Origin of the sequence: Cryobacterium sp. MDB2-A-1, from assembly GCF_004402675.1 — a bacterium.
In the GTDB taxonomy this organism is placed as follows: domain Bacteria; phylum Actinomycetota; class Actinomycetes; order Actinomycetales; family Microbacteriaceae; genus Cryobacterium; species Cryobacterium glucosi.
On record NZ_SOFK01000030.1, the window covers coordinates 112,004 to 158,634 of the forward strand.

40 protein-coding genes, 3 tRNA genes and 1 pseudogene (1 of these 44 cut by a window edge) are annotated in these 46,631 nt (G+C 66.3%); 23 read left to right on the top strand and 21 right to left on the bottom strand.

Features of this window, described 5'->3' with window-relative positions; translation table 11 throughout:
* Positions 1-48 carry the start of a 50S ribosomal protein L34 gene (gene rpmH, locus E3O39_RS12425; protein ID WP_010204566.1) on the bottom strand. It extends 90 nt beyond the left edge of the window, so only the first 48 of its 138 coding nucleotides appear in the window; it begins with the start codon at positions 46-48; its stop codon lies off the left edge, out of view.
* 457 nt (positions 49-505) lie between these two features.
* Here rpmH and dnaA point away from each other — a divergent pair, with 457 nt between their 5' ends.
* The 9 genes from dnaA to E3O39_RS12470 all read left to right on the top strand — a co-directional run bounded on the left by dnaA (position 506) and on the right by E3O39_RS12470 (position 10,557).
* Positions 506-1,927, top strand: a complete 1,422-nt coding sequence (dnaA, locus tag E3O39_RS12430; protein WP_134448558.1) for a chromosomal replication initiator protein DnaA — start codon at positions 506-508, stop codon at positions 1,925-1,927.
* Positions 1,928-2,299: 372 nt separating this feature from the next.
* A complete protein-coding gene (gene dnaN, locus E3O39_RS12435) occupies positions 2,300-3,448 on the top strand; it encodes a DNA polymerase III subunit beta (RefSeq protein ID WP_134448560.1) in 1,149 nt (382 codons plus the stop codon).
* Positions 3,449-3,456: 8 nt separating this feature from the next.
* Positions 3,457-4,638, top strand: a complete 1,182-nt coding sequence (gene recF / locus E3O39_RS12440) for a DNA replication/repair protein RecF (protein ID WP_134448562.1) — start codon at positions 3,457-3,459, stop codon at positions 4,636-4,638.
* Entirely contained in the window at positions 4,631-5,119 is a 489-nt protein-coding gene (locus E3O39_RS12445) for a DUF721 domain-containing protein (protein ID WP_134448564.1), read from the top strand. Before recF ends, E3O39_RS12445 begins: the two co-directional genes overlap by 8 nt.
* A gap of 122 nt (positions 5,120-5,241) precedes the next feature.
* Entirely contained in the window at positions 5,242-7,218 is a 1,977-nt protein-coding gene (gyrB, locus tag E3O39_RS12450) for a DNA topoisomerase (ATP-hydrolyzing) subunit B (RefSeq protein ID WP_134448566.1), read from the top strand.
* A gap of 82 nt (positions 7,219-7,300) precedes the next feature.
* Positions 7,301-9,793, top strand: coding sequence for a DNA gyrase subunit A (gyrA, locus tag E3O39_RS12455; RefSeq protein WP_241975201.1), 2,493 nt, complete (start codon positions 7,301-7,303; stop codon positions 9,791-9,793).
* Positions 9,786-10,196 (top strand): DUF3566 domain-containing protein, encoded by a 411-nt coding sequence (locus E3O39_RS12460; RefSeq protein ID WP_134448568.1) that lies wholly within the window; start codon positions 9,786-9,788, stop codon positions 10,194-10,196. The genes gyrA and E3O39_RS12460 overlap by 8 nt, the downstream gene beginning before the upstream one ends.
* 141 nt (positions 10,197-10,337) lie before the next feature.
* Positions 10,338-10,411, top strand: a tRNA-Ile gene (locus tag E3O39_RS12465).
* 73 nt (positions 10,412-10,484) lie between these two features.
* Positions 10,485-10,557: transfer RNA gene (locus E3O39_RS12470), tRNA-Ala, on the top strand.
* A gap of 88 nt (positions 10,558-10,645) precedes the next feature.
* Here the strand turns inward: E3O39_RS12470 and E3O39_RS12475 are convergent.
* Positions 10,646-11,173 (bottom strand): hypothetical protein, encoded by a 528-nt coding sequence (locus E3O39_RS12475; protein ID WP_134448570.1) that lies wholly within the window; start codon positions 11,171-11,173, stop codon positions 10,646-10,648.
* A gap of 122 nt (positions 11,174-11,295) precedes the next feature.
* Between E3O39_RS12475 and E3O39_RS12480 the strand changes: the two genes are divergently transcribed.
* Positions 11,296-11,835: a peptidylprolyl isomerase gene (locus E3O39_RS12480; protein ID WP_134448572.1), complete on the top strand. Its 540-nt coding sequence runs from the start codon at positions 11,296-11,298 to the stop codon at positions 11,833-11,835.
* Between the two features lie 11 nt (positions 11,836-11,846).
* Positions 11,847-12,686, top strand: a complete 840-nt coding sequence (locus E3O39_RS12485; RefSeq protein ID WP_134448574.1) for a rhomboid family intramembrane serine protease — start codon at positions 11,847-11,849, stop codon at positions 12,684-12,686.
* A 79-nt stretch (positions 12,687-12,765) separates the two neighbouring features.
* Here E3O39_RS12485 and E3O39_RS12490 read toward each other — a convergent pair whose 3' ends face one another.
* Complete coding sequence (locus tag E3O39_RS12490) at positions 12,766-13,011, bottom strand: cell division protein CrgA (protein ID WP_134448576.1); 246 nt, start codon at positions 13,009-13,011, stop codon at positions 12,766-12,768.
* Between the two features lie 80 nt (positions 13,012-13,091).
* Between E3O39_RS12490 and E3O39_RS12495 the strand changes: the two genes are divergently transcribed.
* Genes E3O39_RS12495 through E3O39_RS12500 form a run of 3 tightly spaced genes read left to right on the top strand, consistent with a single transcriptional unit; the run spans position 13,092 to position 14,731 of the window.
* Positions 13,092-13,925: a class E sortase gene (locus E3O39_RS12495; protein WP_241985065.1), complete on the top strand. Its 834-nt coding sequence runs from the start codon at positions 13,092-13,094 to the stop codon at positions 13,923-13,925.
* A 9-nt stretch (positions 13,926-13,934) separates the two neighbouring features.
* On the top strand, positions 13,935-14,096 hold the full coding sequence (locus E3O39_RS19000; protein WP_166787341.1) for a hypothetical protein: 162 nt from the start codon (positions 13,935-13,937) through the stop codon (positions 14,094-14,096).
* A complete protein-coding gene (locus E3O39_RS12500) occupies positions 14,093-14,731 on the top strand; it encodes an aminodeoxychorismate/anthranilate synthase component II (RefSeq protein ID WP_134448578.1) in 639 nt (212 codons plus the stop codon). The genes E3O39_RS19000 and E3O39_RS12500 overlap by 4 nt, the downstream gene beginning before the upstream one ends.
* Positions 14,732-14,834: 103 nt before the next feature.
* Here E3O39_RS12500 and E3O39_RS12505 read toward each other — a convergent pair whose 3' ends face one another.
* The 8 genes from E3O39_RS12505 to E3O39_RS12540 form a co-directional block, all read right to left on the bottom strand.
* Complete coding sequence (locus E3O39_RS12505) at positions 14,835-16,496, bottom strand: HNH endonuclease signature motif containing protein (RefSeq protein ID WP_134448580.1); 1,662 nt, start codon at positions 16,494-16,496, stop codon at positions 14,835-14,837.
* Positions 16,497-16,835: 339 nt separating this feature from the next.
* On the bottom strand, positions 16,836-18,560 hold the full coding sequence (gene pknB, locus E3O39_RS12510; protein WP_134448582.1) for a Stk1 family PASTA domain-containing Ser/Thr kinase: 1,725 nt from the start codon (positions 18,558-18,560) through the stop codon (positions 16,836-16,838).
* An 81-nt stretch (positions 18,561-18,641) separates the two neighbouring features.
* Entirely contained in the window at positions 18,642-20,369 is a 1,728-nt protein-coding gene (locus E3O39_RS12515; protein WP_134448584.1) for a serine/threonine protein kinase, read from the bottom strand.
* Positions 20,366-21,817, bottom strand: coding sequence for a penicillin-binding protein 2 (locus E3O39_RS12520; protein WP_134448586.1), 1,452 nt, complete (start codon positions 21,815-21,817; stop codon positions 20,366-20,368). Before E3O39_RS12520 ends, E3O39_RS12515 begins: the two co-directional genes overlap by 4 nt.
* Positions 21,817-23,217, bottom strand: a complete 1,401-nt coding sequence (locus E3O39_RS12525) for an FtsW/RodA/SpoVE family cell cycle protein (RefSeq protein WP_134448588.1) — start codon at positions 23,215-23,217, stop codon at positions 21,817-21,819. Before E3O39_RS12525 ends, E3O39_RS12520 begins: the two co-directional genes overlap by 1 nt.
* Positions 23,210-24,439, bottom strand: coding sequence for a PP2C family serine/threonine-protein phosphatase (locus tag E3O39_RS12530; RefSeq protein ID WP_134448590.1), 1,230 nt, complete (start codon positions 24,437-24,439; stop codon positions 23,210-23,212). Before E3O39_RS12530 ends, E3O39_RS12525 begins: the two co-directional genes overlap by 8 nt.
* Positions 24,440-24,443: 4 nt before the next feature.
* Entirely contained in the window at positions 24,444-25,061 is a 618-nt protein-coding gene (locus E3O39_RS12535; protein ID WP_134448592.1) for an FHA domain-containing protein, read from the bottom strand.
* The gene (locus E3O39_RS12540; RefSeq protein WP_134448594.1) at positions 25,058-25,816 is read right to left on the bottom strand and encodes a DUF3662 and FHA domain-containing protein; all 759 of its coding nucleotides are present in this window, start codon (positions 25,814-25,816) and stop codon (positions 25,058-25,060) included. Before E3O39_RS12540 ends, E3O39_RS12535 begins: the two co-directional genes overlap by 4 nt.
* 281 nt (positions 25,817-26,097) lie before the next feature.
* Between E3O39_RS12540 and E3O39_RS12545 the strand changes: the two genes are divergently transcribed.
* A tRNA-Leu gene (locus tag E3O39_RS12545) sits at positions 26,098-26,181 on the top strand.
* Between the two features lie 97 nt (positions 26,182-26,278).
* Here E3O39_RS12545 and E3O39_RS12550 read toward each other — a convergent pair.
* From E3O39_RS12550 to E3O39_RS12560, 3 genes are all read right to left on the bottom strand, one after another.
* Complete coding sequence (locus E3O39_RS12550; protein ID WP_198413435.1) at positions 26,279-27,604, bottom strand: ferric reductase-like transmembrane domain-containing protein; 1,326 nt, start codon at positions 27,602-27,604, stop codon at positions 26,279-26,281.
* Complete coding sequence (locus E3O39_RS12555; RefSeq protein WP_134448596.1) at positions 27,601-27,819, bottom strand: hypothetical protein; 219 nt, start codon at positions 27,817-27,819, stop codon at positions 27,601-27,603. The genes E3O39_RS12550 and E3O39_RS12555 overlap by 4 nt, the downstream gene beginning before the upstream one ends.
* A gap of 193 nt (positions 27,820-28,012) precedes the next feature.
* On the bottom strand, positions 28,013-28,471 hold the full coding sequence (locus E3O39_RS12560) for a hypothetical protein (RefSeq protein WP_135100857.1): 459 nt from the start codon (positions 28,469-28,471) through the stop codon (positions 28,013-28,015).
* 324 nt (positions 28,472-28,795) lie between these two features.
* Here E3O39_RS12560 and E3O39_RS12565 point away from each other — a divergent pair, with 324 nt between their 5' ends.
* A complete protein-coding gene (locus E3O39_RS12565) occupies positions 28,796-29,329 on the top strand; it encodes a DUF6611 family protein (protein WP_134448600.1) in 534 nt (177 codons plus the stop codon).
* A 25-nt stretch (positions 29,330-29,354) separates the two neighbouring features.
* On the opposite strand, the gene E3O39_RS12570 is transcribed toward E3O39_RS12565, so the two are convergent.
* Complete coding sequence (locus E3O39_RS12570; RefSeq protein WP_134448602.1) at positions 29,355-31,070, bottom strand: AarF/ABC1/UbiB kinase family protein; 1,716 nt, start codon at positions 31,068-31,070, stop codon at positions 29,355-29,357.
* Between the two features lie 37 nt (positions 31,071-31,107).
* Positions 31,108-31,677 carry a PadR family transcriptional regulator gene (locus E3O39_RS12575; protein ID WP_134448604.1) on the bottom strand — a complete coding sequence of 190 codons (570 nt, stop codon included), beginning with the start codon at positions 31,675-31,677 and terminating at the stop codon, positions 31,108-31,110.
* 223 nt (positions 31,678-31,900) lie between these two features.
* Here E3O39_RS12575 and E3O39_RS12580 point away from each other — a divergent pair, with 223 nt between their 5' ends.
* From E3O39_RS12580 to E3O39_RS12600, 5 genes are all read left to right on the top strand, one after another.
* A complete protein-coding gene (locus E3O39_RS12580) occupies positions 31,901-33,205 on the top strand; it encodes an MFS transporter (RefSeq protein ID WP_134448606.1) in 1,305 nt (434 codons plus the stop codon).
* Positions 33,202-33,978: a sugar phosphate isomerase/epimerase gene (locus tag E3O39_RS12585; protein WP_134448608.1), complete on the top strand. Its 777-nt coding sequence runs from the start codon at positions 33,202-33,204 to the stop codon at positions 33,976-33,978. Before E3O39_RS12580 ends, E3O39_RS12585 begins: the two co-directional genes overlap by 4 nt.
* Before the next feature lie 10 nt (positions 33,979-33,988).
* Positions 33,989-34,966: a sugar kinase gene (locus E3O39_RS12590; protein ID WP_134448610.1), complete on the top strand. Its 978-nt coding sequence runs from the start codon at positions 33,989-33,991 to the stop codon at positions 34,964-34,966.
* 17 nt (positions 34,967-34,983) lie between these two features.
* Positions 34,984-36,054, top strand: a complete 1,071-nt coding sequence (locus E3O39_RS12595; protein WP_134448612.1) for a D-2-hydroxyacid dehydrogenase — start codon at positions 34,984-34,986, stop codon at positions 36,052-36,054.
* 72 nt (positions 36,055-36,126) lie between these two features.
* A complete protein-coding gene (locus tag E3O39_RS12600; RefSeq protein WP_134448614.1) occupies positions 36,127-38,529 on the top strand; it encodes an excinuclease ABC subunit UvrA in 2,403 nt (800 codons plus the stop codon).
* Between the two features lie 7 nt (positions 38,530-38,536).
* On the opposite strand, the gene E3O39_RS12605 is transcribed toward E3O39_RS12600, so the two are convergent.
* Positions 38,537-38,947, bottom strand: a complete 411-nt coding sequence (locus E3O39_RS12605; protein WP_134448616.1) for a nitroreductase/quinone reductase family protein — start codon at positions 38,945-38,947, stop codon at positions 38,537-38,539.
* Between the two features lie 60 nt (positions 38,948-39,007).
* Here E3O39_RS12605 and E3O39_RS12610 point away from each other — a divergent pair, with 60 nt between their 5' ends.
* Positions 39,008-40,033 (top strand): aldehyde reductase, encoded by a 1,026-nt coding sequence (locus tag E3O39_RS12610; protein WP_134448618.1) that lies wholly within the window; start codon positions 39,008-39,010, stop codon positions 40,031-40,033.
* 23 nt (positions 40,034-40,056) lie between these two features.
* On the opposite strand, the gene E3O39_RS12615 is transcribed toward E3O39_RS12610, so the two are convergent.
* Together E3O39_RS12615 and E3O39_RS12620 are read right to left on the bottom strand one after the other, a co-directional pair.
* Positions 40,057-42,576: a glycoside hydrolase family 65 protein gene (locus E3O39_RS12615; RefSeq protein WP_134448620.1), complete on the bottom strand. Its 2,520-nt coding sequence runs from the start codon at positions 42,574-42,576 to the stop codon at positions 40,057-40,059.
* Positions 42,573-43,382, bottom strand: a complete 810-nt coding sequence (locus tag E3O39_RS12620) for an HAD family phosphatase (protein ID WP_134448622.1) — start codon at positions 43,380-43,382, stop codon at positions 42,573-42,575. Before E3O39_RS12620 ends, E3O39_RS12615 begins: the two co-directional genes overlap by 4 nt.
* Before the next feature lie 256 nt (positions 43,383-43,638).
* On the opposite strand from E3O39_RS12620, the gene fucO reads away from it, so the two are divergent.
* On the top strand, positions 43,639-44,778 hold the full coding sequence (gene fucO / locus E3O39_RS12625; protein ID WP_241985066.1) for a lactaldehyde reductase: 1,140 nt from the start codon (positions 43,639-43,641) through the stop codon (positions 44,776-44,778).
* Positions 44,779-44,928: 150 nt separating this feature from the next.
* On the opposite strand, the gene E3O39_RS12630 is transcribed toward fucO, so the two are convergent.
* Both E3O39_RS12630 and E3O39_RS19520 read right to left on the bottom strand, forming a co-directional pair.
* Positions 44,929-46,389, bottom strand: a complete 1,461-nt coding sequence (locus tag E3O39_RS12630; protein WP_134448626.1) for a rhamnulokinase family protein — start codon at positions 46,387-46,389, stop codon at positions 44,929-44,931.
* A 115-nt stretch (positions 46,390-46,504) separates the two neighbouring features.
* Positions 46,505-46,631, bottom strand: a pseudogene (locus E3O39_RS19520) (rhamnose isomerase); the annotation flags it as partial.

Genomic DNA, 46,631 nt, shown 5'->3' on the forward strand with positions numbered 1-46,631 from the left:
CACCTTGGCGCGACGACGGTTGTTCGGCTGGAAAGTTCTCTTGCTCATTGTGTGGTCTCCACGTATTGAATCTCCGCAGGCCAAAAAATGTAGAACGGCCGGGAAAGAGTGAGGTAGCCCGCGGGCTGGGGTCAACTGATTAAAACTACGGCCTCAATCGGTGCTGGTCAAACCCGACGGCGGTAAACGGCAGATTCTGCAGATGTTTTCTCGGTTTCCGGTCAACGACACGTACCGAATCCACAACAGAGTTGGCCGCCGCGGCAGACATTGACTACCGTGAGGACAAGTTATCCACAGGCAGCCCGCAATGCCTGTAAAACACAGCCCGAATTGCGCACAGGCGGTGGATAACCTTGTGGATGCTTTTGCTGAGGCCGTCGATTCGGCCCACACTGGTGTCGACTCTTCCGGCAGTTCCGGGTGCATTCAAGAAATCATCGACAGTACCGACACGCAGTTTCAACACACAGCGTTTCACCAGACAGTATCGACAGAGGGAACAATGGCAGCCGAAGAACAACCGATCGCGGACACCTGGCGGGCAGTGCTCACCAGCCTCGAATCGGATGACACCATCACCCCGATGCTCTACGGCTTCCTGAACCTGGTCGAACCCAAGGGCATCGCGGCCGGCACGTTCTATCTCGAAGTACCGAACGAGTTCACCGCGAGCATGCTGAACCAGCGGATGCGGGTGCCGCTGCTCGCCGCGATGGGTCAACTGTCCGAGGCGAGCGCGGTCTCGACCTTCTACGTCGTCGTCAATCCCGAACTCGAGCAGGAGTCGCTCCGTCCGGTCCAGGAGTCCGCACTGCCCAGGGACGTCGAGACACCCGCGACGCCCCAATCGGTTTTCGAGAGCGCGCCGCCCGTCGAGAGCCCGCACGACACCCGGCTCAATTCCAAGTACAGCTTCGACAACTTCGTGATCGGGCAGTCGAACCGGTTCGCGCACGCCGCCGCGGTCGCCGTTGCCGAGGCACCGGCCAAGGCGTACAACCCCCTCTTCGTCTACGGCTCCTCCGGATTGGGCAAGACCCACCTGCTCCACGCCATCGGCCACTACGCCATGAGCCTCTATCCCGGCATCCGAGTGCGTTATGTCAGTTCAGAAGAGTTCACCAACGACTTCATCAACTCGATCGCCAACAACCGCGGCTCGGCATTCCAGTCCCGGTATCGCAATATCGACATCCTGATGATCGACGACATCCAGTTCCTGCAGGGCAAGGCGGAGACCCAAGAGGCGTTCTTCCACACCTTCAACACTCTGCACGACCACAACAAGCAGGTCGTCATCACGAGCGACCTGCCGCCGAAGGCCCTGACCGGTTTCGAAGACCGCATGAGGTCCCGTTTCGAGTGGGGCCTCATCACGGATGTCCAGGCCCCCGACCTCGAGACCCGCATCGCCATCCTGCGCAAGAAGGCCCAGAGCGAGAAGCTCCAGGTTCCCCACGACATCCTCGAATTCATGGCGTCCAAGGTCTCATCCAACATCCGCGAGCTCGAGGGAACCCTGATCAGGGTCACGGCCTTCGCGAGCCTCAACCGAACGCCCGTCGACATGGACCTCGTCCAGACGGTGCTCAAGGACCTGATCACCCTCGACGAAGACAACGTCATCGCGCCGGTCGACATCATCACCAACACGGCGGACTACTTCAAGCTCACCGTCGAGGACCTCTATGGCTCCTCACGCTCCCAAGCCGTTGCCACGGCTCGCCAGATCGCGATGTACCTCTGCCGCGAGCTCACCAATCTCTCCCTCCCGAAGATCGGCCAGCTGTTCGGCAACCGGGACCATACGACGGTGATGTACGCGAACAAGAAGATCAGCGAACTCATGAAGGAACGCCGCTCGATCTACAACCAGGTCACGGAGCTCACCAACCGCATCAAACAGGACCACCGCTACAAATAAGCCGCAGAATCCCTCAGTTTTCACAGTTGTGGATAACCCTGTGGAAACTCGTCGAACAACTTGTCTGAATTTGTGGAAACTACCGTCCAGCTTGTGCAAACTCCGCTGGTGGCAAGGCTCGCCCTGAACCGGGGGACGATTAACGCTCACAGGCTGCCCACAAGTTACATGTTTGTAGTTCCCAGTGAATGAGCCGCATCCACAGAGTTATCCACAGTTTCCACAACGGTTAAGAAGATTAACAAAAACTTAAACTTCTCTCTGGCCGACAACCTTTCCTCCGACACCGGAGGAAACCGAGCGACGCCGGGGCCGTTGTGAGAACGACTACCATTGAGGCCAAACAGGTCTCCGACCGACAGGAGTGACTTCGTGAGATTTCAGGCCAACCGGGACGTTTTCAGCGAAGCCGTTTCTTTTGCTGTCAAACTCCTTCCCCAGCGCACCACGCTGCCCATTTTGAGCGGTGTGCTGATCGAAGCAACAGCGACCGGCTTGATCCTCTCGTCATTCGACTATGAGGTGTCCGCGCAAACCGAAATCGCCGCCGAGGTCGAAGAGACCGGACGGGTTCTCGTGTCCGGTCGCCTCCTCGCCGAGATCGCCAGCCGGATGCCGAACGCCCCCGTCACATTCGTGACCAAGGACTCCCGCATCACGGTCAGCTGTGGAACCGCGAGCTTCACGCTCCTGTCCATGCCTGTCGAGGAATATCCAAGCATCCCGGTCGTCAGCGGCCAGGCCGGCCTGGTTCCCGCCGAAGATTTCGCCGCTGCCGTCGCCCAGGTCGCCGTCGCCGCATCGCGTGACGACGTCACGCCGGTCATCACGGGTGTCCAGCTGCAGATTTCCGAAAACAGCCTGAGCCTCGTCGCGACAGACCGCTACCGTGTCGCCGTGCGAGAAATCGACTGGGACCCCGGAACGATGGTCGCGACAGACACCATCACCGCGCTCGTACCCGCACGTACCCTGCAGGAAGTCGGCAAGACCTTCGGACACAGCGGCACGATCTCCGTCGCGATCACCAACACCGACGATCGCGAACTGATCGCATTCACCGCCGACAAGAAGACCGTCACAAGCCTGTTGATCAAGGGCAACTACCCGCCGGTTCGCCGGCTGTTCCCCGACCAGGTCGACAACTACGCCGTGATGAATACCGCGGAACTGATCGAGGCCACCCGCCGTGTCGCTCTCGTGCTCGAACGCGAGGCTGCGCTGCGTTTCTCCTTCACGACCGAGGGACTCACGCTCGAAGCGGTCGGTTCCGAACAGGCACAGGCCAAGGAATCCGTCGATGCGATCCTGTCCGGCGTCGAAACCGTTGTTTCCCTCAAGCCGCAATTCCTGCTGGACGGCCTCACGGCCGTGCACTCGGAATTCGTGCGGATCTCCTTCACGAAGACGGAAAACCCGAACAAGCCGGGCCCTGTCCTGATCACGAGCCAGAGTTCGCGCGACCAGCCGGGAGCTGACAGCTACAAGTACCTGCTCCAGCCGAACCTGCTGTTGCGCTAAGAACTCCGGTGCGGGTAACTCACCTGTCCCTGACCGACTTCCGCAACTATGCGCAGGTCGAGGTTCCGTTCCAGCCGGGACCGAACCTCATCGTCGGGAGCAACGGCCAGGGGAAGACCAACCTGGTCGAGGCCCTCGGCTTCCTGAGCACACTGGGTTCGCACCGGGTGTCGACGACGGCCGCGATGATCAGGTCCGGCGAGGAATCCGCGATCATCCGGGCCAAACTCGAGTACAACGGCCGGGACCTCCTCGCCGAAGTGCAGATCAACCGCTCGGGACTGAACCGGGCGCAGATCAACCGTTCGGTGATCAAGACGAGGGAACTGCCGCGGTATTTCTCGAGCGTCCTGTTCGCTCCGGAAGACCTCGCGCTCGTCCGCGGCGACCCGTCTGGACGACGCCGTTTTCTCGACCAGCTGCTCGTCCTCCGGTCTCCGCGTCTCACCGGTGTGCTCGCCGACTACGACAGGGTGCTCCGGCAGCGCAATTCCCTGTTGAAATCGGCGAGGGCGTCCGGATTGCGCACAACCCAGCTCGGAACCCTCGAAGTGTGGGACGACCGTCTCGTGGAATTCGGTTCGGAGATCATCGACGAGCGGGCGAAGCTCGTCGAAGAGCTCGGCACACCCCTCCGCACTGCATATGAGGCCGTCGTCGGCGCCGATCACGGGCCGGCCCTGCTCGGCGCACTCAGTATCCTCGGACTGGATGACACCCTCGGCAGCGAGGAGGACACTCCCTCCGGAGCATCGGTCGGCACGAATGATGCCGGAGCGAAGGAGGCAGGGGCGACCGCCGACCTGTTCCGTGCATCCCTGGCCGGTGTGCGCAGGAAGGAACTCGACCGCGGGATGACCCTCGTCGGACCGCATCGCGACGATGTGGTGTTCATGCTCAATGCCCTGCCGGCGCGTGGGTATGCGAGCCATGGCGAATCCTGGTCGTTCGCCCTCGCGCTCAAGCTCGCAGCCGCCGAACTCCTGCGCAGGGACTCCTCGAGTGGGGATCCTGTCCTCATCCTCGACGACGTCTTCGCCGAACTCGACCAATCGCGCCGCAGCCGCCTCGCAGCCGCGGTCCTGGGATTCGACCAGGTGCTCATCACGGCAGCCGTGTTCGAGGATGTCCCCAAGCAACTGGCCGCGCACACGATTCACATCCACGCCGGGGAGGTCATCGATGGCTGAGCAGAGCGAGGCAGCACGGGTCTACCTGCGCTTCAAGGACGTGTTCGGCGACCCGAACGCGAAGCGTGTCAAGGCGAGGCGCCGGGTGCGGGACGACACCGGCTCGAGTGTCCCGTTCGGCATCGGCCGCGATCCGCGTGGCCTCGGGGACACAATCGACTCCCTGACCCTGCAACTGGGCTGGAACTCACCCCTCGCGCAGTCGGAACTGCTCGCATCCTGGATCGAACTCGCCGGTGAGGAAACCTCGAAACACTCCACTCCCGCCGGCATCGACGAGGGCGTCCTTACCGTGCACTGCGAGTCGACGGCGTGGGCGACCCAGCTGCGCATGATGCGTGTCGAAATCATGACGCACATCTCCGTCCGGTATCCGGACGCGGGCATCCTGTCAATCCGTTTTCAGGGACCCAACGCTCCCTCCTGGAAAAAGGGTCCCAGATCAATTCCAGGGCGCGGTCCACGCGATACCTACGGCTAGGGAGCCAAAACAGGTCAACCGACTAGGCAAAACGCGTCAGATCCCCGTTTGTGGCCGGGAGACCATGCCCTGTTTGGTAGACTCAAGGGTCGCCCGCGCGACGGTCAGGAGCTCCATAACAGATGTCAGTCGAACCATTGATCGAGCCGGAGCATGGATACGGCGCCGACGATATCCAGGTCCTCGAAGGACTTGAAGCCGTTCGGAAGCGCCCCGGTATGTATATCGGGTCGACCGGTCCCCGAGGTCTGCACCACCTGGTCTACGAGATTGTGGACAATTCGGTGGACGAGGCCCTCGCGGGACACTGCGACACGATCGGCATCGAGATCCTCGCCGACGGAGCCGTGCGCGTCGCCGACAACGGGCGAGGAATCCCCGTCGACATTCACAAGGCGGAGGGCCGTTCGACGGTCGAGGTCGTCCTGACCGTGCTCCACGCCGGTGGAAAGTTCGGCGGCGGCGGTTATTCAGTCTCCGGCGGCCTCCACGGCGTCGGCAGCTCCGTGGTCAACGCGCTGTCCTCCCGGCTCGACGTCGCGGTTCGTCGCCAGGGCCACGTGTGGCGGCAGAGTTTCCACGACGGTGTCCCCTTCGCCCCGCTGAGCCAGGACGAAGCCTCGGACGAGACGGGAACGACGATCACGTTCTGGCCGAGCGCCGAGACCTTCGAGACCACGGACTTCGACTTCGAAACCCTGCGGGCGCGCTTCCAGCAGATGGCGTTCCTTAATAAGGGGCTCACCATCACGCTCACCGACGAACGACCGGAGCACCTCGACGCAGAGGGCGCACCGATACACAAGACCTTCATGTACGAGAAGGGACTCGTCGACTACGTCGAGTATCTCAACCGTGCCAAGAAGGCCGAACTCGTCAACGAAGAGATCATCTCCTTCGAGTTCGAAGACCACGAACGCAAGATGGCGCTCGAAGTGGCCATGCAGTGGACCACCGCGTATACGGAGAGCGTCCACACCTACGCGAACACGATCAATACCCATGAGGGCGGCACCCACGAAGAGGGTTTCCGCGCAGCGCTCACGACCCTCGTCAACAAGTACGCGAGGGAAAAGGGCATCCTCAAGGAAAAGGACGACAACCTCACCGGCGACGATGTGCGTGAAGGCCTGACCGCCGTCGTGTCGATCAAACTCGCCGAACCGCAGTTCGAGGGCCAGACCAAGACGAAGCTCGGCAACACAGAGGCGAAGTCCTTCGTGCAGAAGGTCGCCAACGACCAGCTCTCCGACTGGTTCAACCGCAACCCGATCTCGGCCAAGGAGATCATCCGCAAGGCCCTCCAGGCCTCGAACGCCCGGATGGCGGCCCGCAAGGCGCGCGAAACCGCCCGACGCAAGGGCCTCCTCGAGGGCGGCGGCATGCCGGGCAAGCTCAAGGACTGCCAGAGCAAGGACCCGTCGCTCTCCGAGATCTTCATCGTCGAGGGTGACTCGGCCGGCGGCTCCGCCGTCCAGGGCCGGAACCCGGAATACCAGGCGATCCTGCCCCTCCGCGGGAAGATCCTGAACGTGGAGAAGGCCCGGCTCGACCGTGCCCTCGGAAACGCAGAGGTCCAGGCCATGATCACGGCGTTCGGCGCCGGCATGGGCGAGGAATTCAACCCGGACAAGGTGCGCTATCACAAGATCGTCCTGATGGCCGATGCGGATGTCGACGGCCAGCACATCACGACCCTCCTGCTGACCCTGTTGTTCCGGTACATGAGGCCGCTCATCGACCTCGGCTACGTGTACCTCGCGCAGCCGCCGCTGTACCGGCTCAAATGGACGAATGCCCCGCACGAATACGTCTACTCCGACAAGGAGCGCGACGCGCTGCTCGCCGACGGCGCTGCTGCGGGCAAGCGGATCCCCAAGGACAACGGCATCCAGCGCTACAAGGGCCTCGGCGAGATGGACTACAAGGAGCTGTGGGAAACCACGATGGCGCCTGAGACCCGCACGCTGCTCCAGGTCACGCTCGACGACGCAGCGGCTGCCGACGAGATTTTCTCCACACTGATGGGCGAGGACGTCGAGTCCCGCCGCAACTTCATCCAGAAGAACGCGAAGGACGTGCGTTTCCTTGACATCTGACGACACCACCAACAACACGACCAACGAAGAGACCGCAGCGGAGGCCGCCGCGAAGGCGGCTCATCTCGAGCAGCACGGCAAGATCGACCAGGTCGACCTGCAGCTCGAGATGCAGCGCTCCTACCTCGACTACGCCATGAGCGTCATCGTCGGGCGTGCGCTTCCCGACGTGCGTGACGGCATGAAGCCCGTGCACCGCCGCGTGATCTACGCCATGTTCGACGGCGGCTACCGCCCGGACAAGGCGTTCAGCAAGTGCGCGCGCGTCGTCGGCGACGTGATGGGTCAGTTCCACCCCCACGGTGACTCCTCCATCTACGACGCCCTCGTCCGGCTGGTGCAGCCCTGGAGCCTGCGGTACCCGCTCGCCCTTGGGCAGGGAAACTTCGGCTCCCCCGGAAACGACGGCGCTGCCGCCCCGCGGTACACCGAGACGAAGATGGCCCCGCTCGCCCTCGAAATGGTGCGCGACATCGACGAGGACACCGTCGACTTCCAGGACAACTACGACGGCCGCACGCTCGAACCCACCGTGCTCCCCTCGCGCTTCCCGAACCTTCTCGTCAACGGTTCGGTCGGCATCGCCGTCGGCATGGCCACCAACATCCCGCCGCACAACCTGCGCGAGGTATCCGCCGGCGCCCTCTGGTACCTGCAGAACCCGGACGCGACCCGCGAGGAGCTTCTGGAAGCCCTCATCCAGCGGATCAAGGGACCAGACTTCCCCACCGGCGCCCAGATCCTCGGGATCAAGGGCATCCAGGATGCCTATCGCACCGGTCGCGGGTCCATCACGATGCGGGCCGTCGTCAGCATCGAAGAGCTCCAGGGTCGCACCTGCCTCGTGATCACCGAGCTGCCGTACCAGGTCAACCCGGACAACCTCGCGATCAAGATCGCCGACCTCGTCAAGGACGGCAAGATCGGTGGCATCGCCGACATCCGCGATGAGACCTCCGGCCGCACCGGCCAGCGCCTCGTGATCGTGCTCAAGCGCGACGCGGTCGCGAAGGTCGTCCTGAACAACCTCTACAAGCACACCCCACTGCAGGAGAACTTCGGCGCGAACATGCTCGCGATCGTCGACGGGGTGCCGCGCACGCTTCCCCTCGATGGTTTCGTCTCCGCCTGGGTCGACCACCAGGTCGACGTCATCGTGCGGCGCACCCAGTTCCGGCTCAACAAGGCCGAAGCGGATGCGCACATCCTGCGCGGGTACCTCAAGGCCCTCGACGCCCTCGACGAGGTGATCGCGCTCATCCGCCGGTCTCCGACCGTCGACGACGCCCGCACCGGCCTGATGGACCTCCTGGACGTGGACAAGCTCCAGGCCGACGCCATCCTGACCATGCAGCTGCGCCGCCTCGCGGCCCTGGAGCGTCAGAAGATCATCGACCAGGCCGCCGAACTCGAGCTGCAGATCGTCGAGTTCCAGTCGATCCTCGCGAGCCCGGAGCGCCAGCGCACGATCATCAGCGACGAACTCACCGAGATCACCACGAAATTCGGCGACGACCGGCGGACCGAGATCATGTTCGGCTTCGACGGCGACATGTCGGTCGAGGACCTCATCCCCGAAGAGGAGATGGTGGTCACCGTCACGCGCGGCGGCTACATCAAGCGCACCCGCAGCGACAACTACCGCAACCAGCACCGCGGCGGCAAGGGCGTCAAGGGTGCCCAGCTGCGCGCGGACGACGTCGTGGAGCACTTCTTCGTCACGACCACCCACCACTGGCTGCTGTTCTTCACGAACACCGGCCGGGTCTATCGCGCCAAGGCGTACGAGGCCCAGGAATCCGGTCGCGACGCCAAGGGCCAGCACGTTGCCAACCTGCTCGCACTGCAGCCGGGCGAGGAGATCGCGCAGATCCTCGACATCCGCGACTACGGGGCGGCCCAGTACCTCACGCTCGCCACTCGCGACGGCCTGATCAAGAAGACGGCCCTGAGCGAGTACGACACGAACCGTACCGGCGGAATCATCGCGATCAAGCTGCGCGAGGGCGACGAACTCGTCTCCGCGCTGCTCGTGGAGGAAGACTCGGACCTGCTGCTCGTGTCCAGGAAGGGAATGTCGATCCGGTTCACCGCGAGCGACGAAGCCCTCCGGCCGATGGGCCGCAGCACTTCCGGCGTGATCGGGATGCACTTCCGCGGGGATGACCGGCTGCTCGACGCATCCGTTGTCTCCGACGACGGCTACGTGTTCGTCGTGACGGAGGGCGGATACGCCAAGCGCACCGCGGCCGATCAGTACCGCCTGCAGAACCGTGGCGGACTCGGTATCAAGGTCGCGAAACTCAACGATGATCGCGGGGACCTCGTCGGGTCCCTTATCGTGGATGACGAGGACGAAGTACTCGTGGTCCTTGCCAGTGGCAAGGTGGTACGCTCTGACGTCGCAGAAGTCCCTGCCAAGGGACGGGACACGATGGGCGTCGTCTTCGCTAAGTTTGCGGAAGAAGACCGGATCATCGCCATTGCGAAGAACTCCGAACGTAACCTGATCGTCGAGGAAACTGCGGACGAGCCGGAGAGCGATTCGGGAGAGGAAGAACCGTTAGATGAGTAGTGTTGCTGAGAAACTTGCCAAGAAGTCCGGCCGGAGGCCCACTGTGACAACCAAGCAGGTGCGGCTCAAGCTGGTGTACATCGACTTCTGGTCGGCGGTGAAGCTGTCGTTCCTGATCGCCCTGTGCCTCGGCATCGTGACCATCGTCGCGACCTTCCTGATCTTCACGGTGCTCAACGGCACCGGGATCTTCGGCAAGATCGACGCGCTGTACGCCGATATCGCGGGGTCTTCCTCCGATCTGGCCAGCATCCTGTCCATCGGTAATGTCATGGGCTTCGCTGTCGTCGTGGCGGTGCTGAACACGGTCGTCATCACGGCCCTGGGTGCCGTCTACGCCGTGCTGTACAACCTGAGCGTGAAGATCACCGGCGGACTGCTCGTCGGCTTCACGAACAACTAGCTCGACCTTCTCCACCCGCTCCACCCGCGTCACCCGCTCCACCCGCGTCACCGCCTCCCAATCGGGCAGCATCCGAAACGAATCGGCTGCTCGATTGGGAGAAACCGGAGGTTTCCGGTAGTCTCAAATCTGCCCAATAAGGGGGATATAGCTCAGTTGGTTAGAGCGCTTCACTGATAATGAAGAGGTCCCAGGTTCAAATCCCGGTATCCCCACGCAGTTACAGTTTTATGCAGTCGCAGTTATAAGAAGTACCGGCCGTTCCGGCCATCACCCCCGTGAATGTACGGGGCCATAGCTCAATTGGTAGAGCGCCTGCTTTGCAAGCAGGAGGTCCGGGGTTCGATTCCCCGTGGCTCCACAATCTGCACGAGAATGAATCCTGCACGAGAATGACAGAAGGCCCGCATCCAGTGGATGCGGGCCTTCTTTGTGTCTCTGTCTGTCTGTTACGACTCGACGGACGATGCGTTCTTGGGCTCGTCGTCGGCGACCCAGAGCTCGTCATCGGCGCGGAACGTCTGCCAGACGGCGTATGCGACTCCTGCGGCGGCGGCCAGGGCGACACCGAGCGCGATGTATGCGCCGGCCCCCGGGCCCTTCTTCTCGATCACAACGGGCTGCTGGAAGTGCAGGCGGCTCAGGGCCGCACGAACGCGGGCATCCCTGGCGACGTCTCCGACGCTCATGACGGTGCCGATAGCAGTGCCGATGCCGGGAAGCACCTTCGTGACGACCTGGCTGCGCACATCCTCTGCGAGATCCTGCGTTGCCTGGATCTTCGGGCGTACCAACTGGTCGTAGCTGTCGCGGACACGGGGAACGACTTCCTCGCGGGTGAGCACCCCCGCCTGGTGTGCGGCATCACGTGCGAGCACGTTTGCCCGATCGAGAACCTCCTGCTGGTGGTTCCACAACTCGTCTGCGCTCTTACGCAGCTTCGTAAGTTCCTTGCGGCGCTTGCGTGACAGGCTCATCTGGACCCTCCATCGATGTCATGTGGCGAACACCATCCATCTTGCCACGCAATACCGCAAGAGGGCTTCGGATGGCGTGGACGGTCAGGATCCGTCTTCGCGCCTGTGCAAGAATTGACCCCATGTCAAAGCACACCGCCGTCGCAACGCTCAATACATCGCTCGGACCGATCAAGGTCAACCTCTTCGGCAACCACGCGCCGAAGACGGTGAAGAACTTCGTGGGCCTCGCCACCGGCGAGATCGAATGGAAGCACCCCGGCACTGGCAAGGTCTCGAAGACTCCCCTCTATGACGGGACCGTCTTCCACCGCATCATCAAGGACTTCATGATCCAGGCCGGCGACCCGCTCGGCCAGGGCACCGGTGGCCCCGGCTTCCAGTTCGACGACGAGATCAGCCCCGACCTCGACTTCACCCAGCCGTACGTCTTCGCGATGGCCAACGCCGGCATCCAGGGCGGCCGCGGCACCAACGGGTCGCAGTTCTTCATCACTGTCGTCCCGACCACGTGGCTGCAGGGCAAGCACACCATCTTCGGCGCAGTCGAGGACGAGGCCTCCCGTGCCATCGTCGCGAAGCTTGCCACCGTGCCGACCGATGGCCGTGACCGTCCCCTCACCGAGGTCGTCATCGAGTCCGTCACCGTCGAGCAGGTCTAGGCCCACTTCGAATGACTGACCTGCCCGGATCCGCAGCCAATTTCTGCTATCGGCATCCGGGCAGGCAAAGCTTCATCCTCTGTCAGCGCTGCGGCCGCACCATCTGCCCGGAGTGCCAGACACAGGCCGCCGTCGGCGTGATCTGCCCCGAGTGCATGAAGGAGCAGCGGCAGAACGCCCCGCGCACCCGCCCGGCCCTGCTGACCCGCATCTCCTCGAGCCGTGGGCCCGTCGTCACGTACGGCATCATCGGGGTCACCTTCGCCGTGTTCCTGCTGCAGCTCGTCCCGGGATTCGACGTGACGAGCGCATTGCTCTATGCGGGCATCTACTCGTACCCCGGCAGTTTCGAGCCATGGCGGATGCTCACCAGTGTCTTCGTCCACTCGACCGGCTTCATCTTCCACGTGCTTCTCAACATGTACACACTGTGGATATTCGGCCAGATCCTCGAGGGGATGCTCGGCCGCGGTCGATTCCTCGCCCTGTACCTGCTGAGCGGCCTCGCCGGTTCGCTCGGGGTGTTGTTCCTCGCTGGTCCGCTCACACCGGTCGTCGGGGCATCCGGTGCGATCTTCGGCCTGATGGGCGCGTTCCTGGTAATTCAGAGGCGCCTCGGAGGCAACTCGACACAATTGCTGATCCTGGTCGGAATCAACCTCGTGATCGGCTTCCTGCCGAACCTCAATGTTGCCTGGCAGGCGCATGTCGGCGGCCTGATCGGCGGTGCGATCCTCGGCCTGATCTACGTGCAGACTCGGCGCAGCAAGCACCAGTCGCTGCAGAACTGGCTTGTCGCGGCCTTCGCGATCGTGCTCGTCGCCCTGAGTTTCGTCAAGTTCCTGGGCTGAAAGTTATCCACAGGTCTGTCCACAACTGGGGATAATTACACCGGTGTAATTGACCCCCAAAAGGGGGGTAACCGAGAGGTTAACGCCAGCGGGTCGTCATCAGGAAGCCGACGAAGGCGATCCCGAATCCAACGAGGATGTTCCAGGAGCCGAGGCCGGCGATCGGCAGGGTGCCCTGGCTCACGTAGAAGACGATGATCCATGCCAGTCCGATGAGCATGAAGCCGAACATGACTGGTTTGAACCAGACGGCGTTCGGGGCGTCCTCGCCAGAGCGAACGACCTCGGTGCGGGCGGGCTTGGTGCGGGGATTCGTTCGTGCCATGCCTGCGATTCTAGCGCCATTGCCCATCAGGCGACCTCTCCAGGGCCTGCCGGCCACCACTGCCGATTAGAATCGGAACCATGTCCGACGCCACCCCGCCCGCTGCGCCAGCGGAGAGTCGCCGCGAGCGGCGCGCTTCCCGGCGCCGCAGGCCGGTGAGTGTGATCGGTGTCATCGGTGAAGTGCTCATCACGGGTGGCGTTCTCGTTTTCCTCTTCATCGCCTGGCAACTGTGGTGGAACGACCTCGTCGTTGCGGGGGAACAGGCGAGTGCGGCCAACCAGATCAGCCAGCAGTGGATCGGCGACGCACAGGCGGCCAGCGCGACGCCAGCGCCGACCGCCACGAACACGCCGACGGCCGTTCCCGTCCAGACGCCGGGCTTTGGGACTCCCGTCGTCAGCGTCGCCCCGGGGGAGGCGCAGCCGTTCGCCGTGCTGTATGTGCCCCGCTATGGCGCCGCGTACTCGCGCACCATCGCTGAGGGCGTCGGCCACAACGTGCTCAACAGTCCACGCCTCGGCATCGGGCATTACCCCGGCACTCAGATGCCCGGCGAGGTCGGGAACTTCGTCGTGGCCGCTCACCGCAGCGCCAATGGCGGCGGCATGCACCTGATCAACGAGTTTCAGCTCGGCGATCCCATTTTCGTGCAGACGGCCGACGGCTACTACACGTACCGGTTCCGTGACCTGGAATACGTGCAACCGACCGACGTGGGCGTGCTCGCCGCAGTCCCGCATGCGCCGGGGGCCACCGCGACCGATCGCATCATCACCCTCACGAGTTGCAATCCGCTCTATTCGACGGCGGAACGCATCATCGCCTACGGCGTCTTCGATTCCTGGCAGCCGATCTCGGCCGGCCCGCCCGCGGAACTCGCCGCCATCATCGCAGCCCAGGCCGCGGGCTAGGAGGCTCATATGTACGCAGCACTGTGGCGGGTCCTCCCCGGCCCGCTCTGGCTCCGCATCCTCCAGGTGCTGGTGCTCATCGCTCTTGTCCTCTTCGTCCTCGCCACGTGGGTTTTCCCGTGGGTGGACACCATCGTCAACAGCCAGGAATCGACGGTCGGCACCCCATGACCCGCATACTCGTGATCGACAACTACGACAGCTTCGTCTACACGCTCAACGGCTACCTGATGGAGCTCGGAGCTGAGACCGAGGTCGTGCGAAACGACGCCTTTCCACCAGAGGACGCCGCAGCGCGCATCGCCGAATTCGACGGTGTGCTGCTCTCGCCGGGGCCGGGGAAGCCTGCGGACGCGGGCGTTTCCATCGCAGTCGTGCTGGCCGCGTTCGAGGCCGGCTCGCCGCTCTTCGGCGTGTGCCTGGGGCACCAGGCGATCGCGGAGGCCTTCGGGGCCACGGTGACGAACGCCGAGGAGCTCATGCACGGCAAGACGAGCCAGGTCACGCACGACGACAGCGCTTTCTACGCGGGCGTTCCGCAGCCCTTCACGGCGACCCGCTACCACTCACTCGCCGTTGTCGATTCCACCGTTCCGAGCGACCTCGTCGTGACCTCGCGGACGGCCGGCGGGGTGATCATGGGGCTGCGGCACGCATCCGCTCCGATTCTCGGCGTGCAGTTCCACCCGGAATCGGTCCTGACCGAGGGTGGCTACCTCATGCTTGCCAACTGGCTGGCCCTCACCGGCCTGCCAGAGGCCCAGGAGACCGCGCGGGGACTCCACCCCATCCTCAAGCTCTCCTAGGGGTAGTCCGAGCGGCTGTGCTCCGACACGAGGGGCCGCGGTCGCTCCGTTGTGGTGTTCGGTTCAAGGCTTCAACGGTTCGACGCCGGGCGGTCGCGCCTGATCAGTCGCGGTTGGGTGGTCCGGTGAGGACCTGGTGGGCGCGGTGCCGGTTCGGTGGCCGCCAGAGTCGTTGCGGGTCGATGAGTCCGGGCGCCCGGACCTGGGGTGAGCCCTTGACCATCCGGATCTCCCATCCGGAGGTGTCGATGGTGTGGTGATGGAACCAGCAGAGCAACACCCCGTTGTCCACGGTCGTCGGGCCGTCCTTGGCCCAGGGCTTCACGTGGTGCACTTCGGCCCAGTGCGCCGGGGCTTTGCACCCGGGGATGATGCAGCCGCCGTCCCGGGCGGTGATCGCCCGGCGTTGCGCCCGGTTGAAATAGCGCCGCTCCGGACCAAGTTTGAGGACTTCGTTGTTCGCCCCGAACAGGACCCCTTGGAAGCCGCCGTCACAGATGCGCTGGTGCACCGTTTTGAGCGATACCGGGGCCTCGACGCCGTCGATCCAGCCCACCCCGACCCCCGAGGCGAGGTCCGCAGCGTTCACGTGCACCATCACCGTCGGGGCTGACCCGCCCATCGACGGGGTGTCCGTGTCGCGGGCAGCGTGTTCGAACAGGGCCCGGAGGATGTCGGCGCGTTTCTCCCCACTCGTGCGGGTGTCCGCGCGCCGCTCCCGGAGCTCTGCTTCGATCACGTCCAGATCCGGGCCCGTGTCGGCGTCGGTTCCCGCTGATTCGGCGCCGGGAATCATCTGCCCCGAATCCATCAGGGCCTGTTCCTCGGCGGTGGGGAACGCGGGCCTCGCATGGAAGCTCAGGAAGGCGTCGAACATCGCGTTCATGATCCCGAACAGTTCCGGCGTCACCCCACCCTTGACGGGGTAGAGCCCGTTCTTGAGTTGGCCGAAGCCGATGTTGGACTTCGCCTCGAACAGGTCCTCGGTCGGGAGGACCCCGTCGGGGTCCAGGGCCGCCTGCCACTGAGCGACCATGCCCCGGATCAGGTCCGTCGTCACCGGCACTCCTGCCCCGGCCAAATCCTCGGTCTCCGGGGTAATCAGGCCGGCCGCCGTGGCGACCAGGGCCCGCTCCGCCGTGAGTAAGTTATCCGGTGCCACCCGGTGACTGATCACCTGTAGCCCGGCCACGATCAACTCCGCCGTCTCCACCCCGATCTGCCCCGCCGTCAGCGCGGCCCCGACGGTCGGGAACAAGGGCGGCAACCAGCTGCTCCCGCCGCACGGCCGCGGCAACACCGCGTCGCCGAGCTTCGTGCGGCGCTTCACTTCCCGGGCCGACACCCGCGTCACCCGGGTGAGTACATCCCACGGGCCCGTGCAGCCCATCCGCCAGGCCAGACCTTCGCGGCCGAGGACCCGGGCCCTCCGGTCCACATCCGTCGCCGTGCTCACCCGGGCCGCGTCAACCGTCCGACCGATCGCCTCCACTTCCTTCAGAGCAGTGACCGCTTCCGCATCACTGAGCAACCCCACCGGGATCGCAGCCAGAGCCTCCGCGAGAGCCGCCCGGGCTCCGGCGAGCCTTGCGACGGCATCCGCATGCACCGACGGCACCGACCCGCCCAGCCCTTCAGCGCCCTCGAAACCCTCGGCAACCGCGACCGAATGGGCCGACTCGACGCCTGCGATGGGCTGATCACCCGCGGCCCCGGAACCGGGTGTCTGCGGGGTGTGTGACTGGGGATCCGAAGCTCCTGCCATACCCCGATTCTACCCCGAATCGAACACGAAGACGAGATTTGTTCACATAATTCTATGTATATAAACTCTATATTCACATCTGAAGACGACGGGTGCGTGCTCGTGGTACCGAATTCAGGAGATCAGCCCGGGTGAGCGACACCGGCCCCCGGACCAGTGCGGTCAATCAAGCCCGGTTGCACGGATCTCCTGAATTCGACACACTCACCCTGCTCTGGGATCCTCCGCGCTCGGGCACGGCAGGCGGCACGGTGGCCAGCGCGCTGGCCTGTCGGGCACATGCGCTCGTGAGCTCTTTGCATCCCGAGCGGGAGGGAGGGTGGGGCAGAAAACGCGGCGTTAGCCTGCGCAGTAGGTGAGCGCCACCTGGGACTTCTGCTCCACGTCTCCGGGCGCCTGGGATTGCTTGGTGACCGGAGATCCCGGTTTCATGGCGCACGTGGCGTCTGGCGTCGGGATCGGCACAAGCTGTACGGACGGGGCCAGCAGGAGCTCGCTAGCCGCCTGAAGGGACTGGCCGACGAGGTTCGGCAGGGTGACGAGGCCGCTGGAGATGAAGATATCGACGGTGTCGCCGGTCTGGGCGCTCCCCTGCAGCGCCGGGTCGGTGCGCAGCACAAGGTTGGGCGCGATCGTCGCAGAGTTCTCCTTGGTGATCGACCCTGGCAGGAGCCCGAGAGCGCTGATCGCGGCCTGGGCGTCGGCGATCGGCAGGTTCGTGACATCGGGCACCGTCACGGGCTGCGGACCCGTTGATACGTAGACCTTGATCACATCGGTCGGCTGGGCGATCGTTCCAGCGGGCGGGTCTGTGCGGGTGACCTTGTCCTTGGGGACCGTTGCGCTGGCCTCCTGGGCCATCGTGGCAGCGAGGTCGGACTCGATGAGGGTGTTCTGGGCGGTCTCGTAGCTCTGGCCGACCAACGAGGGCACCTTCCGGGAGTTATCCGGGAGGTCGCTGCTGGGGGTGAGGCTGAAGGCCCAGATCATCACGGAAAGCACGATCACGATCACGCTGAGGATGCCGGCCCAGATCCAGATGACCGGGGGCCGTCGCTGAGTGCGCACCATCGTGGCGTCCTCGGCGAGTTGCTTGAGCGCGAGCTCCGATCCGGAGGTCGCCGTGGGCGGTGCGCCGAAAAGGCTCGCGGTGGCTTCATCGACGGGGCGGTGCAGCGGGATCACGCCGGAGCCGGCGATCTCGACATCCGTTCGGAACTCGACGGCGCTCTGGTACCGGGCGAAACGGTCCTTTTCAAGGGCGCGCATCACGACGACGTCGAGTGCCGGGGAAACCTTGGGGTTGATCGAGCTCGGGGCGACCGGTGTCTCGCTGACGTGCTGGTAGGCGACGGCGACGGGTGTATCGCCGCGGAAGGGCGCGCGGCCGGTGAGCATCTCGAAGAGAACGACGCCGGTGGAGTACAGGTCCGTGCGTGCGTCGACGGATTCTCCCTTGGCCTGCTCCGGGGAGAAATAGGATGCCGTGCCGAGGATCGCCGTGGTCTGGGCGACCGTCGTCGAGGAATCCGAGATGGCCCTGGCGATGCCGAAGTCCATCACCTTCACCTGGCCGGTCTTGGTGATCATGATGTTGCCGGGCTTGATGTCGCGATGAACGACACCCGCGCGGTGCGAGTATTCGAGCGCCGTCAGGACGCCGTCGATGATGCGCACGGCCTCGGTGGCCTGGACAGGGCCTTCGCGGATGATGTCCTTGAGCAGGCGTCCGTCGACGAATTCCATCACGATGAACGGAATCTGCGATTCGAGGCCGCCGGGTTCTCCTACGGTCTCCTCGCCGGCGTCGAAGACGCGCACGATCGTGGGGTGCGCCATCCGCGCCGCGGCCTGGGCCTCCTGGCGGAAGCGGGTGCGGAAGGCGGGATCGGCCGCGAGGGACGACTTCAGGAGTTTGATCGCAACCGTGCGGCCGAGCCGCGCGTCGGTGCCGATATGCACGTCGGACATGCCGCCGCGACCAATGAGTGCCCCCACTCGATAGCGACCTGCGAGCAGGCGGCCTTCATCACTCACAGACTCACTCCCACTCTTGTCGACCATTCGGCTCCAGGCATCGCCCCGGCTGAGGCAACCCTGGTTGCGCGGATCTTGGCTATTTTAGCTGACGTCCCTGCGTCAGTCTTACGGTGTCGCAGCGGTGATCGGCACCGCGGTGGAGGACGGCGACCAGGCTGAGGCGACCTGTCCGCAGTAGTACAGGTACTTGACGGTCATCGATCCGACCGGGCCGGCGACGACGGTCGCCGTGGTGACATCGGCGCCCGTCGGGTTCGCGGATTGCACGGTGCCGCCCGTCACCTCGAGCTTGTACCCGGCCAGGGTCTGGCCACTGGGGCACGATTGCGCGACCCAGGTGTAGGTCACCGTCTTGCCGCTGGCGACGGTGGTCGTGGTCGTCGTCGGAGCGGCGCTCGGGGCGTCGGGTACGACGGCCGGAGCGTAGACCGTGACCGTGATCTTCTCGCCCTTCTTGACCGGGCCGGTGGGGTTGACCGAGTAGACCGTGTCTGCAACCTGCGTTGCCGGGTCGACCGAGGCCTTGCCCGTGACGACGTCGGCGACGAAGCCCAGAGACTGGAGCATGGTGCGGGCTTCCCCGCTGGTCTTACCGATGAAATCGGACTCGGTTACTTCCGCCGTGGTGGGCGTCGGGGTCGGAGTCGGCGTCGGCGTGGGCGTCGGAGTGGCGCTCGGCGTCTTCGAGGGAGTGGGCGACGGGGTGCTCGACGTGCTCGACGTCGTGACGGGGGTGCTTCCGCTGTTCTGCTGGGAAACGAACGCGACAATGCCACCGATGAGAACAAGGGCCAGCAGTGCGATCAGGGCGATGAGAGGCCAGGTCCAGGGGCTGCGCTTCTTCTTCGCGGCCTCCTCGGCCGCTGCCGCGGACGCGCGCGTGACGGGCGGTAGCCCGGAGGGAAGCAGCGTGGTCGCCTGCGCGTTCGCGCCGGCACCGGGCATGAGCATGGTCGCCATGGTGGGGGTGACCCCGTTCATGACGGCAGGAACGGAAGCGGCCGCGAGGGCCACATCACCGCGGCGCAGGGCGGTCGCGGCCCTGGCGAGGTGGGCTGCGGATGCCGGGCGGTCCGCCGGATTCTTCGCGAGGCAGGAGATGACGAGGTTGCGGACCGGCTCGGAGACGGTGTCGGGCAGGTCAGGGGCGATCTCGTTGATCTGCGCCATCGCGATGGCCACCTGGGACTCGCCCGTGAACGGGCGGCGTCCGGCGAGGCACTCATATGCGACGATGCCGAGCGAGTAGATGTCGGTCGTCGGCGACGCTGAGCGACCGCTGGCCTGTTCGGGCGAGAGGTACTGCACGGTGCCCATGACCTGGCCGGTGGCGGTCAGTGGAACCTGGTCCGCGATGCGGGCGATGCCGAAGTCGGTGATCTTGACGCGGCCGTCGGGGGTGATCAGCAGGTTCCCGGGCTTGATGTCCCGGTGCACCAGTCCCGCGGCGTGCGCGGCGTGCAGGGCGGATGCCGTCTGCGCGACGATGTCGAGGACCTTGTCGGTCGGCAGGACGTGCTCGCGCTCGAGGATCGTCGACAGGGCTTCGCCGGGTACGAGTTCCATGACGAGGAACGCGCTTCCGTCTTCTTCGCCGTAGTCGAAGACATTGGCGATGCCTTCGTGGTTGACGAGAGCGGCGTGACGAGCCTCGGCGCGGAAGCGCTCGAGGAAGCCCGGGTCACCGAGGTACTCGTCTTTCAAGATCTTGATGGCGACGGTACGACCGATTACGAGGTCGACGGACTGCCAGACCTCGCCCATTCCGCCGATGGCGATCCGGGACTTCAGTTCGTAGCGTCCCCCGAAGGTGAGCCCTGCTGTGGGTCTCATTTGTTCAGCACCGCCTCTAGTACCTGCTTTGCAACGGGTGCGGCGAGCAAATTGCCGTACCCCTTCTGGCCAAGACCTCCGCCATCCTCGACGAGGACGGTGATCGCGTATTTTGGATCTTCTGCGGGAGCAAAACCGGTGAACCAGAGTGTGTATGGCTCGTCAGTTCCGTTCTCGGCCGTACCCGTTTTTCCCGCCACGTTGACCCCGTCTATTCTTGCATTGCTCGCCGCGCCATCCGCGACGTCGTTGACCATCATCTGGGTCATCGTGGCCGCGGTTGCGGCGCTGATCACCTGTTTCACCGTCTTCGGCGTAAAGCTTTCGAGAGGGCTGAGATTGGGGGCGATGATTTCCTCCACCAGGTTCGGCGCCATCTGGACTCCGCCGTTTGCGATCGTCGCAGACACCATCGCCATCTGCAGGGGCGTTGCGCGCACTTCGTACTGCCCGAATGCCGAAAGTGCGGTCTGCGCGTCGTCGAGGACCGTGGGGTACACGCTCGTCGCGACGTCGAGGGGAACCGAGTAGCTCGTGTTGAACCCGTACTTCTCGGCCATCTCCCGGATGGCCGTCGACCCGAGCTGCAGCCCGAGCTCCGCCATGGGGATGTTGCAGGACAGGCGCAGCGCGGTGGCGATCGTGACCGTGTCGCCGCTGCCGCAGGTGCCGCCACCGGAATTGATCACGATCGACGAGCTGCCCGGCAGCGTGAAGGTCGCCAGGTTCGGGAAGGCGCTGTCGGAGGTGAACTTGCCCGATTCGATGGCAGCGGATGCGACGACGAGCTTGAAGACGGAGCCGGGAGGGTTGAGGGCATCGATGGACCGGTTGATGAGGGGGTTGCCCGGGTCGTTCACGAGGCTCTGGTACGTGCCGGTGACGGCCTCGCTGTCGTGCACGGCGAGCAGGTTCGGGTCGTAGCTCGGCTTGGACACCATGGCCAGGATCCGGCCGGTCTTCGGCTCGGTGACGATGACGGCACCGGTGAGGTTCCCGAGGGCATCCCAGGCGGCCTGCTGGGCGACCGGGTCGATCGTGACCTCGACCGATGCGCCCTTGGAGACCTGGCCGGTGACGAGGGAGTTCATCTGGTCGAAGAACTGGGAGTCCGAGGTGCCGCTGAGCTCGCCGTTGAGCGCGTGCTCGAGCCCGGTCGCCGCGCCATTGACGGGCAGGAACCCCGTGACAGGGGCGTAGAGCGCGGCCTTGCTGTACGTGCGCAGGTACTTGTAGTTGTCATCGGTCGGGACAGACTGTGCGATCGGGGTGCCTGCAACCAGGATGGCGCCGCGTTCGACCATGTAGCTGTCGTAGAGCGTGCGGGTATTGCGTGAGTCTGCGGACAGGCTTTCGGCCTGGAAGACCTGGATGATCGTCGTCGAGCTCAACAGGGCGACGAACATCAGCATGACGACAATGCTGACGCGCTTGAGTTCGCGATTCATCAGACCACCAGCCTGGGTTGGTTGCGGATGGTGTCGGACAGGCGCAGCAGGAGCGCGACGATGATCCAGTTGGCGACGAGCGATGACCCGCCGGCCGCGAGGAAGGGTGTCGTGAGCCCCGTGAGCGGAATGACCCTGGTGACACCGCCGATCACGATGAAGCACTGGAGGGCGACGACGAAGGAGAGCCCGACGCCGAGGAGCTTGCCGAAGTCGTCGTGCCCGGCGAAGCCGATGCGGATGCCGCGGGCCACGAAGAGCAGGTACAGGGCCAGGATCGCGAACAGCCCGGCGAGGCCGAGTTCTTCGCCGAGGCTCGCGATGATGTAGTCGCTCTGCGGAACCGGGGTGATTTCGGGGCGTCCCTGGCCGAGGCCGGTGCCGAGAAGGCCGCCCTTGGCGAGCCCGAACAAGCCCTGGACGAGCTGGTAGCTCCCGCCGTCTGCGTTGTAGACGTCGGGGTTGAGCGCATCGAGCCAGTTCTGGAACCGGCCGTGCACGTAATCGAGGGTCTGGCTGGCGATGATCGCGCCGCCGATGAAGAGGGTCATGCCGAGCAGGACCCAGCTGAGCCGGCCGGTCGCGATGTAGAGCATGACGAGGAACAGCCCGAAGTAGAGCAGCGCTGTTCCGAGATCGCGCTGGAAGATGATGACCGACATCGAGAGGGCCCAGAGAACCAGGATCGGACCGAGGTCGCGCAGCCGCGGGAACTTCATCCAGAGCACCCGGCGGCCGACCATCGACAGGCTGTCCCGGTTTCGGACCAGATAGCCGGCGAAGAAGATCGCGAGGGCGATCTTTGCGATCTCACCGGGCTGGAAGGTTGCGAAGGAGCCGATTCCGATCCAGACCCTGGCACCGCTGACCTCGCGGCCGAGGCCGGGGACGAGCGGGAGGAGGAGCAGGACGACCGCGACGAACCCGGACACGTAGGTGTAGCGGAAGAGCACCCGGTGGTTGCGGATGACGAGCATCACCGTGATGGCGCAGGCGATCGCCAGGCCGCTCCACACGGTCTGGCGCACCGCGGCACTGTCCCAGCCGGCGTCTCCATTGGCGATGTCGATGCGGTAGATCATCGCAATTCCGATGCCGTTCAGGAGCGTGGCGATCGGCAGGATGAACGGGTCGGCGTCCCGCGCCACGAAGCGCAGGACGATGTGCAGGCAGAGCACGAGGCCGGACAGCCCTGCGCCCAGCACGACGAGGGTCGTATCGATGTGCCCGAGCGCCCCGAGCTGGACGAGCACGACGGCCGAGGCGTTGATCCCGCACGCGACGATGAGCAGGAACAGTTCGACGTTCCGCATCTTCTGCGGCAGGTGCAGTCGCCGCGTGCTGCCGGGCTTGGACTTCGGAGCGCGCGTGGGGGCATCCGTTGCCCGCGCGTTACTCATTCTTCGCCTTCGTCAGGCGCTCGACCACGAGGCGGGCCTCATCGAGCGACGCTGCGCTGATGGTCTGCTCGACCTGCTGTCGGTCGTAGACGCGCAGGTCGGTGACCTGGAGCGGGGTCTCCTCGTAGACGGAGTGGAGGGAGATGGGCCCGAGGTCCTGTTGCACGCCGCGGAAGATCGCGACCGTGCTGCCCTCGACGCCGACGTAGTACCGCGTCTGGGTCCACTGGTAGCCGAGGATTCCGCCGCCGACGAGGGCGACGATGAGCAGGATGACGCCGGCGAGCCAGGTGGCCTTGCGGCGGCGGGCGCGGCGGGCATCCTCCTCGATGAGTTCGGTGAGGTAGTCCTGGGAATCGGGTTCGAAGTGGGTCTCGCGAACGGGGTGCAGGCGCAGGCTCGACATCCGCAGGGCACGGCTGCGTCCGGGTTCCTCGCCGAAGGCCAGCGGTGCGGATGCCGACCCGACGACGATGGGGGTGTCGATGCGTTGGTCCGGCGCGCCGATGTCGACGACGACGATCGTGACGTTGTCAGGGGCTCCGCCGTCGAGGCTCTCCTTGACGAGTCGGTCGGCGACGCCCTGCGGGTCGAGCTCGCTCGAGAGTGCGGCCGCGATGCTGGTGTTGGAGACGACGCCGCTCAGTCCGTCAGAGCAGATCAGCCAGCGGTCGCCGGCGAAGGTCGCGAGGATCGAGGTGTCGATCTCGGGGGCGGCCTCGACGTCCCCGAGCACGCGCATCAGGACCGAGCGGCGCGGGTGCACCATCGCCTCCTGCTCGGTGATGCGGCCGCTGTCAACGAGGCGCTGCACGAAGGTGTGGTCGATCGTGATCTGGGAGAGCTCGCCCTGGCGCAGGAGGTAGATGCGTGAGTCGCCGATGTGGGCGATCGCGACCTCGTCGTTGAGCACGATCAGGGCGCTGACGGTCGTGCCCATTCCGGTCAGCTCGGTGTGCTCGTAGACCGTCTCGGCGAGGAGGGAGTTCGCCGCGATGAGAGCGGCCTGGAGTGCGAATTCGGCGTCCTGCGGGCTCTGGTAGTCCCGGTCGGCCTCGATGATGCGCTTGGTCGCGATCGCGGAGGCGACGTCGCCTCCCGCGTGCCCGCCCATGCCGTCTGCGACGAGGAACAGGTGCTGGCCGGAGTAGCCGGAGTCCTGGTTGTTGGACCGGATCTTTCCAACGTGGGACGCGGCCGCGCTGTGACTGACTGTCGCCATGGACCTACCGCCGAAGCTCGAAGCTGGTCGCGCCGATCTTGACGGTGGTGTTCAAGGGGACAGGTGTCGGAACCGCGAGGCGTACGCCCGCGAGGAAGGTGCCGTTTGTCGAATCGAGATCCTGGATCATCCACTTGTCATTCCACAGCATCAGCCGGGCATGGTGGGTCGACGTGTAGTCGTCGCGAATGACGAGGCTTGAATCGGCGGAGCGACCGATCGTGACCGAATCCACGGTCAACGGGAATTCGGTGCCGGCCTTCGGGCCGGAGGTGATCACGAGCCTGGTCGCGTTCTGGGCGGTGGCCTTGTCGCCGGGGCCGAGGTCGTCCTTCGCGGCCTGCGCCGAGAACTGTTCCGTCGGTGCCGCAGCGGATGCCGCCGGCGGCTGGACGAAGGCGGGAGCGGCCTGCATCACCGGTGCCGCGACCGGTACGGCCGACGGGAATGCTGCGGCGAGTCCTGCGGACGCCACCGCGGGGGCGCCGTCCTTGGGCTGCTTGCGGACCCTCTGGCCGAAAAGGTCGCTGCGGAGGGCATAGACGATGCCGAAGATGAAGAGCCAGAGCACGAGAAGGAACCCGAGCCGCAGGACGAGCAGGGTCAGCTCGCTGACATTCATGCGGAGGGCCCCCAGAATCCGCCCATGTCGTGGCGCTCGTGCGGTGCGGCCGGCAGATCGGAGCGCTGGTCGGCAGCGGGAGCATCCGCGTGGGCCTGGGCGAGCACCCGGAAGACGACGCGGGTGCGGCCGATGGTGATGACCGAATCCGGTTCGAGGATCGCCTGCTTGACGGCGACACCGTTGAGCTGGGATCCATTCGTGGAGCCGAGGTCGCGCACCTGCGCACGGGCGCCGTCCCAGGTGATCTCGACGTGGCGGCGGGAGGTGCCGGTGTCGTCGATGGTGATGTCGGCATCCGTGCCGCGACCGATGACCGTGGTCGACTTGCGGAGCGGGTACCGCTTGCCGCCGACATCGACGACGGGCGTCCAGGTGACGCTGCCCTTGACGGTGGACGAGTCGATCTGGACCATGCCCTCGCTGAGGCCGCGGTCGTCGGAGAGGCTGATCGAGATGCCGCCGGCGAACTGGTAGCGCTGCTCGTTGCCGTGCTGCTGGACCAGGTCGGTGAGCTCGTCGATGAGTGCGGGTCCGAGGTTGGTCATGCGCTGGAAGTCGGTGTGGCTCATGCGGACGGTGAAGCGATTGGGCGCGAGGATGCGGTCGCGGGACACCACAGCTGCCTTGGTGTCCAGTTCGCGACGCAGCGCGGAGGTGATCTCCACCGGCTGTAGTCCCGACTTGAAGGTCTTGGCGAATGCGCCGTTTACGGCGCGCTCAAGGCCCTTTTCAAAGTTATCCAGAATGCCCACAGGTCTCCCGATCCGATCCTTTCGGCTATCAGCATGTTACTTGCCTCGCGTGTTAACTCGCCCGCCGGGCACATGGAACCGGAATTGTCATCCTACGGGAGGCGGCTATGGGCGCGGAGGTGGGTTCGTTTCTGTCCGGCCAGGAGGCAGTCTCGCATGACTCGCGTCCGAGAGGGTCACGAGACGGCAAACGGGGCGGATACTGCGCGCCTCCTTCCGCCCCGCCCGGCGGCCCCACGAATGGCATTCGCACCCCGAATAGTGCTAGCCTCTCTAAGTTCGCGCGAGTGGCGGAATTGGCAGACGCGCTGGCTTCAGGTGCCAGTGTTCGAAAGGACGTGGGGGTTCAAGTCCCCCCTCGCGCACAGTGGGTCGAATGATCCAGTCGGACAAGAAAGGCCCCCGGGTAACCGGGGGCCTTTCGTCGTTTTCGAGCGGACGCAGGCGACTCTGGCTGCGCCGTTAGAACGCGAAGACTTCCTCGTGCAGGCGGGCAGGCGGATGTCCGGCGTCCTTCAGCGCCGACCGGACAGCCCTGGACAGACCGCGCGATGCGCACACGTAGACGTCGCGGGCAGCGACGTCGGGGACGAGCCGAGTCAGGTTCGCACCGGTCATGCTGTTCCGGGGATCTGTGGACGGCCCGATCATCCACACGATCGAGGCACCGCGCAACCGGGCGATTTCCTCGAGTTCGTCGCGGAAGATCACGTCATCGTCCCGGGAGGCCCGGTAGAGGAGGGTCAGCGAGCCGTCGCCGACCTCGAGCTCTTCGAAGAGTGCGCGCATGGGAGTGATCCCAACGCCGCCGGCGATGAGCAGAACGGATTCACGAGTGCGTTTCCGGTGCGTCATGGCCCCGTACGGCCCCTCGGCGAGCACGCGCGTGCCCGGCCGGAGGGAGTGAAGCGTGTGACTGCCGTTCCCGAGCGCCTTTACGGTGATTCGGAGCAGGTCATCGCCGGGAGGCGCAGACAGCGAGAAGGGATGCGCGGAGCGCCAGACCCCCGGCGCCAGAAATCGCCAGCGGAAGAACTGACCCGCTTCGACGCGCAGTTCGTCGATGTGCCGCCCGCGCAGAATGACGCTCACGACGCCGTCCGCCTCGGGCACCAGGCGTTCGATCCGGAGGCGGTGGCGCCAGGCGTGCTCCAGCGGCTTGAGAACGCGGTAGCGGAGCACCAGGCCCAGTGCGGATACGAAGAACAGGGTCCAGGCGATCTGGAGCCCGGGCCTGCCGGCAAGGTCGGGCCCGGCCAGTTCGTGCGTGAACGAGAGCGCCAGGGCGATATAGCTGAGCAGGTGGATGCCGTGCCACGTCTCGTAGGAGACCGAGCGCCGGGCTGCCCGCACCGACATGACCGCGATCACGCCGAACAGGACCGTCCCGGCGGTCGCGGCCACCAGCCCGGGCATGCCCAGGACGGCGAGGGATGCCGTGAAGGCATCTTCCCAGTGGCTGAGCATCCAGGAATGCACGGCCGCGACCGCATGAATCACCAGGAGGACGATGAAGGCGCGACCGCCGACGCCGTGCCAGCGGGCGAGCCGGTCGGCACCGATCGAGCGTTCGAGCAACGGTGCGCGCGACATCAGGACCACCATCACCGTGACGACATATCCGGCCAGGAATCCGGTGGTGTGAGCGAGGATGGCCGAGTCGAACTGGACAGGAAACCGGACGTCGACGAAGGCGAGTGCCGCAGACAGGACGGCGCCGATCACGATCAGTGTCTTGATGAGCGCGGCCGCAACGGGCGGCCGGGGCGATTGTCGATGACCGGTCACGGCCGGCTGTCCGGCACGATCGCCGGCGCAGCCGGGGAGACCGCCGGAGCAGCAGTGACCATGGCCGCCGCCGATGCGGTCATCACGACCACGACGGCAAGGGACGTAAGCCAGTTCAGCGCGGTCCACGCGCTGCGGGAGACGCGGGAGGCGTTCACTCGGTGGTGGGGTGCAGCCGGTCCGCGAGTGCGCCGGTGGGCCGGAACTGAGGTCATGGTCCTTCCTCCAGGGTGAGAGCAGACGAGCGGAACTTTCCTCATCGGGCGACCGGAGGTGACGACGGTGCTGCGATGCGTCTTGTGCGAAAACTGCCTTCAATTGTGGTTCACATCCCGAAATTCAGGCAGCCATCGGGTAGATCCACACGAGATCCACAGTTTCATGAGGATTGCTCAGCTCGGCTGATTCCTAAGGTTTAGCGTCCGGATTGACGATGAGGAAGTCACTCAGACGGGTCCACCCCTCGGGAACTTCGTCGTTGCTCTCGATGACCCGTGCTCCGCCGGTGCCGCTTCCAGACGTCCACATTCCGTCTGCGGAACCGCAGAACGAATTCGAAGGACCGTCCGGCAGTTTTGCCACCATCAGGCAGAAGCCCGGGGTGCCTCGTTGCGGATCCGTGTACTTGGAGACGAAATAGCTCACATCTCTGGTGGTGCCGACTAACCGACTGGAAGCGGCATCGAGGCCGTCACTTGCAGCCTTGAGCGCCGAGGGAAGTGCGTCTTCGGGACCGGGTTTCTGCGCAAGGAACAGCCGGATCTCCGTGGTGGAGTCGTTGGCGACACAACTCGTCAGGCCGAGGCACGATGCACAGACCAATGCTGCCGCGATCCAGGCTCTGCTGGTCACTCTGAGACGAATCATGGCTAGCCCCCCGCTTGAACCCACGCTGTAGTCTTCGTGGGAAACCTAGCATGGCATCGGCCGATATTGTCGGTCCGACCAGCAACTTACATCACCGAGCGGAGGACTCGCTCGCGTCCGCATTCGTGGCGAAGGTGAACCCATTGAGCCGAGACGGCTGTGGTGGCGGATGACGGCACGCCCAACATCCGGCTGCTTGCCTGGACGGGAGTAGCGCGAGCGTAGTGAATCCGTAGGGAAACTCCGTTTCGGCGCATGGATTCCGTAAGGATGGCGCGGCCCCCCTGCGCCCGGGATGACGCTGGATTGGTGAACAGCGCTCGAATGGACCTCTCGGAACTCACGCTCAGTCGGTGGCTCTCGCCACTCCTCGACGGACGCTGCCGCTGGGGAAGCTACACGGTTTCGGCCGGTCGCTACGGCAGCACGAGCCAGCGGCTCGTGTTGTATCCGGCGGGGATCTCCGCACGGCAGCGCCGACGGGTTCGCGTGTGGCGCGGCTGGACGGTGCTCGGCCTAGTGGCCGTGTTCGGAGAGTTCGTAACGCTTGTTGAGGCGGGCGCACCGAGACTCCTGGTGATCACGTCCTGCATCGGGTTTTACGTCGCGAGCACCCTTGTCGTCGCCCATGCTGCCGGATCGATTCGTCGAGGCGTCCTCGAGCTGACCGTCGTGAGCTCCAGCCTCGCCCCCGACACGCGACTCTCCGCAGAATCCCGCTATCTGGCGGGGCTAGCTTCGACGCTGTTGATCGCCGAGGAGTCACTCGCCTGCGGAGCGTCGTCGCCTGCCGATCACGAACTGGTGTGGTCGTCCGCGTACTCCGACGCCCGGCGTCACCTCGGTGCCGGGCGGTGACGTCGGCCGGGACTTCGACAGCTCCCTAGGGCAGGGGTCCTCGGCGGGCGACGGCGCCGGCGAGGGTGGCGTGGAGCAGCGGAAGCACGGACACGGCCATGAGCACCGTTCCGAAGACGACGTCGTCGGCACGGAGCAGGATGCCGCCGATCAGCAGGGCGGTGAAGAGGACCGCAGAGATGATCCGCCGTCCCGTTCGCTCGAGACTGCCCAGGCGGCGCTCGAGCCGTGGGGTCTGCACCGTGAGGTTGCCGTCTTCGACCCGCGTGATCAGGGTATCGAGCCGCTGGGGCAGCCGGGCGATGAGTCCCGCGGCCGCCACCGTGCGCTTCGCGAGATCCTGCACCAGGTTTCCGCCTTCGGCCCGGATCAGCTGCGCGGAGTACGGCTCGACGGCGTTCCAGATGTTGAAGGCCGGGTCGAGCGAACTGCACATCCCGCTGGTCAGCGACATCGCGCGCACGATGAGCAGGAAGTTCTCCGGCAGCTGGACCGGCAGGGTGCGCACCACATCACCGAATTCGTTCGCGAAGGCGCGGAACTCGCGCGGATCGACCTCCTGCAGCTCGGCGAAGCCCATCCCGCCGAAACGCGCGAACAGCGCCGTCAGCGCCCTCTCGAGTTCCGCGGTGTCCGCGGAGGGCAGGAGCACGCCCACCTCGCGAATGCCGTCCACCATGCCCTTGCCGTTGCGGGACGCGGCGGCGATGAGCAGGTTCCGGAGACCGCGACGCAGCGCGTCGGGTACCTCGCCCATCATTCCGAAGTCGATGAACGTGAACTTCCAGGCCCGGCCTGGAGCATCCGCTGTTGTGGCCGCATCCGCGGTGGCGAGGGGGGTGACGAAGATATTGCCCGGGTGCGGGTCGGCGTGGAAATAGCCGTTGACGAAGAGCTGGTCGAACATGACCGCCGCGAACTCGGTGGCGACTTCAGCCGGATCGATGCCTGCCGCCCTGAGCCCATCGACGTCATTGATCTTGATGGCCGTGACGTCCTGCAGGGTCAGCACCCGCCGCGTCGTTCGCTCCCACACGAGCTCGGGAACGCTGACGCGGGCGTCGTCGGCGAAGTTCCCCGCGAACCGTTCCGCGCTCGCGGCCTCGTGCAGGTAGTCGATCTCCTCGAGGCTCGTCACCGCGAACTCCTCGACGAGGACGGGCATGTCGACCCGATCCGAAACGAGGCGAATGTGGCTGAGCCAGCCGGCGACGCGGCGAAGGGCCCGGAGGTCGACGTCGACGATCGCACCGATGCCCGGCCGCTGGATCTTCACGACGACGTCCAGCAGGCCGGTCTCGGCAGCATCCATTTCCGAGAGCCGCGCGCGGTGGACCTGACCGAGGGATGCCGCGGCGAGAGGGGTCGGGTCGACGAACGAGAACGCGCGCTCGAGTGTCACCCCCAATTCGGACTCGGCGAGGGCTCGGATGGCCGGGAACGGCACGGCCGGGACCTCGTCCTGCAGGCCCTCGAGCTCCTTGGTGATCTCGGGCGGCAGCACGTCGAGCCGGGACGACATGAACTGGCCGACCTTGATCATGAGGCCGCCCAGGTCGACCGCGAGCACGTGGAAGCGCTGCGCGATGCGCTGGAGCCGCGCCGACCGGTTGCGCGCCGAGAGCCGGGCGAGTCCGATCCGGGGCAGGAACAGTTCGTACCACCAGGTCTGCACCAGGTACCGCGCGGCGAACCGCAGGATCCGGCGGTAGCGGGCGCGCATGTTCCCGTCGTCGGTCATCGGATCTCCTTGACGCCGGCGTGCTTCGGGCACTCGTTCAATCCTGGGCGAGGATGGAGTACAACTGGCGACGCGCCTCGTCGAGCACGGCGACGGCCTTGTCCACCTGCTCCGGGCTGCCGGAGCGCCCGACCTGCGCGGCGGCCTGGGCCAGGCCGATTCCCGCCTTGGGCAGTGCGGTCGCCCGGCCGCTGTCGCGGGCACTCGGGGCCTCCCAGGGGGCGGAGGTCTCGGCTGCGGCATCCGCTACCGCGCGGCCCTCGTCCGTGAGCGCATAGGTCTTGCGACCGTTGGCCTCCTCGGCCGTGATGAAACCCTCGTCGGCGAGCAGCTGGAGCGCCGGATACACCGAGCCGGGGCTCGGCTTCCACGCCCCGTTGCTGCGCTCCTCGATCTCGTGGATGATCTGGTAGCCGTGCATCGGCTGCTCCAGGAGGAGCGCGAGCACCGCGGCACGGACGTCGCCGCGCCCGACCCTCGTGCCGACCTTCTGTTCGAACTGCCCGCGCAACTGCTCCATCGCTTCCCAGATGGCGTTTCCGGCCCAACCTTCGCCCGGTCCGCCCTTGCGACCCGGGAATCCGTCTCCCATAAATGAACCACTCATGATGACCTCCTCAGCGCCGTACCAGAGCTCGACGATACCTAACGATATAACGTTCAACTCTGATCTCGAGCTGGATTTCACGGCGGCGCGCCCGTGTGTCGCGCGGGTTCTCAGCCGGAGCAGTCCTGAGCGTAGGCTCATTCCGTCAGGGCAAACGGTGTTCCGCCCAATGGAACATGTGTTGGTGTGCCCTGCGGTAGTTCTCAAGGAAGAGATTCAGTTCATGAGCGAGAAACTCGCGTCATCCCGATGGTCACGGCTCATGCCGGTCATCTTCATCACCTACAGCCTGGCGTACCTCGACCGCTCGAATTACAGTCTGGGCGCCGCCGCGGGGATGGCGAAAGACCTCAACATCACGGCCAGCGCCTCGGCCTTCCTTGCAGCCCTGTTCTTCCTCGGCTACTTCTTCTTCCAGGTACCGAGCGCGAGTTACGCGCAACGGCGGAGCGCGAAGAAGCTGATCTTCTACGCGCTGATCCTGTGGGGCATCCTGGCCAGCTGCATCGGCATCGTCACGAACATCTGGGTGCTATTCGTCATCCGGTTTGCGATCGGTATCGTCGAGGCGGCCATCATGCCCGCGATGCTCATCCTGCTCAGTAACTGGTTCACCAGCGGCGAACGCTCCAAAGCCAACACCTTCCTGATCCTCGGCAACCCAGTCACGGTGCTGTGGATGTCCGTCGTCTCGGCCTACCTCGTCAGCAGCGTTGGCTGGCGCTGGATGTTCATCATCGAGGGTCTCCCCTCCATCATCTGGGCGTTCGTCTGGCTGCGTATGATCGACAACTCCCCGAACGACGCGAAGTGGCTGTCCGCAGGCCAGAAGAAGGACATCAACGACGAATTCGCCCGGGAACAGGTCGGACTGCACGCCGTGCCGAACTACCGCGAGGCATTCAAGCAGAAGGCCGTCATCCAGCTCTGCATCCAGTACTTCTTCTGGAGCATCGGCGTCTACGGCTTCGTCATGTGGCTCCCCTCGATCATCAAGACCGCGTCGTCCTTCGACATCGTGATCATCGGCTGGCTCACCGCCATCCCGTACCTGCTCGCGACCGTTTTGATGGTGGTCGCCTCGTTCTTCTCCGACCGGCTCCTGAAGCGGAAGCTCTTCATCTGGCCGTTCCTCCTGGTGGCGGCGGTCGCGTTCTACGCCTCCTACCTCGTCGGGACGTCCAACTTCTGGCTGTCGTTCATCCTGCTCGTGATCGCCGGCGGCGCGATGTACGCCCCATACGGGCCGTTCTTCGCGATCGTCCCCGAGATCCTGCCGAAGAACGTCGCGGGCGGCGCGATGGCCCTCGTCAACAGCTTCGGCGCACTCGGATCCTTCGCAGGGGCCTACTTCGTCGGCTTCCTCAATAACGTCACCGGGTCGAACGATGCGTCCTATATCTTCATGGCCCTGTCACTGATCATCGCGGTCGTGTTCACGATCGTGGTGAAGGCCGTCTCGACGCCGGACTTCAAACTGCAGGGCACCATCCCCGCGGCATCGCCCAGCGCACCGGCACTCCAGTGAGCGGCTCCCGGCCGGTGTTCGTCAACACCATGGTCTACAAAGAGGCCCTCGACGCGTCCACCACGGTCCAGGCCGACCTCGTCGCCGAGGTGCTCGCGCTCGGGGCCACCGGAATCGAGATCCGCCGAGAGTACCTCTCGCCCGAGCCTGCGGCCCGGCGCGAAGAACTCCTGACGATCGCCGGCCTGGCGACCGAGGCCGGAGTCGAGGTCTACTACTCCGTTCCCGAGTCGCTCTTCGTGGACGGTGAGGCCTCTCCTCTCCTGACCGGCTACCTCGACGAAGCGGCGACGCTCGGAGCTCTCAGCGTCAAGCTGAACATCGGCGAGCCCGGTGACGAGCTGACAGGGCTCGGGAACCTGGTCGCGGCCCTGCTGGCGGCATCCGCCCGGGTCACGATCGAGAACGACCAGACCGCGCGGAACGGGCGACTGGATGTCGTGGCTGCGCTCCTCCGCGACCTGCGGGCCCAGAACGTTCCGATCGGGTACACGTTCGATGCCGGGAACTGGCTCTGGGCGGGCGTTGACCCGGTCGCCGCCGCCCGGGAACTCGGGCGTTACGCGACGGTCTTCCACCTGAAGGACATCGACCGCCTCGGTGGGCTGCACTCCGTGCTGCTCGACGAGGGCGACGTCGACTGGCGTTCCGTGCTCCGCGAGATCGGGACCCACGTGCCCGTCGTGCTCGAATACCCGATCCCCGATCGGGCCACCGCGGCGAGCGAACTGGCGAAGATCCGCCGGGTCCTCGCCGAACCGACCAGCGACTGAACGGAACCACATGCCCAGCACTGTCCAGAGGGACTTCGACGTCGTCACCTTCGGCGAGATCATGGCGATGTTCGTCGCGGAGGAGTCCGGTCCGCTCGCCCGGGTCGACCGCTTCACCCGCAGGCTGGCGGGTGCGGAATTCAATGTTGCCGTCGGTCTGCGGCGGCTCGGCCACAGCGTCGGGTTCATCACGCGTCTCGGCACGGACCCGTTCGGTGAATTCGTCCTGCAACAGCTCGAGGCGAACGACATCGATGTCGGCCAGGTCGACCTGCACGCGAGCGAACCGACCGGGTTCCAGCTGAAGAACCGGCCGGGCGAGGACGAAGACCCGCTCGTGGTCTACTTCCGGTCGCACTCAGCGGCACGTACGCTCGCGCCAACCGAGGCGACGGCCGCTTACGTGCGCCGTGCCGGGCATGTGCACCTGACCGGGATCCCGCTCGCGATCGGCGACGGACCGCGGAACCTCGCCGCCCAGACCGTCGATGTTGCACGTGAAACCGGCGCGACGGTGAGTTTCGATCCGAACCTGCGCCCCAGCCTCTGGGCCGACACCGCGGAAATGGTGCGCGCGATCAATGAGATCGCCGTGCAGGCGGACTGGGTGCTGCCCGGCACGAGCGAAGGGCACATCCTCACCGGGGAGACCACCCCGGCGGGAATCGCCCGCTGGTACCTCGATCGCGGCGTGAAGGTCGTCGCGGTCAAGGCCGGTTCCCGCGGCGCCGAACTCTTCGCCGCGGACGGGACGCACGCGAGCTGCCCGCCGTTCTCGGTGTCTGTCGTCGACACGGTCGGCGCGGGCGACGGCTTCTCCGCTGGACTCCTCAGTGCGGCCCTCGACGGGCTCCCACTCGCCGACTGGGTGCACCGTGCCGGCGCGGTCGGCGCGCTGGCCACGACGTCGCGCGGTGACCAGGAGGGCCTGCCCGACCGGGCCGGACTCGCTACATTCCTCGAGGCGCATGCGCCGGCATCCATTTGATCAGGGAGACTGACAGCATGACCACTGCACCACCCGTCCCACCCGCCACCCTCCGCGTCGTTGTCGCGACCCCGCTGAGCGAGGAGCTCTGCCGGCTGATCGAGCGGGCGGAACCCCGCATCGAGCTCGTGCGTGACCAGGCCCTGCTGCCGCCGATGCGCCGCCCTGCCGACTACCGCGGCGACCCCGCCTTCCGGCGCACCGCCGGACAGCAGGCCGACTTCGAGCGGATGCTCGACTCGGCCGACGTGCTCTTCGGCATCCCCGACGTGAACCCGGTCGCCCTTCGCCGAACCGTTGAGGCGAATCCGGGACTCCGCTGGGTGCAGGTGATGGCGGCGGGCGGCGGCTCGCAGGTCAAGTCCGCAGGCCTCGGTCAGGCCGATCTCGACCGGGTGGTCTTCACGACCTCGGCCGGGGTGCACGGCGGCCCGCTCGCCGAATTCGCGATCTTCGGCATCATGGCCGGAGCGAAGCAGCTGCCCGTGCTCCAAAGCGACCAGCGCGCGCACGCGTGGCCGGAGCGCAGGGCCCTCGGCCAGGTGCGCGACCAGACGGTGCTCGTCATCGGGCTGGGCGGAGTGGGGCGCGAGGTCGCCCGGCTCGCGAAGGGGCTCGGGATGCGTGTGATCGGGACGAGCAGGGACGACCTGCCCGTTCCCTTCGTCGACGAGCTGATCCGAACGGAGGACCTCGCGGCCGGAGCCGCGAGCGCGGACGCGATCGTCGTCGCCCTGCCGGGAACGGCCGCGACCCTGAAACTTGTCGGCGAGAACGTCTTCGGCGCGGTCCGGCCGGGAACGACCTTCGTCAGCATCGGGCGTGGCACCGTCGTGGACGAGGACGCCCTCATCCGTGCCCTCGAGTCTGGCCGGATCGGCTTCGCCGCCCTCGACGTGTTCGCGAAGGAACCGCTCGACACCGCGAGCGCGCTCTGGGACTTCCCGAACGTCGTGATCAGCCCCCACACCGCCGCCCTCGACGCCGAGGAGGAACGCCGGATCGCCGAGCTCTTCGCCGACAACGCGACCCGGTTCCTCGACGGCCTCCCCCTCCGCAACATCGTCAACACGGTCGAGTTCTACTGAGTCGATCGTTCCCAGGCCTGGCCTGCTGTCCGAATCGGCGCGCAGTCAGGTGCGGCGACTAGGGTCGGACGGATGCATACTCCGACCTCGTCTCTCCCCTCCGTCTCTCCCACCCCCGGTTTCGTGCGGGTGCGGGGAGCCAGGGAGAACAACCTGAGGGATGTCGACGTCGACGCGCCCCGCGACGCGATCGTCGCGTTCACCGGCGTCTCCGGTTCCGGCAAGTCGTCGCTCGCCTTCGGCACGATCTTCGCAGAGGCCCAGCGCCGGTTCCTCGAATCGGTGGCCCCGTACGCCCGCCGACTGATCCAGCAGGGCCACACCCCGCAGGTGGACGAGATCACGGGCCTCCCTCCCGCGGCCGCCCTGCAGCAGCGGCGCGGCACGCCGAGTTCGCGGTCCACGGTCGGCACCCTGACGACCCTGTCGAATTCACTGCGCATGATGTATTCCCGTGCGGGCACGTACCCGGCGGATGCGCCCAGGCTCGAATCGGACTCCTTCTCCCCGAATACCGTGGCCGGGGCGTGCCCGCGCTGCCACGGGCTCGGAATCGCGCACCTCCCGACGCGCGCGAGCCTCGTGCCCGACGGGACCCTCAGCATCCGCGAGGGCGCCGTCGCGGCGTGGCCGGGCGCCTGGCAGGGCAAGAACCTCCGCGACATCCTGATCGCCCTCGGCTACGACGTCGACGTGCCGTGGAACGACCTCCCCGCTGAGAGCAGGGACTGGATCCTTTTCACCGAGGAGCAGCCCGTCGTGGAGATAACGCCGCAGCGCGACCGGGTCGCCAAGCCGTACCAGGGCCGGTTCTGGAGTGCGCGCAGCTACGTCCTGCACACCCTCGCCGACTCGCAGAGCCAGAGTCAGCGGGAGCGCGCGCTCCGGTTCGTGGAGTCCGGACCCTGCTCGCTCTGCGACGGGAGCGGACTCACCCCGGCCGCCCTCGCCGTGACGGTGGCCGGGCTCTCCATCTCCCAGCTGGCCGGGCTGCCGCTCACCACCCTCGCCGAGACCCTCCGCCCGCTCACGCAGGCCGGTTCCGCAGGGCGCGGCGAGGCATCCGCCGGGGTCGAAGCCACGATCAGCCGCGACCTGCTCGCGCGCATCGAGGTGCTGGTCGATCTCGGCCTCGGCTACCTCAGCCTCTCGCGCTCCACCCCGACGCTCTCGCCCGGTGAGATGCAGCGCCTCCGGATCGCGACCCAGTTGAGGTCTGGACTCTTCGGCGTCGTCTACGTGCTCGACGAGCCCTCTGCGGGTCTGCACCCCGCCGACGCCGAACCCCTCCTCGTCGTGCTCGAGCAGCTCAAGTCCTCCGGCAACTCCGTCTTCGTCGTCGAACACAACATGGACGTCGTGCGCGCCGCCGACTGGGTCATCGACGTCGGTCCGCACGCAGGAACCGGCGGCGGCGAGGTGCTCTACAGCGGTCCGGTCGGCGGGCTCGCCGGGGTCCCGGAGTCGGTGACACGGCGGTTCCTGTTCCCCGCTTCCGACACGACGGATGCCGCGGTCCCGGCGCCGGCGCGGAGGGAACCACATGCCTGGCTCGGCCTGCGCGGGGTCAACGTGCACAACCTTCAGGATCTCGACGCCGAGTTCCCGCTCGGGCTCCTCACCGCGGTCACCGGCGTTTCCGGATCGGGAAAATCATCTCTGATCAGCCAGATCGTCGCCGATGACCCGGTTGACCGCCTTGTCGCCGTCGACCAGAAGCCGATCGGACGCACCCCCCGCTCGAACCTCGCCACCTATACCGGCCTGTTCGACGCGGTCCGCGCGGCCTTCGCGGCCACCCCCGCAGCCCGCAGCCGCGGCTTCGGGGCGGGACGCTTCTCCTTCAACGTCGCCGGCGGCCGCTGCGAGACCTGCCTCGGTGAGGGCTCCGTCACCGTTGAACTCCTCTTCCTCCCCGGCAGCTACGCCCTGTGCCCGGCGTGCCACGGTTCCCGGTACAACCCGGAGACCCTCGAGGTCGACTACCGCGGCAAGACCATCGCAGAGGTCCTCGGGCTCAGCGTCGATGATGCCGCCGGGTTCCTCGCCGACGTGCCTGCGGCCGCCCGCAGCCTCGAGACCCTCCGCGAGGTCGGCCTCGGCTACCTCCGCCTCGGCCAGCCCGCCACAGAGCTCTCCGGTGGGGAAGCCCAGCGCATCAAGCTCGCCTCCGAGCTCCAGCGTGCCCGCCGCGGCCACACCCTGTACCTGCTCGACGAACCGACAACGGGCCTGCACCCGGCGGATGTGCAGCTCCTGCTCGCCCAGCTGAACCGGCTGGTCGACGCAGGCAACACCGTCGTCGTTGTCGAACACAACCTCGACGTCATCGCGGCGGCCGACTGGGTGATCGACCTCGGCCCGTCCGGAGGGGACGCTGGCGGCCGTATCCTCGTGGCCGGTCCGCCGGAGGTCGTCGCCACCCACGCCGAGAGCAGGACGGCCCCCTATCTCGAGCGGCGACTGCAGGCGTAGGCGACGCTCAGGCGTTTCGGACCAGCCGGAGCACCGGAATCCGGCGTTCGACGGCCCGCTCCTGGTAGCCGGCGAAGCCGGGCGCGAGGGCGATGATCTTCGCCCAGGCTCTGGCGTGCTCGTCGCCGTCCAAATCGGTCGCGGTGACCGCGACCGTCCCTTCCGGGGTCTCGATGGAGGTCTCCGGGTGCGAGAGCAGGTTGAAGTACCAGGCCGGGTGCTGGGGCCGGCCGCCGGCGGAGGCGACCACGAGCCAGGCGTCCCCGTCGCGGATGGACATCACCGGGCTGACGCGCTCGGCACCCGTGCGCGCCCCGGTCGTGTGCAGGAGCACGAGGTTGGACCCGAACCCGGCCGTGGTGACATGACCGTTGTTCTCCCGGAACTCCGAGATGATCTGTTCGTTGAAGTCGCTCACTAGACTGCCTCTCGTCGACGAGCTGCCGGTGCAGGGATTTTACAACGGGAAGAGGATCTCATGAGTGGTGAGCTGGTTCTGGTGACCGGTGGGTCTGGCTTCGTCGGCGCGCACTGCATCGTGCGGCTCCTCGCCGACGGCTACCGGGTGCGCACGACGGTGCGCTCCCTCACCCGGGAGCCCGAGGTGCGCGCGATGGTCGCCGCGGGCGGGGCGGATGCCGGCAGCGCCCTCTCGTTCACCGTCGCCGACCTGCTCTCCGACGCAGGTTGGGCGGAAGCGGTGAACGGCTGCGCCTTCGTCCTGCACGTCGCCTCACCCTTCCCCGCACGTGAGCCGGCGGACGAGGACGAGCTCATCGTCCCCGCCCGCGACGGCGCACTGCGGGTGCTCCGGGCCGCGCGGGACGCCGGCGTGCGGCGGGTCGTGCTAACCTCTTCGTTCGCCGCCGTCGGGTATGGCGCCCAGCATCCGGACCGCCCGTTCACCGAGGACGACTGGACGGACCCGACCGCCTCAGTGAGCGCATACGTCAGGTCGAAGACCATCGCCGAACGTGCGGCCTGGGACTTCGTCGATCGCGAGGGAGGCACCCTCGAGCTCACGGTGATCAACCCGGTCGGAATCTTCGGACCCGTGCTCGGGACAGACCTCTCCAGTTCCGTCGAACTCCTCCGCGGGCTCCTGACGGGTGCTGTGCCCGCGGTGCCGCGGATCGAGACCAACATCGTCGACGTGCGCGATGTCGCCGACCTGCACTTGCGCGCCATGACGAGCCCGCTCGCGCCCGGCGAACGGTTCCTCGCCGTCGCCGGACCCCCGATGACCTTTCCGGAGATCGCAGCCCTGCTGAGGTCGAACCTCGGCGACGTCGCGAGTCGGGTGCCCCGCCGGGTGATGCCGACCTGGCTCGTCCGTGTCCTCGCCCCGTTCAGCGCCCCGCTCCGGCAGGTCGCCCCGCAACTCGGCACGACGCGGAACGCCTCCCATGACAAGGCCAGGCGGATGCTCGGCTGGGAACCTCTGTCCAACGAGGAGGCCATCCTCGCCACCGCGGAGAGCCTCGTGCGCCTCCGGCTTCTCTGACCGGCGGCGCACGAGAGGCGGGATCAGTCGACCTGGTCCATGAAGTCGGTCAGGTGCGCGATCGTCGGGATCGACGAGGTGATCACGGTGCCGTCGTCGCGACGTCCGCCCTCGATCGCAGCCGGCGACGGAGCCCCGGGAGTGCGGGCGCCCTGGTGCTCGAGCGGGACGATGACGGGCTGGCCGAGACGCACCGTGAAAGCGGGCGCCCCGCGCACGGCGAGCTTCGCCTCGACGCCGGCCTCGACGGTCACCTCGACCTCGTCCTGCCTGAGGTCGATCCGGAGCCGGGTGCCCTTGAGCGTGATCCGGAAGGTGAGCCCCTCCCAGCCTTCCGGCAGCCGCGGGTCGAGGGTGACCCGGCCGTTGTGGTCGCGCATGCCGCCGAATCCGTAGACGAGGGCGCTCCAGACTCCACCGGCGGATGCGACGTGAACGCCGTCCGCCGCGTTGTGGTGCAGGTCTGCGAGGTCGACGAACAGGCCGGAGGTGAAGTACCGGAGCGCGAGCTCGTGGTACCCGACTTCGGCCGCGATGATCGACTGGACCACGTCGGACAGGGTCGAGTCGCCGGTCGTGAGCGGGTCGTAGTAGTCGAAGTCGGCGAGCTTCTCCTCCGGAGTGAACTGGTCCCCCTGCAGGAGCAGCGCGAGGACCACATCCGCTTGCTTGAGGACCTGGAAGCGGTAGATCACGAGCGGGTGGTAGTGCAGCAGCAACGGCCGGTTCTGCGGAGGCGTCTGGGACAGGTCCCAGCGTTCCTTCTCGAGGAACTGCGCGTCCTGCGGGTGGATGGCCAGGCCCTTGTCGAAGGGAATGTGCATCGCCTCGGCGGCGAAGGCCCACTCGGCGATCTCGGTGTCCTGGAGGTTCAGCCGGGCGACCATGGCGTCGTAGGCGTCGCGGTCGATGTACCGCAGCCGGCGGACCGCGGTCACGGCGTTCCGCAGGTTCGAGCGCGCCATGATGTTCGTGTACAGGTTGTCGTTGACGACGGTCGTGTACTCGTCCGGCCCGGTGACACCGTGGATGTGGAACACGTCGTTGCCGTGCCCGTTGCCGCGCCAGAAGCCGAGGTCCGCCCACATCCGGCTCGTCTCGACGAGGATGTCGATGGCCTCGCGGGCGAGGAAGTCCTCGTCGCCGGTTGCGGCGACGTACTGGCTGAGCGCATAGGCGATGTCGGCGTCGATGTGGTACTGGGCCGTGCCCGCCGCGTAATACGCGGAGGACTCGAGCCCGTTGATCGTGCGCCACGGGAACAGGGCGCCGAGCTGGTTGAGCTCCGTCGCGCGGTCCCTGGCCTGGTCCAGCATTCCGTGCCGGAAACGCAGCGCGTTGCGGGCCGCGTTCGGAGAGGTATAGGTCAGGAACGGCAGGACGTAGACCTCCGTGTCCCAGAAATAGTGGCCGCCGTAGCCGGAGCCGGACACGCCCTTCGCGGAGACGCCCTGGCCGTCGGCGCGCATCGAGGCCTGGGCGAGCTGGAACAGGTTCCAGCGCACGGCCTGCTGCAGCACGGGCTGCCCGGGAAGCTGCACGTCGGTGCGCGCCCAGAAGTCGGTGAGCCATTCCTGCTGGCGGGCGATGAACGATTCGATGCCCTCGTCCCGCGCGCGGTCCAGGGTGCGGTCGCACCGGTCGGCGAGTTCGTGAGTGGGCACGCCCGCGGAGGTGTGGTAGCTGAGCGTCTTCGTGATGTGGATCGAATTGCCCTGCTTGGCCTTGATCGTGTACACGTGCTTGGCGAGGTCGTCGCCGATAGCGGAGGACTCGACGAACTCGTTGGCTGTCTCGATCTGGTGGTCGGCGGCGCAGGCGATCGTCATCGCCGAGTTCGTGCAGCGGAAGCCGAGGATGTACCGGCCGCCGGAAGCGCGCTTGAAGCGTGGCTGCAGCACCCGGTCGGTGAAGGACTCCGCCTTGCGCGGGTCCCAGTCTGTCGTCATCGAGCCCTTGGGCCGGTCGTACTCGCTGATGCCGTCCTGGCGGTTCAGGATCTGGCTCGAGATCACGACGGACGCATCCGCGTCGAGCATGGTGACCTCGTAGTCGATGATCGCGAGGTGCCGGTCGGTGAACGACACCATCCGGCGGGACCGGATCAGGACGCGCTTGCCCGATGGCGTGCGCCAGACGAGTGAGCGAGAGAGGATGCCGGTGGTGAAGTCGAGCCGGCGCTCGTAGCTGAGCAACTCGGCGAGGGTCAGCACGAGCGGTTCGTCGTCGACGTAGACGCGGATCATCTTGGCGTCGGGAGCGTTGACGATCGTCTGGCCGACGCGGGCGAAACCGAAGGCCTCTTCCGCGTGCCGGATCGGCCAGGTCTCGTGGAAACCGTTGATGTATGTGCCCTGGACGTGGCCGTCCCTGCCCTCGTCGACGTTGCCGCGCAGGCCGAGGTAGCCGTTGCCGACCGCGAAGAGGGTCTCGGTGCGTCCGATGTCGGCTCCGGTGAACGCCGTCTCGACGAGGGCCCATTCGTCGACCGGGAAGCGATTGCGGTCGAGAGGGTCCTGGATGACCTCTTCGGTCAGGTTCATGCGGTGGCCTCCTGCGTTGCGGTTTCGGGTGACGTGCTGGGCTCGGACGGGCGGGGCACCAGTTCATCGAGGTCTGAGACGACAATATCGGCTCCGGCGTCCAGAAGGGTCTGCGGTCCGACGCCGCGGTCGACGCCGAGAACCAGCCCGAAATCACCGGCGCGGCCGGCCTGCACTCCCGACTCGGCGTCTTCGACCACGACGCACTCTGCCGGCGTGAGACCGAGCAGCTCGGCGCCGAGTTCATAGGTGTCCGGCGCGGGCTTCCCGGCGAGCCGACGCTCGGCGGCGAGGTTGCCGTCGACGACGATACCGAAGCGATCACGGATGCCCGCTGCCCCGAGGGTGAGTTCGCCGTTGCGGGAACTCGTGACGACGGCGACCTGCAGCCCGGCGTTGACCACGTAGTCGAGGAAGTCGAGGGAACCCTGGTACGGAGTCACGCCGTCTTCCGCGAGGGTCTCGTTGAAGGCCGCGTTCTTGCGGTTGCCGAGGCCGCACACGGTGTCCTGCGTCGGGGCATCCGTGGGGTCGCCGTCTGGCAGCGTGATCCCGCGCGAGGCGAGGAGGCTGCGCACGCCGTCGTAGCGGGGCTTGCCGTCGATATACCTGAAGTAGTCGGCATCGCTATAGGAGGGACTCACCCCCTGGTCTTCGAGGAAGGGGGTGAAGAGCCGGGACCACGCGACCATGTGCACGTCCGCGGTGGGAGTCAGCACGCCGTCGAGGTCGAAGAGCACGCCACGCAAACCGAGGATGCGGTCGCGGGCCTGGGCTGGCGAAAGGGGAAATGTCGGAGAAGTCATAGACGGGAGCTCTTCTCGATAGATGCCTGAAAATGGAGGCGCCGGGGAATGGTGGGGGGATGTATTCGCCCGGGTGTCGACATCTCGGCGGCGGTGACGAGGATCGCGAGCGACGCGTGTCCACCGGGTCCGGGGTGGGCCTGCGCCTGAGTACAAAACAAGCCTATGCCCTGTGCCTCCGGCGAGTAGACTTTCTCTAAGTGAAACGATTCAACGTTGAACGCACACAGAGAGAAGTCAGACAATGATCACTCGCATGATCTGGAACCAAACGGCACACTTCGGCGCAGGGGCCATTAGCGTCATCCCCGGTGAAATAGCCTCCCGCGGCTTCACCAAGGCCTTTGTAGTCTCGGACAAGGTGCTCGTCACGACCGGCGTCACCGGCAAGGTCACGTCACTCCTCGACGATGCCGGAATCCCTTATGAGGTTTATTCGGACGTCACCCCGAACCCGCCGATCGAAGCGGTCAAGCGCGGCGTCGCGGCCTTCGCGGCCTCGGGCGCAGACGTATTGATCGGCATCGGCGGCGGCTCGCCGCAGGACACCTGCAAGGCCATCGGCATCATCACGAACAACCCCGAGTTCGCGGACGTGCGCTCGCTCGAGGGCGTCGCGGCCACGAAGCGGGCCTCCGTTCCGATCATCGCCGTTCCGACGACGGCGGGAACCGCATCGGAGACCACGATCAACTACGTGATCACCGACGTCGAACGCTCCCGCAAGTTCGTCTGCGTCGACCCGCACGCGATTCCGATCGTCGCCGTCGTCGACTCCGAGATGATGTCATCCGCGCCACGTTCGCTCAAGGTCGCCACAGGACTGGACGCGCTCACCCACGCGATCGAGGGCTACACGACCAAGGGCGCCTGGGAACTCTCCGACCTCTTCCACCTCAAGGCGATCACGATGATCGCCGAGTCCCTCGCCGCCGCCGCCGACGGCGACCCGGTTGCCGCGGACCGGATGGCCCTCGCCCAATACAGCGCGGGAATGGGCTACTCCAACGTCGGCCTCGGCCTCGTGCACGGGATGGCCCACCCGCTCGGCGCCTTCTACAACGCCCCGCATGGCGTGGCCAACGGCATCCTGCTCGCCCCCGTGATGGCGTTCAACGCCGACGCGACCGGCGACCGCTTCCGCGACATCGCGGTGGCCTTCGCGGTTGCCGGTGCCGCAGACCTGTCGGTCGAGGATGCCCGCACCGCGGCCGTCACGGCCGTCACGGCATTCGCCCGCGACCTCGGCAACCCGACGACACTGCGCGAGATCGGTGCGAAGGAGGAGGACCTCCCGGCACTCGCCCAGGCCGCCTTCGACGACGTCTGCACCGGCGGTAACCCGCGCGACGTGACCGTCGAGCAGATCCTCGCGCTGTACACCTCGATCTACTGATCCCAGAGTCACCTTTCCGGTCGAGAGTGACCCGTATACACGGCGCTCTCGACCGGAAAGGGAGACCTCGGGTTGGTGGATTGAGAACAGGAGCGGCCGGCGCGTGTGCGCCGGCCGCTCCTTTCTGTTTCCCCTGTTTCCCCGTGCCGGCTATCGGCTGACGAGAGTCCGGACCGGCGTATACCGCTCGGGTACGAAGCTGCGGGCGACGAGGGCGCGCAGCCCCTCGAGCGAACCGGTGACGAGGCCCTGGGCCCGCGCCTGCACGAGCACATTGCCGATCGCGGTCGCCTCGACGGGGCCGGCGAGCACGGGCAGGCCGAGCCGGTCGGCCGTGAGCTGGCAGAGCAGGCGGTTCTGCGAGCCGCCGCCGACGATGTGCACGACCCGTACGTCGGTGCCGGAAAGCGCGGCTGCGGTCTCGACGCCGCGGGCGAAGGCATCCGCGAGGCTCTCGAGGATGCTGCGCACGAGTTCGGCGTTCGAGCGCGGAACGCGCAGGTCGTGCTCGAGGCAGTAGTCGCGGATGCGGCCCGGCATGTCCCCGGGGGCGAGGAAGCGCTGGTCGTCGGCGTCGAACACGGCGACGGGCCGGGTGACCTCGCCGGCCGCACGCAGCAGGTCGGCGAGAACGATCGTCTCGCCGGCGTGCTCCCAGGTGCGGATCGACTCGCTGAGCAGCCAGAGGCCCATCACATTGTGCAGGTAGCGCACGCGGCCGTCGACGCCGCCCTCGTTCGTGAAGTTGGCCGCGCGGCCTGCCGCGCTGAGCACCGGGGCCTCGAGCTCGACGCCGACGAGCCCCCAGGTGCCGCACGAGATGTAGGCGAAGTCGTCGCTGAGGGCAGGCACCGCGACGACGGCGGATGCCGTGTCGTGCGAGCCGATGGCCGTCACGTCGATCGGGGCGCGGGCGCCGATCTCGCCAGCGACGTCAGGGAGCAGGGAACCGATCCGGGTCCCGGCATCGACGAGGCGCGGGAAGATCCGGCGGTCGAAGCCGAGCCGGTCGATGAGCGGTTCGTCCCACTCTCGGCTGCCGACGCCGAGGAGGCCGGTCGTTGATGCGTTGGTGCGTTCGGCGACGGCGACGCCGGTGAGCCAGTAGTTCAGAAGATCGGGCACGAGCAGCACCTGGTCGGCCTGGTCGAGCGAGCCGGCGGTCAGGTCTGCGGTCAGCTGGTAGAGCGTGTTGAACGGCAGGAACTGGAGTCCGTTGGCCGCATAGAGTTCGGCGGGGGCGGCGATCCGGTGGACGAGATCGACAGCGGGCTGGGTGCGCGCATCGCGATAGTGGTACGGGAGTTGCAGCATCCGCCCCTGCCGCAGCAGCGCGTAGTCGACGGCCCAGGAGTCGACGCCGATGCTCACGAGGGCGGGCTCTTCCGCGGCGGCGGTCCCGAGACCGGCGAGCACATTGCGGTAGAGCTCGACGATGTTCCAGTGCAGCGAGGGATGCCCGTCCTCATTCAGGCGAATCGGCCCGTTCGCGAAGCGGGCCACCGGGCGGAGGCGCAGCTCGTTCGGCCCGACGTGGCCGAGCATGACCCGGCCGCTCGTGGCGCCGAGGTCGACGGCCGCGACGACTGCGGCATCCGTGCTGGTGGTCATCTTCGTACTCTCTGCTCGTCAGAACTTAAAGGAGTTGCCGTTTCGGACGACTGCGGCCGGTGTGCCGGCCACTGTCGTCCGAAACGGCAACGGGTGGTGCCGAATGCGGGTGGGGTCAGGCGCCCCAGCCGGCCTGGGTGCCGCCGACGCGGTCTGCGCAGATCTTCTCCTGGTAACCGGATGCCGCGAACGCCTTCATAGGGTCGGCCGGAAGCCCGCGGGACTCGCGCCACGCGGCGAGG

Excerpts from the sequence above, each read along its gene's own strand:
- fucO (WP_241985066.1), top strand. The coding sequence starts at position 43,639 with ATGATCTGGAACCAAACGGCACACTTCGGCGCAGGGGCCATTAGCGTC.
- E3O39_RS19000 (WP_166787341.1), top strand. The coding sequence starts at position 13,935 with ATGTACGCAGCACTGTGGCGGGTCCTCCCCGGCCCGCTCTGGCTCCGC.
- E3O39_RS12580 (WP_134448606.1), top strand. The coding sequence starts at position 31,901 with ATGAGCGAGAAACTCGCGTCATCCCGATGGTCACGGCTCATGCCGGTC.
- E3O39_RS12615 (WP_134448620.1), bottom strand. The coding sequence starts at position 42,576 with ATGAACCTGACCGAAGAGGTCATCCAGGACCCTCTCGACCGCAATCGC.
- E3O39_RS12590 (WP_134448610.1), top strand. The coding sequence starts at position 33,989 with ATGCCCAGCACTGTCCAGAGGGACTTCGACGTCGTCACCTTCGGCGAG.
- E3O39_RS12445 (WP_134448564.1), top strand. The coding sequence starts at position 4,631 with ATGGCTGAGCAGAGCGAGGCAGCACGGGTCTACCTGCGCTTCAAGGAC.
- E3O39_RS12525 (WP_134448588.1), bottom strand. The coding sequence starts at position 23,217 with ATGAGTAACGCGCGGGCAACGGATGCCCCCACGCGCGCTCCGAAGTCC.
- E3O39_RS12530 (WP_134448590.1), bottom strand. The coding sequence starts at position 24,439 with ATGGCGACAGTCAGTCACAGCGCGGCCGCGTCCCACGTTGGAAAGATC.
- E3O39_RS12460 (WP_134448568.1), top strand. The coding sequence starts at position 9,786 with ATGAGTAGTGTTGCTGAGAAACTTGCCAAGAAGTCCGGCCGGAGGCCC.
- E3O39_RS12475 (WP_134448570.1), bottom strand. The coding sequence starts at position 11,173 with ATGAGCCTGTCACGCAAGCGCCGCAAGGAACTTACGAAGCTGCGTAAG.
- gyrB (WP_134448566.1), top strand. The coding sequence starts at position 5,242 with ATGTCAGTCGAACCATTGATCGAGCCGGAGCATGGATACGGCGCCGAC.
- E3O39_RS12490 (WP_134448576.1), bottom strand. The coding sequence starts at position 13,011 with ATGGCACGAACGAATCCCCGCACCAAGCCCGCCCGCACCGAGGTCGTT.
- E3O39_RS12570 (WP_134448602.1), bottom strand. The coding sequence starts at position 31,070 with ATGACCGACGACGGGAACATGCGCGCCCGCTACCGCCGGATCCTGCGG.
- E3O39_RS12515 (WP_134448584.1), bottom strand. The coding sequence starts at position 20,369 with ATGAGACCCACAGCAGGGCTCACCTTCGGGGGACGCTACGAACTGAAG.
- E3O39_RS12485 (WP_134448574.1), top strand. The coding sequence starts at position 11,847 with ATGACTGACCTGCCCGGATCCGCAGCCAATTTCTGCTATCGGCATCCG.
- E3O39_RS12520 (WP_134448586.1), bottom strand. The coding sequence starts at position 21,817 with ATGAATCGCGAACTCAAGCGCGTCAGCATTGTCGTCATGCTGATGTTC.
- E3O39_RS12535 (WP_134448592.1), bottom strand. The coding sequence starts at position 25,061 with ATGAATGTCAGCGAGCTGACCCTGCTCGTCCTGCGGCTCGGGTTCCTT.
- E3O39_RS12575 (WP_134448604.1), bottom strand. The coding sequence starts at position 31,677 with ATGAGTGGTTCATTTATGGGAGACGGATTCCCGGGTCGCAAGGGCGGA.
- E3O39_RS12495 (WP_241985065.1), top strand. The coding sequence starts at position 13,092 with ATGTCCGACGCCACCCCGCCCGCTGCGCCAGCGGAGAGTCGCCGCGAG.
- E3O39_RS12500 (WP_134448578.1), top strand. The coding sequence starts at position 14,093 with ATGACCCGCATACTCGTGATCGACAACTACGACAGCTTCGTCTACACG.
- E3O39_RS12560 (WP_135100857.1), bottom strand. The coding sequence starts at position 28,471 with ATGATTCGTCTCAGAGTGACCAGCAGAGCCTGGATCGCGGCAGCATTG.
- E3O39_RS12600 (WP_134448614.1), top strand. The coding sequence starts at position 36,127 with ATGCATACTCCGACCTCGTCTCTCCCCTCCGTCTCTCCCACCCCCGGT.
- E3O39_RS12595 (WP_134448612.1), top strand. The coding sequence starts at position 34,984 with ATGACCACTGCACCACCCGTCCCACCCGCCACCCTCCGCGTCGTTGTC.
- E3O39_RS12505 (WP_134448580.1), bottom strand. The coding sequence starts at position 16,496 with ATGGCAGGAGCTTCGGATCCCCAGTCACACACCCCGCAGACACCCGGT.
- dnaA (WP_134448558.1), top strand. The coding sequence starts at position 506 with ATGGCAGCCGAAGAACAACCGATCGCGGACACCTGGCGGGCAGTGCTC.
- E3O39_RS12610 (WP_134448618.1), top strand. The coding sequence starts at position 39,008 with ATGAGTGGTGAGCTGGTTCTGGTGACCGGTGGGTCTGGCTTCGTCGGC.
- E3O39_RS12555 (WP_134448596.1), bottom strand. The coding sequence starts at position 27,819 with ATGACCTCAGTTCCGGCCCACCGGCGCACTCGCGGACCGGCTGCACCC.
- E3O39_RS12620 (WP_134448622.1), bottom strand. The coding sequence starts at position 43,382 with ATGACTTCTCCGACATTTCCCCTTTCGCCAGCCCAGGCCCGCGACCGC.
- E3O39_RS12480 (WP_134448572.1), top strand. The coding sequence starts at position 11,296 with ATGTCAAAGCACACCGCCGTCGCAACGCTCAATACATCGCTCGGACCG.
- E3O39_RS12565 (WP_134448600.1), top strand. The coding sequence starts at position 28,796 with ATGGACCTCTCGGAACTCACGCTCAGTCGGTGGCTCTCGCCACTCCTC.
- E3O39_RS12630 (WP_134448626.1), bottom strand. The coding sequence starts at position 46,389 with ATGACCACCAGCACGGATGCCGCAGTCGTCGCGGCCGTCGACCTCGGC.
- pknB (WP_134448582.1), bottom strand. The coding sequence starts at position 18,560 with ATGGTCGACAAGAGTGGGAGTGAGTCTGTGAGTGATGAAGGCCGCCTG.